The sequence below is a fragment of the Enterococcus sp. HY326 genome (assembly GCF_026157065.1).
Lineage (GTDB): Bacteria > Bacillota > Bacilli > Lactobacillales > Enterococcaceae > HY326.
The window spans coordinates 172,528-229,461 of the sequence record NZ_JANLGQ010000002.1 but is presented as its reverse complement, the minus strand read 5'-3'; the positions used below and the strand labels follow the sequence as shown (position 1 = coordinate 229,461).

At 36.2% G+C, this 56,934-nt stretch carries 60 protein-coding genes and 2 pseudogenes (2 of these 62 cut by a window edge); 14 read left to right on the top strand and 48 right to left on the bottom strand.

Going from position 1 to position 56,934, the window contains the following annotated elements; genetic code table 11:
- The 6 genes from ylqF to iolD all read right to left on the bottom strand — a co-directional run.
- Nucleotides 1-333 carry the 5' end (the start) of a ribosome biogenesis GTPase YlqF gene (gene ylqF, locus ORH16_RS05780; RefSeq protein WP_265457056.1) on the bottom strand. Its footprint begins 537 nt before the window's first position, so the window shows 333 of its 870 coding nt (coding positions 1-333); its start codon is at nucleotides 331-333; the stop codon falls past the left edge of the window.
- A 136-nt stretch (nucleotides 334-469) separates the two neighbouring features.
- Nucleotides 470-1,711 (bottom strand): tyrosine-type recombinase/integrase, encoded by a 1,242-nt coding sequence (locus tag ORH16_RS05775; RefSeq protein ID WP_265457055.1) that lies wholly within the window; start codon nucleotides 1,709-1,711, stop codon nucleotides 470-472.
- A 524-nt stretch (nucleotides 1,712-2,235) separates the two neighbouring features.
- A complete protein-coding gene (locus ORH16_RS05770) occupies nucleotides 2,236-3,450 on the bottom strand; it encodes an MFS transporter (protein WP_265457767.1) in 1,215 nt (404 codons plus the stop codon).
- Nucleotides 3,451-3,980: 530 nt separating this feature from the next.
- Nucleotides 3,981-4,205 (bottom strand): hypothetical protein, encoded by a 225-nt coding sequence (locus tag ORH16_RS05765; protein WP_265457054.1) that lies wholly within the window; start codon nucleotides 4,203-4,205, stop codon nucleotides 3,981-3,983.
- 392 nt (nucleotides 4,206-4,597) lie between these two features.
- Complete coding sequence (locus tag ORH16_RS05760) at nucleotides 4,598-5,419, bottom strand: sugar phosphate isomerase/epimerase family protein (RefSeq protein ID WP_265457053.1); 822 nt, start codon at nucleotides 5,417-5,419, stop codon at nucleotides 4,598-4,600.
- 75 nt (nucleotides 5,420-5,494) lie between these two features.
- The gene (gene iolD / locus ORH16_RS05755) at nucleotides 5,495-7,411 is read right to left on the bottom strand and encodes a 3D-(3,5/4)-trihydroxycyclohexane-1,2-dione acylhydrolase (decyclizing) (RefSeq protein WP_265457052.1); all 1,917 of its coding nucleotides are present in this window, start codon (nucleotides 7,409-7,411) and stop codon (nucleotides 5,495-5,497) included.
- Nucleotides 7,412-7,606: 195 nt separating this feature from the next.
- Here iolD and ORH16_RS05750 point away from each other — a divergent pair, with 195 nt between their 5' ends.
- The gene (locus tag ORH16_RS05750; RefSeq protein ID WP_265457050.1) at nucleotides 7,607-7,999 is read left to right on the top strand and encodes a tautomerase family protein; all 393 of its coding nucleotides are present in this window, start codon (nucleotides 7,607-7,609) and stop codon (nucleotides 7,997-7,999) included.
- 72 nt (nucleotides 8,000-8,071) lie between these two features.
- Here ORH16_RS05750 and iolC read toward each other — a convergent pair whose 3' ends face one another.
- The 3 genes and pseudogenes from iolC to ORH16_RS05735 form a co-directional block, all read right to left on the bottom strand.
- Entirely contained in the window at nucleotides 8,072-9,031 is a 960-nt protein-coding gene (gene iolC, locus ORH16_RS05745; RefSeq protein WP_265457049.1) for a 5-dehydro-2-deoxygluconokinase, read from the bottom strand.
- Nucleotides 9,032-9,865, bottom strand: a complete 834-nt coding sequence (iolB, locus tag ORH16_RS05740) for a 5-deoxy-glucuronate isomerase (protein ID WP_265457047.1) — start codon at nucleotides 9,863-9,865, stop codon at nucleotides 9,032-9,034.
- Nucleotides 9,866-9,891: 26 nt separating this feature from the next.
- Nucleotides 9,892-11,350 (bottom strand): annotated as a pseudogene (locus ORH16_RS05735) (CoA-acylating methylmalonate-semialdehyde dehydrogenase).
- Nucleotides 11,351-11,582: 232 nt separating this feature from the next.
- Here ORH16_RS05735 and ORH16_RS05730 point away from each other — a divergent pair.
- Nucleotides 11,583-12,329 carry a DeoR/GlpR family DNA-binding transcription regulator gene (locus ORH16_RS05730; protein WP_265457046.1) on the top strand — a complete coding sequence of 249 codons (747 nt, stop codon included), beginning with the start codon at nucleotides 11,583-11,585 and terminating at the stop codon, nucleotides 12,327-12,329.
- 53 nt (nucleotides 12,330-12,382) lie between these two features.
- Here the strand turns inward: ORH16_RS05730 and ORH16_RS05725 are convergent, their stop codons facing one another.
- The 6 genes from ORH16_RS05725 to iolE are packed head-to-tail and all read right to left on the bottom strand — an operon-like array spanning nucleotide 12,383 to nucleotide 18,566.
- On the bottom strand, nucleotides 12,383-13,318 hold the full coding sequence (locus ORH16_RS05725; RefSeq protein ID WP_265457044.1) for an aldo/keto reductase: 936 nt from the start codon (nucleotides 13,316-13,318) through the stop codon (nucleotides 12,383-12,385).
- A gap of 37 nt (nucleotides 13,319-13,355) precedes the next feature.
- Nucleotides 13,356-14,681 carry a glycoside hydrolase family 30 protein gene (locus tag ORH16_RS05720; protein ID WP_265457042.1) on the bottom strand — a complete coding sequence of 442 codons (1,326 nt, stop codon included), beginning with the start codon at nucleotides 14,679-14,681 and terminating at the stop codon, nucleotides 13,356-13,358.
- 56 nt (nucleotides 14,682-14,737) lie between these two features.
- Nucleotides 14,738-15,754, bottom strand: a complete 1,017-nt coding sequence (locus ORH16_RS05715; RefSeq protein WP_265457040.1) for a Gfo/Idh/MocA family protein — start codon at nucleotides 15,752-15,754, stop codon at nucleotides 14,738-14,740.
- Between the two features lie 19 nt (nucleotides 15,755-15,773).
- Nucleotides 15,774-16,559 (bottom strand): hydroxypyruvate isomerase family protein, encoded by a 786-nt coding sequence (locus ORH16_RS05710; protein WP_265457038.1) that lies wholly within the window; start codon nucleotides 16,557-16,559, stop codon nucleotides 15,774-15,776.
- Nucleotides 16,560-16,576: 17 nt separating this feature from the next.
- The gene (iolG, locus tag ORH16_RS05705) at nucleotides 16,577-17,623 is read right to left on the bottom strand and encodes an inositol 2-dehydrogenase (protein ID WP_265457036.1); all 1,047 of its coding nucleotides are present in this window, start codon (nucleotides 17,621-17,623) and stop codon (nucleotides 16,577-16,579) included.
- A gap of 46 nt (nucleotides 17,624-17,669) precedes the next feature.
- Complete coding sequence (iolE, locus tag ORH16_RS05700; protein ID WP_265457034.1) at nucleotides 17,670-18,566, bottom strand: myo-inosose-2 dehydratase; 897 nt, start codon at nucleotides 18,564-18,566, stop codon at nucleotides 17,670-17,672.
- 249 nt (nucleotides 18,567-18,815) lie between these two features.
- Here iolE and ORH16_RS05695 point away from each other — a divergent pair, with 249 nt between their 5' ends.
- Nucleotides 18,816-19,679 (top strand): helix-turn-helix domain-containing protein, encoded by an 864-nt coding sequence (locus tag ORH16_RS05695; RefSeq protein WP_265457033.1) that lies wholly within the window; start codon nucleotides 18,816-18,818, stop codon nucleotides 19,677-19,679.
- Nucleotides 19,680-19,727: 48 nt separating this feature from the next.
- On the opposite strand, the gene ORH16_RS05690 is transcribed toward ORH16_RS05695, so the two are convergent.
- The 21 genes from ORH16_RS05690 to ORH16_RS05595 all read right to left on the bottom strand — a co-directional run bounded on the left by ORH16_RS05690 (nucleotide 19,728) and on the right by ORH16_RS05595 (nucleotide 36,958).
- The gene (locus ORH16_RS05690; protein WP_265457032.1) at nucleotides 19,728-20,900 is read right to left on the bottom strand and encodes an iron-containing alcohol dehydrogenase; all 1,173 of its coding nucleotides are present in this window, start codon (nucleotides 20,898-20,900) and stop codon (nucleotides 19,728-19,730) included.
- A 13-nt stretch (nucleotides 20,901-20,913) separates the two neighbouring features.
- Complete coding sequence (locus tag ORH16_RS05685; RefSeq protein WP_265457030.1) at nucleotides 20,914-21,759, bottom strand: ketose-bisphosphate aldolase; 846 nt, start codon at nucleotides 21,757-21,759, stop codon at nucleotides 20,914-20,916.
- A gap of 21 nt (nucleotides 21,760-21,780) precedes the next feature.
- Nucleotides 21,781-22,026 (bottom strand): hypothetical protein, encoded by a 246-nt coding sequence (locus tag ORH16_RS05680; RefSeq protein WP_265457029.1) that lies wholly within the window; start codon nucleotides 22,024-22,026, stop codon nucleotides 21,781-21,783.
- Between the two features lie 11 nt (nucleotides 22,027-22,037).
- On the bottom strand, nucleotides 22,038-23,300 hold the full coding sequence (locus ORH16_RS05675; protein WP_265457027.1) for an MFS transporter: 1,263 nt from the start codon (nucleotides 23,298-23,300) through the stop codon (nucleotides 22,038-22,040).
- A 409-nt stretch (nucleotides 23,301-23,709) separates the two neighbouring features.
- A complete protein-coding gene (gene tnpA / locus ORH16_RS05670) occupies nucleotides 23,710-24,126 on the bottom strand; it encodes an IS200/IS605 family transposase (protein WP_416207838.1) in 417 nt (138 codons plus the stop codon).
- A 758-nt stretch (nucleotides 24,127-24,884) separates the two neighbouring features.
- The gene (locus ORH16_RS05665; protein ID WP_265457025.1) at nucleotides 24,885-25,604 is read right to left on the bottom strand and encodes an SDR family NAD(P)-dependent oxidoreductase; all 720 of its coding nucleotides are present in this window, start codon (nucleotides 25,602-25,604) and stop codon (nucleotides 24,885-24,887) included.
- A gap of 111 nt (nucleotides 25,605-25,715) precedes the next feature.
- Nucleotides 25,716-26,375 carry a low temperature requirement protein A gene (locus ORH16_RS05660; protein ID WP_265457023.1) on the bottom strand — a complete coding sequence of 220 codons (660 nt, stop codon included), beginning with the start codon at nucleotides 26,373-26,375 and terminating at the stop codon, nucleotides 25,716-25,718.
- Between the two features lie 67 nt (nucleotides 26,376-26,442).
- On the bottom strand, nucleotides 26,443-26,826 hold the full coding sequence (locus tag ORH16_RS05655; protein WP_265457021.1) for a low temperature requirement protein A: 384 nt from the start codon (nucleotides 26,824-26,826) through the stop codon (nucleotides 26,443-26,445).
- A gap of 65 nt (nucleotides 26,827-26,891) precedes the next feature.
- Nucleotides 26,892-27,764: an NmrA family NAD(P)-binding protein gene (locus ORH16_RS05650; RefSeq protein WP_265457019.1), complete on the bottom strand. Its 873-nt coding sequence runs from the start codon at nucleotides 27,762-27,764 to the stop codon at nucleotides 26,892-26,894.
- Nucleotides 27,761-27,961, bottom strand: a complete 201-nt coding sequence (dmpI, locus tag ORH16_RS05645; RefSeq protein ID WP_265457018.1) for a 4-oxalocrotonate tautomerase DmpI — start codon at nucleotides 27,959-27,961, stop codon at nucleotides 27,761-27,763. Before dmpI ends, ORH16_RS05650 begins: the two co-directional genes overlap by 4 nt.
- 11 nt (nucleotides 27,962-27,972) lie before the next feature.
- Nucleotides 27,973-28,818 carry an aldo/keto reductase gene (locus ORH16_RS05640; RefSeq protein WP_265457017.1) on the bottom strand — a complete coding sequence of 282 codons (846 nt, stop codon included), beginning with the start codon at nucleotides 28,816-28,818 and terminating at the stop codon, nucleotides 27,973-27,975.
- Nucleotides 28,819-28,829: 11 nt separating this feature from the next.
- Entirely contained in the window at nucleotides 28,830-29,378 is a 549-nt protein-coding gene (locus tag ORH16_RS05635; protein ID WP_265457015.1) for an NAD(P)H-dependent oxidoreductase, read from the bottom strand.
- A complete protein-coding gene (locus tag ORH16_RS05630; RefSeq protein WP_265457013.1) occupies nucleotides 29,375-29,743 on the bottom strand; it encodes a MerR family transcriptional regulator in 369 nt (122 codons plus the stop codon). The genes ORH16_RS05635 and ORH16_RS05630 overlap by 4 nt, the downstream gene beginning before the upstream one ends.
- A gap of 105 nt (nucleotides 29,744-29,848) precedes the next feature.
- Nucleotides 29,849-30,712, bottom strand: coding sequence for a LysR family transcriptional regulator (locus ORH16_RS05625; RefSeq protein ID WP_265457011.1), 864 nt, complete (start codon nucleotides 30,710-30,712; stop codon nucleotides 29,849-29,851).
- A 162-nt stretch (nucleotides 30,713-30,874) separates the two neighbouring features.
- On the bottom strand, nucleotides 30,875-31,618 hold the full coding sequence (locus ORH16_RS05620; protein WP_265457009.1) for an SDR family oxidoreductase: 744 nt from the start codon (nucleotides 31,616-31,618) through the stop codon (nucleotides 30,875-30,877).
- Between the two features lie 582 nt (nucleotides 31,619-32,200).
- A complete protein-coding gene (locus ORH16_RS05615; protein WP_265457007.1) occupies nucleotides 32,201-32,425 on the bottom strand; it encodes a hypothetical protein in 225 nt (74 codons plus the stop codon).
- Nucleotides 32,412-33,632 (bottom strand): MFS transporter, encoded by a 1,221-nt coding sequence (locus tag ORH16_RS05610; RefSeq protein WP_265457005.1) that lies wholly within the window; start codon nucleotides 33,630-33,632, stop codon nucleotides 32,412-32,414. The genes ORH16_RS05615 and ORH16_RS05610 overlap by 14 nt, the downstream gene beginning before the upstream one ends.
- Before the next feature lie 14 nt (nucleotides 33,633-33,646).
- Nucleotides 33,647-33,877, bottom strand: a complete 231-nt coding sequence (locus tag ORH16_RS05605; protein ID WP_265457003.1) for a hypothetical protein — start codon at nucleotides 33,875-33,877, stop codon at nucleotides 33,647-33,649.
- On the bottom strand, nucleotides 33,808-34,146 hold the full coding sequence (locus tag ORH16_RS18940) for an AEC family transporter (RefSeq protein ID WP_416207837.1): 339 nt from the start codon (nucleotides 34,144-34,146) through the stop codon (nucleotides 33,808-33,810). Before ORH16_RS18940 ends, ORH16_RS05605 begins: the two co-directional genes overlap by 70 nt.
- A gap of 171 nt (nucleotides 34,147-34,317) precedes the next feature.
- Nucleotides 34,318-34,953, bottom strand: a complete 636-nt coding sequence (locus ORH16_RS05600; protein ID WP_265457002.1) for an NAD(P)-binding oxidoreductase — start codon at nucleotides 34,951-34,953, stop codon at nucleotides 34,318-34,320.
- 121 nt (nucleotides 34,954-35,074) lie between these two features.
- Nucleotides 35,075-36,958, bottom strand: a complete 1,884-nt coding sequence (locus ORH16_RS05595; RefSeq protein WP_265457001.1) for a beta-glucoside-specific PTS transporter subunit IIABC — start codon at nucleotides 36,956-36,958, stop codon at nucleotides 35,075-35,077.
- A 246-nt stretch (nucleotides 36,959-37,204) separates the two neighbouring features.
- Between ORH16_RS05595 and ORH16_RS05590 the strand changes: the two genes are divergently transcribed.
- Nucleotides 37,205-38,710 carry a glycoside hydrolase family 1 protein gene (locus tag ORH16_RS05590; protein WP_265457000.1) on the top strand — a complete coding sequence of 502 codons (1,506 nt, stop codon included), beginning with the start codon at nucleotides 37,205-37,207 and terminating at the stop codon, nucleotides 38,708-38,710.
- 40 nt (nucleotides 38,711-38,750) lie between these two features.
- On the opposite strand, the gene ORH16_RS05585 is transcribed toward ORH16_RS05590, so the two are convergent.
- Entirely contained in the window at nucleotides 38,751-39,659 is a 909-nt protein-coding gene (locus ORH16_RS05585) for a MurR/RpiR family transcriptional regulator (RefSeq protein WP_265456999.1), read from the bottom strand.
- 41 nt (nucleotides 39,660-39,700) lie between these two features.
- Nucleotides 39,701-40,258, bottom strand: coding sequence for a cyclophilin-like fold protein (locus tag ORH16_RS05580; protein ID WP_265456998.1), 558 nt, complete (start codon nucleotides 40,256-40,258; stop codon nucleotides 39,701-39,703).
- Nucleotides 40,259-40,392: 134 nt separating this feature from the next.
- Between ORH16_RS05580 and ORH16_RS05575 the strand changes: the two genes are divergently transcribed.
- From ORH16_RS05575 to ORH16_RS05565, 3 genes are all read left to right on the top strand, one after another.
- On the top strand, nucleotides 40,393-40,854 hold the full coding sequence (locus ORH16_RS05575; RefSeq protein WP_265456996.1) for a MerR family transcriptional regulator: 462 nt from the start codon (nucleotides 40,393-40,395) through the stop codon (nucleotides 40,852-40,854).
- A gap of 85 nt (nucleotides 40,855-40,939) precedes the next feature.
- Entirely contained in the window at nucleotides 40,940-41,512 is a 573-nt protein-coding gene (locus ORH16_RS05570; protein ID WP_265456995.1) for a hypothetical protein, read from the top strand.
- Between the two features lie 68 nt (nucleotides 41,513-41,580).
- Nucleotides 41,581-41,988, top strand: a complete 408-nt coding sequence (locus tag ORH16_RS05565; RefSeq protein ID WP_265456993.1) for a cupin domain-containing protein — start codon at nucleotides 41,581-41,583, stop codon at nucleotides 41,986-41,988.
- 219 nt (nucleotides 41,989-42,207) lie between these two features.
- Here the strand turns inward: ORH16_RS05565 and ORH16_RS05560 are convergent, their stop codons facing one another.
- The 3 genes from ORH16_RS05560 to ORH16_RS05550 form a co-directional block, all read right to left on the bottom strand.
- Entirely contained in the window at nucleotides 42,208-42,585 is a 378-nt protein-coding gene (locus ORH16_RS05560) for a MerR family transcriptional regulator (RefSeq protein ID WP_265456991.1), read from the bottom strand.
- 54 nt (nucleotides 42,586-42,639) lie between these two features.
- Complete coding sequence (locus tag ORH16_RS05555; protein WP_265456989.1) at nucleotides 42,640-43,389, bottom strand: carboxymuconolactone decarboxylase family protein; 750 nt, start codon at nucleotides 43,387-43,389, stop codon at nucleotides 42,640-42,642.
- Nucleotides 43,390-43,551: 162 nt separating this feature from the next.
- Nucleotides 43,552-44,445: a LysR family transcriptional regulator gene (locus tag ORH16_RS05550; protein WP_265456988.1), complete on the bottom strand. Its 894-nt coding sequence runs from the start codon at nucleotides 44,443-44,445 to the stop codon at nucleotides 43,552-43,554.
- Between the two features lie 313 nt (nucleotides 44,446-44,758).
- Between ORH16_RS05550 and ORH16_RS05545 the strand changes: the two genes are divergently transcribed.
- Nucleotides 44,759-45,367 carry an NAD(P)H-binding protein gene (locus tag ORH16_RS05545; RefSeq protein WP_265456987.1) on the top strand — a complete coding sequence of 203 codons (609 nt, stop codon included), beginning with the start codon at nucleotides 44,759-44,761 and terminating at the stop codon, nucleotides 45,365-45,367.
- A gap of 98 nt (nucleotides 45,368-45,465) precedes the next feature.
- On the opposite strand, the gene ORH16_RS05540 is transcribed toward ORH16_RS05545, so the two are convergent.
- Both ORH16_RS05540 and ORH16_RS05535 read right to left on the bottom strand, forming a co-directional pair.
- The gene (locus ORH16_RS05540) at nucleotides 45,466-45,837 is read right to left on the bottom strand and encodes a nuclear transport factor 2 family protein (protein WP_265456985.1); all 372 of its coding nucleotides are present in this window, start codon (nucleotides 45,835-45,837) and stop codon (nucleotides 45,466-45,468) included.
- A 282-nt stretch (nucleotides 45,838-46,119) separates the two neighbouring features.
- Nucleotides 46,120-46,958, bottom strand: a pseudogene (locus tag ORH16_RS05535) (SDR family oxidoreductase).
- Between the two features lie 357 nt (nucleotides 46,959-47,315).
- Between ORH16_RS05535 and ORH16_RS05530 the strand changes: the two are divergent.
- Nucleotides 47,316-47,879: a DUF1836 domain-containing protein gene (locus ORH16_RS05530; RefSeq protein WP_265456983.1), complete on the top strand. Its 564-nt coding sequence runs from the start codon at nucleotides 47,316-47,318 to the stop codon at nucleotides 47,877-47,879.
- Nucleotides 47,866-48,723: a DegV family protein gene (locus tag ORH16_RS05525; protein WP_265456981.1), complete on the top strand. Its 858-nt coding sequence runs from the start codon at nucleotides 47,866-47,868 to the stop codon at nucleotides 48,721-48,723. The genes ORH16_RS05530 and ORH16_RS05525 overlap by 14 nt, the downstream gene beginning before the upstream one ends.
- A gap of 144 nt (nucleotides 48,724-48,867) precedes the next feature.
- Here ORH16_RS05525 and ORH16_RS05520 read toward each other — a convergent pair whose 3' ends face one another.
- From ORH16_RS05520 to ORH16_RS05510, 3 genes are all read right to left on the bottom strand, one after another.
- Complete coding sequence (locus ORH16_RS05520) at nucleotides 48,868-49,677, bottom strand: SDR family NAD(P)-dependent oxidoreductase (protein WP_265456979.1); 810 nt, start codon at nucleotides 49,675-49,677, stop codon at nucleotides 48,868-48,870.
- A gap of 147 nt (nucleotides 49,678-49,824) precedes the next feature.
- Nucleotides 49,825-51,039, bottom strand: a complete 1,215-nt coding sequence (locus tag ORH16_RS05515) for a DUF6179 domain-containing protein (RefSeq protein WP_265456977.1) — start codon at nucleotides 51,037-51,039, stop codon at nucleotides 49,825-49,827.
- On the bottom strand, nucleotides 51,029-51,469 hold the full coding sequence (locus ORH16_RS05510; protein ID WP_265456975.1) for a DUF6323 family protein: 441 nt from the start codon (nucleotides 51,467-51,469) through the stop codon (nucleotides 51,029-51,031). The genes ORH16_RS05515 and ORH16_RS05510 overlap by 11 nt, the downstream gene beginning before the upstream one ends.
- 328 nt (nucleotides 51,470-51,797) lie before the next feature.
- Between ORH16_RS05510 and ORH16_RS05505 the strand changes: the two genes are divergently transcribed.
- Entirely contained in the window at nucleotides 51,798-52,331 is a 534-nt protein-coding gene (locus ORH16_RS05505; RefSeq protein ID WP_265456973.1) for a GNAT family N-acetyltransferase, read from the top strand.
- Between the two features lie 147 nt (nucleotides 52,332-52,478).
- Here ORH16_RS05505 and ORH16_RS05500 read toward each other — a convergent pair whose 3' ends face one another.
- Complete coding sequence (locus tag ORH16_RS05500; RefSeq protein WP_265456971.1) at nucleotides 52,479-52,859, bottom strand: GNAT family N-acetyltransferase; 381 nt, start codon at nucleotides 52,857-52,859, stop codon at nucleotides 52,479-52,481.
- A gap of 218 nt (nucleotides 52,860-53,077) precedes the next feature.
- Nucleotides 53,078-53,782, bottom strand: a complete 705-nt coding sequence (locus tag ORH16_RS05495; RefSeq protein WP_265456969.1) for a C39 family peptidase — start codon at nucleotides 53,780-53,782, stop codon at nucleotides 53,078-53,080.
- Nucleotides 53,783-54,434: 652 nt separating this feature from the next.
- Between ORH16_RS05495 and rsxC the strand changes: the two genes are divergently transcribed.
- The 3 genes in view from rsxC to ORH16_RS05480 are tightly spaced (at most 12 nt apart) and all read left to right on the top strand, a layout consistent with a single transcriptional unit that may run on beyond the window.
- Nucleotides 54,435-55,790: an electron transport complex subunit RsxC gene (gene rsxC, locus ORH16_RS05490; RefSeq protein ID WP_265456967.1), complete on the top strand. Its 1,356-nt coding sequence runs from the start codon at nucleotides 54,435-54,437 to the stop codon at nucleotides 55,788-55,790.
- Nucleotides 55,783-56,847: an RnfABCDGE type electron transport complex subunit D gene (locus ORH16_RS05485; RefSeq protein WP_265456965.1), complete on the top strand. Its 1,065-nt coding sequence runs from the start codon at nucleotides 55,783-55,785 to the stop codon at nucleotides 56,845-56,847. The genes rsxC and ORH16_RS05485 overlap by 8 nt, the downstream gene beginning before the upstream one ends.
- A 12-nt stretch (nucleotides 56,848-56,859) precedes the next feature.
- On the top strand, nucleotides 56,860-56,934 hold the 5' end (the start) of the coding sequence (locus ORH16_RS05480) for a hypothetical protein (RefSeq protein WP_265456963.1). 507 nt of this gene lie beyond the right edge of the window; 75 of the gene's 582 nt are visible here — the first part of the coding sequence; the start codon lies at nucleotides 56,860-56,862; its stop codon lies off the right edge, out of view.

The following is a 56,934-nucleotide window of genomic DNA, read 5'->3' as shown; positions in this document are numbered from 1 at the left end:
TTTTTCCGCCAAGGCTTCTTTAGCAGTCGGAATAATTTTTTTAGTCCCTTGATTATCCTGAGCATTAATTGCTAAGGCCTTGGCACCTTGATTTTTAAAATACTGAACCCACAGCTGAGTCTGTTTAGGGTCCGCTAAATCTGCTTTATTTAACAAGACTAACCGCGGCTTTTGCTGAATAATTTGGTCCAACATCGGATTTCTTGAAGATAAAGGTAGCCGGGCATCCACCAGCTCAAAGACAATATCCACATATTTTAATTTTTCAGAGACTTCCCGCCGTGCTTTGGCCATGTGGCCGGGAAACCATTGTATTGTTACTTCATTACTCATTATTGGTTTTTCTCCTTATTTTATAAGCTTTCATATGTTTTCAACATGGAACGTTTTTATGTTATGGGACACTCATGGGACAAAATCCTACAGTGGCTTTTCTAATTTGAACGATTTTCTTTTCAAAGTCTACTCATTAGTTTAAGCGAAAATTCATTTCATTTCCACCCTCATCCCAGCGAATCATTTCGTTTAAGATAGTTTCTTTTCCACTATTAGTTTCTTGAGCATAAATCCCCAAAGTGGTCCGAATATCTGCGTGTCCAGCAAAATATTGTAAAGAATTTGCATCAATTTCTTTTACATCTTTCAAATATGAAATAATCGAAAATCTAAAACTAGAAGGTGTCGCCTGTTTCATCCAATTAAATCCGTACTTCTCTTTTCCGTTCATAACTAATTGACTTTGTACTTGACGAACGATTTTACCAAAAGAATGCGACGAAATCGGGGAACCAAATCGTGTTCGAAAGACAGCGTCAGATGCGACAAACTTCTTACCAGGATGTTTCAAATTTTCTTCATCCAATTCCTTACTAATCTGTAGCGCATTTTTGATTGCATCCATAGCTACCGGTGGCAATAAAATGGTTCGAATTGCATGAAGTGATTTTGGAGCTGTGTATCTAAACTGTCCAGCCTCTTGAACAAGGCATTTCGTAATGCTTACACTATTTTTATCGAAGAAGATATCCCTTTCTGTAAGTGTGCTCGCTTCACCAATTCGAACACCAGAATAAATTAAAAATAGAGTGAGATAATAATAAATTTCACTGTGATGCTCATAAAGCTCAGTTAAAAAAGCTCTTAATTCATGTGACTCAAGATATTTTTTTGCTCTTCTAACCATTGGTGCCATTCTTTTTTCACGAGTCATTGTAATCTCAACAAATGTCATAGGTGAAGTTACTAAAGAACCTTGTTTCACTGCATATTTAAAAACTTTGTTTAACGTGCTTTTAATATGCCTCATTGTAGCATAAGAAGCTTCATGATTGAGTTGATATTTTGTTAATAGTTGTTCAATATATAATGGTGTCATTTTCTGAATTGGCGTATCTTTATGAATATTTTCCATAATTCGTGAGAGAACCAATTTTTCTCGCTTAAAAGTAGTCGTAGAAACTGTCGCTTGCCAAGATGCTAGCCATGCTTCAGTAAGCTCACCAAAAGATTCAATCTTATAGTCATTCAAAAAACTTTTCTTTTTAATTATTCTTTGAATCTTTTTTAGTAATTCCTGCTCAGCAACTTCTCTGTCCTTTGCAGTGTTATTTTTATACACAAGTGTTGCTTTTTTTCGTTCCCCAGTCATAGGATCTATATAGCGGCTAATAACTTGATAATTGCCACTCGGTAATTTTGTATGAGATGTCATTTTTTCCTCCTTAATATTATTCAAATTTTCTAATTTGCTTCAAATTTGTGTGCCAACAAATTTTTCAATTCTCCGTTAAAAATATTCGAACTAGTCTCCCTCTATATATAACAGCAATTTTAACTAAATAAAAAGACACAAATTCTCAAAAATTTTTATTATGCTTATTAATTTTTTAACGACCACTAAGACAAGAAACATGATAAATGAGATTAATACCTTTGAATTACTCAGTTTATTTACTACTTCGCAAACTGACTAAAAGTAAAAGCATTAACTCTTTGTCAAATTGGTCAGGAAATTTTAAAAGCCTCCATGATGTTTATATCTTATAAGATTGAGACTAATGATCTCTAACGATATAAAGGCCGCTAGCAGTGACTAGCGGCCAAAGAAGCAAAATAATTCAAATGTGAGTCTATTAAATCCGTCGTTAGTGGACTCACATACCTTACTTCTTCCATATTTTGAAAATACAAAAACCCACCAATAAAATTAGCGGGTTTCAAGAAACTGTGTAAACATCAGCTTTGTTTTTGTTGAAGTTTTTTGTCATAGCGTCTGGCCGGCACAATGAGCCAATTAATTATGGCACACATGACGATACCCAGTCCAGCAATGACAAATAGTTTTTCTACACCGATAGAATCTGCTATGGGACCTGCGAAAATTAAACCTAATGAGGCGAGTAAACTCAATAAAGCCATCACTACACCCATGATTCTTCCAAGCTGCTCGACTGGAAAGGTCTGCTGAATCATTGCCATTAATAAGGTATCAAAAAATGGTGCAGCTATCCCTGTAAAAGCGTTCAAAATGATAAACCAAACTAATCCTGCTTTATTTGACGGTAAAAGACCGCTAGCTGCTAACGTGATACCAAGCACTAGATAAGAAATTAGTAGAGGTTTCACGCGATCCTTCCAGTTTCCAAACACGCCAATAATTGTTCCACCAACCAACATGCCAACCGAGTAAATAATTTGAACAAAGCCTGCGTCACCGACAGTTCCATCAAAATACCCCATCGTTATTAAAGGATACATGCTAGCGGCTGGCATAATGAAGATGGAAGACAAAGCGCCAATCAACACGATGATCCATAAGCCATTTTTACTACTAAGGTCTTTAATTCCTTGTTTCGTATCTTCTAATGCAAGAGTATTTCCAGAATGTCCCGAGGTCTTCGGTATTGTTACAAACATAAGCAACAGCAGACCCAATACTGCACCTAAAACGTCCAAAAGCAACAATAGATGTAACGGCATAAGCGCAAACAGAAACGCACCAATTCCTGGAGCTATGATTCTATTTGCAGATTGCACCATTCCTAATTGTCCATTCACTTTTGTCAATTCCTCTTTTGGCGCAATAGTTGGTAGAATCGATAGAATCGTCGGCGTTTGAAACGTTTGTGTGACTGCTCGAACAAATAGCGAGACAAAAATCAGCCAAAATGGGAAAGTTCCTGTCACGATTCCTGTAACTGATAGAAGAATCGCAAATAAAGCCGCAATTAAATCTGGGACAATCAACAATTTCTTTTTATTCAAACGATCGACGTAAGGACCCACGAAAGGACTTAAGACAATCATAGGAAGCATTCCTAATAATGTCGCAAAGCTTAGCATAGTTGCAGACTTAGTTTGTTCAGTGAGATACCAAATGATCGCATACTGAACCGTCATACTCGTGATCCCAGTTACGAATTGACTTAATAGAAATAATTGAACATTCATGCGCCAGTGACGTTTCGGATTACTTTTTTCCAAAGTAAAACCTCCTAAATTTTAAATTCGGATTCGCCTACACACAATTGTTATTTATGGATGTCTACAAGACGACAGCAAAAAAGGTACGCAAAAAGCTAGGATTTCTCCTAGCCCTCAATGGTATTATTCAACTGACCCTTGATATAAGCAAGTTCATATGAATCATGATTGAGAATGTAAGAATATCTATAGACACGCCAAATAAACAACTGCTTATCGGCTATTTAATTCATCTAGATAGACATTGTTACGCTCAAAAATACACCTCGTTCATAAAATAAACTTTGCTTAACTCTTAAATTCTTCCTAGTCACTATACTATAAAAAAATTTAGCACTGTCAACATATGAAAGAATTATCGTTTTCGATTGCTTTTACTTCAATTGAGATAGTTTTGAGTAGACTAAACCCTGAGTTTATCTATTCACGATTCAGCCTTCTTAAAAGTTTCGGGATAATTAAATTACAGCAAAGAATCTATTATATATTTTATTTAACTAAATACTGTTATCTAGTTGAAATTCTCCTATTAAAAAGCCTTTTAAATAAACTTCATAATCAGAATTAGTTTCTTCTTTGGGCATTTTTTCGAGACATTTTCGAGCATAGCATTTCATTTCTTCGATGGTTAGGTTGTTTTTTTCCATTAAGCAAGCAATTTGAAACTGCAAACCGATGTTAGTCATTTCCAACTCTCGTATACGGTTTTCTAAGTTCTTCATAGTCTAGGTTCCTTTCAGTTTTTATATTCAAAATATACCAGACTAACCTAATAATTAATTTACTTCGTAAGATGTGATTTATATTAACTATCAAAATCTTATTTCATAAACTATCGTTTTTGAGTCTTTAATTAATGAGAGTATATTTCTTAATTTAACCTAAGTTATTTGATTTTTTCAATTCTGAGTATACTGATGAAAATAAAAAGATCAGAAACCAATAATGTTTCTGATCTTGTTTCTGATCTTTTTATTTTTAAGCTGGTTTAAAAATCACATCGTTAACTTATTAACATCATTACTGAACGATACCTATCCTTGCTAAATAGAAATGAATAATCCTCTCAGATTCTATTTCTATTATTTCTAAATTCAATGAATTACAGGATTTCTTATAAAAACTCTTTAGTTTTTTCTGCTCCAAGTCTAAATACATCCCTGGCATTCATTTGCCAATAGCTGGGATTAAACAATTCCAAGGAGCAAGCGCCATCATAGCCAATCGATTTTAACTTATCTGAAATTGCTTTTAATGGAATCACGCCATTTCCGGGAAATAATCGATGAGCATGGTCTAATAGCTCCAAAGGAAGATTGTCACTATCATCTATATGATAACAGAAAATTTCTTCAGGTGTAATTTTTTCCAAATAATCGATATCCTGCCAGCCATCAAACAGGTATAAATTGAATGCATCAACTATTAAACCTACGTTTGAATGATTGACCGCTTTTGTTATGCGGTGAGCTTCTTCTAAGCTTCTCACACAACAATTTTGACTGCCAATTGGCTCAAATGCGATTTTTAATTTTAGTTTATCTGTATAAGCTAAAATTTTATTTAACACAGTGACACTATCTTTAAACACTTCTTCTTCAGAATACTCCACGTCTGAAATTGTTGGCACAACTACCAAGACTTCTCCGCCAATTGCAGCCTTCACTTCGCAGACAAAGCGCAAGTCTTCTTCGATTGCTTGCCATTTTTCTGGAGTAGAAAAATTAATATCTTCAATTGAATTGAATCCGGCTGGTTTTAGATGATGAGTTTTAAAAAATTCAGCTAACTCGCCTAAACTGCCAGTCTTTAAATACTCTCTCAACATGTCAATACGCAACTCTATAAAATCATAGTCATTTGCTTCAGCTAGGTACAAATCTTCCATCAACGTGGAATTCTTCATGCAAGTCGCTTCATTTATTGCTAATTTCAAGCGCGCTCCTCCTTTACATTTTATTTTTTTAAGATGTTATGAGTATCCCACTGCTTTTTTAATATGGAAAGCTTTCTAATATAGCCATGCCTTCTTCGACTCTGCCATTTCATGATCACTGATTGCCTGAACCTTAGGACTAGTAGATAGTTGGCTAACTCCTGTACGCCACCAGCTACCAATAGCATCATTCGACATGGTTTTAGGTAATACTTTGATTTCAATTAAGGTGGAGGAAGTTTGTTCTTTTGCAGCTAATAAAGCGGCTGTTAAATCCTCAAGATTATTTACCTTATATGAAACAGCCCCATAAGCTTCAGCTATTTTGGCATAATCAATCTGCATAACTTGATCTTGCGAATTACTTAACTCAGTTCCTTGGCTGTTCAGCCCATGCTCCATCTGTAAATTATTAATACTACCGTACCCGGCGTTATCAAAAAGTAACACGTTAATTTTTTTGTCATATTGCAATGCGGTCACTAGCTCTGTATGCATCATCAAGAAACTACCATCTCCCACAAAAGCATAAGATTCTTTTTCAGGTTCGGCTAGCTTAGTTCCCAATGCTGCTGCCACCTCATACCCCATGCAAGAATAGCCATATTCCAAATGAAATGTATTTTTTCCTTTTGCATCCCAAGTCCTCTGCATGTCTCCTGGCAGAGAACCCGCACTGGAAATTACAATTGCATTCTCATCAAATAGTTCATTGATGGTTAACAACGCAGAAGTTTGTGTTAGTTCTGTTTTCAAGCGATCAGCATAAGTATTCAATTTATCTTGAGAAAAATGCCCAGGGAACTCTGGCTCAAAATCAGTTCTAGAAAAAGTTGTCTGACGTAGCCGACTTCTTTCAGCTTGCCAATTTTGTTTGTATTGCGCTAACACGTCATTAAACTCAGTTTGATAGTCAGATAAAGTATCTGAAATAGCGGTTAATGTCGCCTTGGCATCTGCAACCACTTGTAAGCCGTCAAATTTTGTTGTTTGGAACCGATTGACGTTGATATTTAAAAATTTTGTTGTTTCAAAATTGAAGAGCGTTTTGCTACTGGTCGTAAAATCAGAATAGCGAGTACCTACACCAATAACTAAATCTGCTTCCATCAGTACTTGATTGGCTGGCGCTGTTCCTAACACGCCTGCACCGCCCATTGCCTGAGGAAAATCTGGGGTCACAATAGATTTTCCTGCATGGGTTTCAACAACAGGGATGTTGTGAGTACTTGCTAATTTTTCTATAATTTCTCCTGCTTCAGAATACTTCGCTCCGCCACCAGCTAATAACACTGGGTGCTTACTTGATTGGATTAAAGCAACCGCTTCATTTAATTCTCTTTCCGTTGGTTGCCGACGATCCACATAGTGAACTCTTTTTTTGAAAAATTCCTCAGGATAATCAAAAACTTCACCTTCAGTATCCTGACAAATTGAGATAGTGACAGGGCCTGCTGATTCTGGATTGGTTAATACTTCAAATCCACGAATCAAAGCACTCATTAATTGTTCTGGTCGTTGAACTCGGTCCCAATAACGGGAAATTGGTCGAAACGCATCATTGGTGGTTATAGCCGCACTTAAGGGTTGCTCCATCTGCTGTAAAACCGGATCAGGCTGTCGACTCGCAAAGGTATCTGCTGGTAATAATAAGATTGGAATATTGTTTGCAAAGGCTGTTGCCGTTGCTGTTAATAAATTTGCAGAGCCAGGACCCGAAGAGGCTGTTACTGCATAAATCTTTTTGCGTAAAGATTGTTTTGCAAACCCTATTGCTGAATGAGCCATCCCTTGTTCGTTTTTACCTTGAAAACTTTTTAGATGTCCAGGGTTTTCTTGTAAGGCTTCACCAATACCTAAGACATTCCCATGTCCAAATATATGGAAGATTCCTTCGACAAAAGGCGTTTCTACGCCGTCAATTGAGATATATTGCTGATTTAAAAACTTGATTAATGCTTGTGCAGTAGTCAAGGGGATTTTTTTTGCCATTTTCTTCACTCCTTAATCCTCTCTGGCGAGAGACGATAGATTTCATCTTTATTATAAATAGTACATTTTAGATAGTCAATATTTTTTGGTTATATATTGGATAAGTTTTGTTTTAAAAATCACAACATGGGCATAATTGTAGCAAGAATTACTTTTTTTAGGTATCATATGACAAACATCAAGGAGGAAGTAGTTATGCCACTTTTAAAAATTGACCTTATTAAAGGTAAATCGCCAAAAGATATTAAAAAGATTCTCGATAGTTTAAACGAAGCAGTCCTTACTGCCTTTGAAGTTCCACAAGGAGATCGTTATCAAATTGTCACACAGCACGAACCTTATGAAATGATATTAGAAGATACAGGACTAGGATTTCAGCGGAACGCCGCAGAACAAATTGCTATCACAATTATTAGCCGACCTAGGACTAAAGAGTCGAAAGAGTTATTTTATCAACTAGTTGCGGAAAAGCTGTATCAAAATTTACAAATTGACTCTAAAAATATACTAATCAGCATTATTGAAAATAATGACAGTGATTGGTCTTTTGGGTTTGGGCGAGCGCAGTTTTTAACTGGCGAGTTATAACATCTTTAACTAACCATACTACTTAAAGAGGATTTATACCTAACAGCTCGTTAAGTATAAATCCTCTTTTTACTATGACTGCTCTGCAATCAATTTTTGAATTTCAGGAATTGTCGGCATAGCATCACTAGAACTGTGAGAGCTGACAACAATGGCAGCAGAGGCACTACCGTATTTTAAAGCTTCTTCGATGGTTAACCCTTGGACAATTGCCGTAATGAAAGCTGCTGCATAAGAATCTCCTGCACCAAAAGTTTTTAAAACTTTAGCTTTATAAGCATTTCCTTTAATTACAGAGCCATCTTTTTGATAGGCATACGACCCCTCAACACCATGTTTAATCACAATAAGTTCTGGTTCAAACTTGAATAGTTCATTTACCGTTTTTTGATTATCTCCATCAATAAGGTTTTCCATCACATCGAATTCATCTCTTGTGCCAATGACAATATCAGCTTGTTTCGCGACGATACTATAATAAACTGAAGTTTCCTCTGCACTCTTCCAAGTATAAGGCCGATAATCTAGTTCAAAAATGACTTTCGTGCCATTCTTTTTAGCAAATGCCACAGCTTTCAGCACTGCTTCCCGAGAAGGGCTTTGAGCTAAACCAGTACCTGAGACAACAAAGTATTTTGCTTTTGCAATATAGTCTTCATGAATCTCTTCTGGTTTTAAATACAAATCAGCCACTAGGTCCCGATACATTAAGATACTACATTCTGAAGGACTCAAAATTTCTGTAAAAGCTAAGCCAGATTTATGCCCTTCATCATCAAAAACAACTTCTGAGGTATCCACGCCAGCATCTTCCAAGTATTTTTTTATAAAATTTCCATGTTGATCTTTTGACAATTTGCCAATAAAACCAACATTTAATCCCATTTTAGCAGAGCCAATAGCAATGTTCGCAGGACTCCCACCAACATATTTTCTAAACGTCATCGTCTCTTCCATTGGACGATTATATTCAACAGCATTTAAGTCAATGGCCGCCCGACCAATTGCGATTACATCAAATTCTTTTTGCATCTATTTTTCCTCCTTAGTACGGTTAATAATCCATTCGTGATCTATTTCATTATGGAACTTCCAAAATTTTGTCGGTCCAGCCATTATATTTAAATAGTAGCCATCATAACCCTCCGCGACACTTACAGGATGATAGCCTCTAGGTACAATCACCATATCTTGATTGTAAACTTCCATGGTTTCATCCAATAAGCGGTCATCCGTATAGACTCTTTGGAAAACAAATCCGTTTGTTGGGTTCATTTCATGATAGTACGTTTCCTCTAAAAAGCTTTCTGTTGGTAAATTGTCTTGGTCATGTTTATGTGGTGGGTAACTAGACCAGTTTGCTTGATCTGTATACACTTCAACTACTAGTAACTTTTCAGAAATTGTACTTTGGTCATCCAGAATATTGTGAACTAATCGTTGATTATTATATTTCCCACGATGCTCAACAAGATTTTCTGTTCCTTTAATCAGTTGAGTTTCCTTGGCAGCTCCCTCCATAGAGGAGTAACACAAAATAATATTTCCAGCTGTCTGACAGGTAATCGTCACTGTTTTTCCTTTTGATACATAAACACTGTCTGTTGGAATTTTTTCAAAAACGCTTGAGCGAGTCCCTACATCATCAAAAGTCACAGTCCCATCGCTCACTTGGTAGCTACCAGTCAAAGCAACAACACAGACTTCCTTGTCCTTCAGTTCTGTCACAACTTGCCCACCTTCATTCATTTTAAACACTTGGGCTTCAATATAGTGTAATGGACTATTTTCTTTGGTGATGTGCTGCAACAATTCTACTGAATCAGAAATCTTAAACCTGATCGGACTTCGTTTTAACTGAACCATGTATTTTTCACCTCTTGAACGTAAATTTAAATGTCTTCTTTTGGATATCTAGCAGTCACAACTTTACGATGTGTATAAAACTCAATACTATCTTTCCCATTACAATGTAAATCACCGTAAAACGAATCTTTCCAACCAGAGAAAGCAAAGAAAGCCATTGGTGCTGGCACTCCTAAGTTAATTCCCAGCATACCGCCATCAATATTTTCTCTAAAATAGCGAATAGCACTGGCATTGTTTGTGAAAAGACAAGCCCCATTGGCAAATGGAGATTGATTGGCAATTGCCACGCCTTCTTTTAAATCTTTAATTTTTATTACTGAAAGTATAGGTGCAAAGATTTCATCCTGCCAGATAGTCATATCTGTTGTAACATTTTCAAAAATTGTCGGGCCAATAAAATAGCCAGTTGCAGGAATATTTTGCCGACCATCCAGTGTCAACTTAGCACCTTCAGCCAAGCCTTTTTCAATATACTCAACAGTTCGTGCTTGATTTTCTCGACGAATTACTGGTCCCAAGAACACACCTTCATCTAATCCATTGCCAATTTTGATTTCTTTAGCTGCCTTTACTAGCCGCTCCATGAAATCATCGTAAATAGTTTCTTCAACTTCTAATACAGCACACACAAGCCATACACCGCTCTCCAGCAGATCCAAAAGCTGCTGAGATAACATTGGTGACAGTGACATCTAGATTAGCATCTTTTAAAACAACGGTATGATTTTTTGCACCAGTTAACGCTTGTACTCGTTTTAGGTTAGCAGTTCCAGTTTTATAAACATACTCACCAACAGGTTTAGAACCAACAAATGAGATTGCCTTCACATCTGGATGCTCTAGCAAGCCATTTACTACATCGTGGGCACCATTGACAATGTTGAAAACTCCATCAGGCAAACCTGCTTCTTTCAATAAATCTGCAATTTTTTCAGCTAGTAATGGTGTTTTCTCGGAAGGTTTTAAAACGAATGTATTTCCACACGCAATTGCCATTGGAAACATCCAACAAGGAACCATCATTGGAAAATTAAAGGGGGCAATCCCACCAATCACACCTATTGGATATTTATAATTTACTGCTTCGACGTCCGTAGCAATACTGGACAACGAATCCCCCATCATTAATGAAGGAACACCTGCAGCAAATTCAGTATTCTCAATCCCTCGTTGGACTTCTCCCAGTGCTTCAGCATAGGATTTTCCATTTTCAATCGTAATAATTTTAGCTAATTCTTTTTTATGTTCTGTTAGCAATTGATGGAATTTGAACATCACTCGAGCTCTTTTTGGAGCCGCAACATTTTTCCAACTGTGAAAAGTATTTTGTGCTATTGCTACCGCTGCGTCTAAATCTGTCTTAGTGGACAATGGAACACTCGCAATAATTTCTTCAGTAGCTGGATTTATTACATCTTCAAAGGCTTTTGTCTCACTATCTACCCATGAACCACCAACAAAGTTTCTTAATTGTCTTGCCATGAAAACTCCTCCTAATTATTTGGAATTGTATTTGATCAATTGATTGACTTAATCATAAAGGAAACTCCAAAACATGTCAATAATTTTTGGTAATATTTTGGTCATGTTTCCGTTTAAAAAGGACACTTGCTCAAATATTCATTGAAAAACTGATATTTCTATGATATTCTATGATGGAGAAATCAAATTTACTTATTCAATAACCAAATGATTATGAAGGGATGAGAGGTAAATGAAAACAAAACGAATTAATGAAATCGAAAAATACGTTAAGGAAAACGAATCCGCGACTATTGATGAACTATCTAATGAATTTGATATTTCTATAAATACTGTTAGAAGAGACATCAATGAATTAGAACAAAGAGGAACTATTGAGAAAGTTTATGGTGGTGTTCGAGCAAAAAAGGAAAACTTAATCAACTTTACCCAACGTTCTACTAGTCATGCTGAAGAAAAAAGAATTATCGCAGAAAAAGCAGCAGCCTTTATTGAAGAAAATGATGTAGTATTCATTGATTCAGGTACGACAACAATTGATATCTTGGACTTCCTAGATCCAAAATTACGATGCACAGTTATTACGAACAGCTTGGACATTATTGAACGAGTTGTCTCTTTTCCAAACATTACTCTTTTTGTTGTTGGCTCTTTATTTAGAAAACAAACACGTTCTTTCGTTACTATGTCTGCTGAAAAGGTTGTCATGCATTTAAATGTAAATAAGGCTTTTATGGCAGCGACAGGAGTCTCGATTAAAAATGGTGTAACGAATTCCTCTCAAGAAGAGTATTGGATTAAGAAGGAAGTTGCCGAAACTGCTGCTCAAGTCTTCGTCCTCGTTGATAATTCCAAATTCGATAGGGCGGCTTTATTAACCTATAGTAGTTTTGACAATGTCTCTTATGTTCTAACGGATCAAGAACCACCAAAAGAATACTCAGATTACTTCAAAGAGAAAAAAATTATTGTCGTTTAACAAAACTAGAGTGTAGATATCACTTATTCCAGAATATCTACACTCTAGTTTTTCTATATTGAGGGGAATAAGTGATTGATTTTATCCCACTCTTTTTCAGTTAGTACAAATTTCGTGCTATTGAGGTTACTCAATACTTGATCAAAGTTTTTAGCTCCCGGAATTACACTGGTTATGTCTTTGCGCATTAAGTACCAATTTAAAACTATATCCGCTATAGAAACTTTATAACTCTCTGCTAAAGAACTGAGATAGGGAATGGCTGTATCAACAATATGAAGATTTTCTTTAGAGAAATAGGTTAAATCACTTCGAAAATCTCCATTTTCTAATTGTTTTTTACTATTATATTTCCCCGACAAAACTCCTGAAGCAAGCGGAAAAAAAGGAATAAACGCAATATTACGCTCCAAACAATAGGACATTATCCCTCCTTCATTACCACGATCTAGCAGGTTATACTTATCTTCAACTATATCTACTTGATTTTCAAAATTGGCTTCTTTCAGCTGCTGTAATGAAAAATTAGAGACGCCAATTGCTCTAATTAAGCCATTATCCTTCAGTTTTTGCAAAGCCTCAATTGCATATCTTTTATCTGTAGCTTCGTCAGGAAAATGGATGTAAAAAATATCAAGATAATCAGTTTTCAATCTTTTTAATGCTTCAAAAACAGACCTAGTTAAAAACTCTGGAGAATTACTAAAAACATCTTTGACTGGATCAGTATGGGCAGCTTTAGTTGCTAAAATTATTTTTGAACGATCATAATTTTGAATGACTTCCCCGATTAATTCTTCACTACGACCATTACCATATCGATATGCTGTATCAATCAAATTAATATCATTTTCGATTGCAGTAGCAACCAAATGTTTCCCTGCTTTTTCACTTAAGTTAGGATATAAATTATGGCCACCAACAGCATTGGCACCCAAACCTATCTGCGAAATTTCAATGCCGGTTTGTTTTATTTGTCTTTTTTTCATCTAAATACTCCAAAACCAAAAATTTTTATTTTCAAACTTACCAAATTACTGTAGAGACTTCTTTAGCCTTTAAAGTCATTTCAAGTTCTTTATTACCTTCCAATATTCTAAAGGTCTCTTCTTTTTCGGATCTATTATAAAGAACCAACACTATTGATTCATCGAGATTTTTAAACGCCACTTGTTCAATATTCTGATTGTAACTAGAAGAGTACACTACACAAGCTCCCTTTTTGATAAAGTGGCTGAAATGTCTAATATAATAATAAGAAAGATTAAAAATCAATTTGTCTGTCTCTTTCTCATATTGAATAGGTGCTTCACATGTATTCCCCATATGATTTGGACCACCCTTTGAATCCAGCAAGATGTTCCAATCAATATAAGAACTCATGCCATTTTTGAAATTATTAATTAAATCATGGATATAAACATCCCCATGGTTTGTAATATTTTCAACGGTCCCTTCTGTTTGTGGGACACAACCTTCTGAAAAAAGTAGGTCCTTTTCTGGGTAATTCCGATAAAGATAATCCAGCTGCTCAAAATGGTCGCCTGTATACCAATGGAAAGCAACACCATCAATATTTTTTCTAAACTCTTCATTACTAAAGCTTTGATCAGCCCATTCTATTAATCCATCTTTGTCGTGATCCCAAATGTAATACTCCATCCCATCATGAGGAGTGTTTGCCAATTTCTTTTTCAAAACCTTAACAGCAAAATATGCCTCTTGATAATTTGTGTATAAACAAGAGTCCCATTGTTTTATAGCTACTGGCTCATTTTGTACTGAAAATTTTTGAACCTTAATCCCGTTTTCTAAATAATGATCTAAATAGGCTTTGATAATATCAGCCCAAGCTTCATAGTATTCTTCTTTTAAATAGCCGCCTTTATTCATATCATTGTTAGTTTTCATGAATGAAGGAGGACTCCACGGGGAAGACATAAAAATGATATCTGGATTTCTTTCTAAAGCTTTTTTTATAAAAGGAATGATATTCTCGTCATCACGATTAAAGTTGAAATTTCCAGATTGAACGTCTTTTAGACTATCCACATATTGATAGTTACCCAAAGAGAAATCACAACTTTGAATGGGCATACGTGCCATATTGTAATTACTTCCTTGATTACTAAAATACAAATCAATTAGTTCATCTTGGGTCTTTTCGGTCATAGAATTAAACACGACACCTGCTCCCTCAGTAAAGGAGCTCCCAAATCCATTAATGATTTGTTTTGGTTTATTTGGAAATACTTTAATAACATTACTATTGTCAGGGCTTCTTAATGAGAAATCCTGCACCTTTTCTTCAAACTGTGAATTTAAACTAGAAGTAAAAATTTTTGCACTCACATTATCATCTCCTATCTTAAAAAGGAGATGGTAATACAAACCATCTCCTAAAAATATTAATTGTAAAATGCTGGTTTATCTACACCTACAACTTTTTCTGTATTCCCTGAACGTTGAGATTTTACAGCAGCATCAGAAGTAATTGCTGCTAAATAACCATCCCATGTATCAGGACCAACTGGATCTTTCCCATCATTTAGATGGTCAAAGAAATCTTGGAATTCAACATCATATGCTGCTTCAAAACGTTCTTTCCATAAAGTTAAGATATCTGTGGAATATTTTGCATTTTTCCGCATTGCAACACTTGGAGGACTAGGTAACTCAATCATTCCCTCTTCTCCAGTGATATCACAATGAATATCATAGCCATATTGACAATTGGTAAATACTTCAACCACGATATTTACACCTTTATTTGTCTCCATAACAACAACCTGCGGATCTCTTACTTGCTCTGCTGGTACGTTTGATGTCTGACGAGGGAAGTAAACTTTGACATCAGTATACTCGTCATCAATTAACCAATGAAGGACATCAATTTCGTGAATCAATGTTTCATAGATTGCATTTTCAGTTTTGTATCCAGGTACAGTATCTAAGTTGTAATGGCGGCAATGAATCATCAAAGGCGCACCGATTTCATTATTGTCTAGAATTTTTTTCATTTGTTTGTAGCCATCGTCGTAACGACGCATAAAGCCAACTTGTAACATTTTCTTACCAGTTTTCATTTCTGCATCCATTACTCTTTTACAATCTGCAGCACTGATGGCAAGTGGTTTCTCTACAAAGACAAACTTGTTTGCTTCTAATGCAGCAACAGCTACATCAGCATGTGCCTCGTTTGACGCAGTAATTACAACAACTTCAACTTCTGGATCAGCCACTAAATCATGATAATCACTATAATCCTTAGCTTCAATTTTGAATTGATCTAGCGCAGCTTGCGCTCTGCCAGGTACGATGTCACAAACTGCGACAACATCTACACCCGCAATAACATGAGCTAGTCTTCTTAAATGATCAGAACCGATTGCACCGATTCCAACAACTCCGATTTTTAATCCCATTTGCTTTCCTCTTTTCTACTTAATAGCTCATAATCGCTTTTACAGCTTCTTTTGTTGTGGTTGCTGGAAATAGCTCATATCCAACACGACCTTGATAACCAATTTCTTCTAACATCTCAAAGACTTTAGTGTAGTTGATTTCACCAGTTCCTGGTTCGTGACGACCAGGATTATCTGCTACATGAATATGTCCAATTTGTTTAAGGTATTTAGTCATGTTTACACTTAGGTTTCCTTCATTAATTTGCATATGGTATACGTCATATAAAACTTTTAACCGAGGCGATCCAATCAATTGAATCATTTCGGCAGCCATTTGAGTAGTAGCTAAATAATTTCCCACATGATCCGCATAGATATTTAAAGGCTCAAGATTTAAGTCAATTTGATGTTCCTCAGCCAATTTTGCACAATCAAGTAACATATCATACATTGAACAGATTTTTACTGTATCTGAGAGCTCAGTATAGTGGTTTAGCACAACCCCTAAATCACCTAAAGCATTGGAATGGATAGTTAATGACAGTGAACCAATTTTCTTAGCAGCCTCAATAGATTGTTTTAAAAATTTCAAATACTCAGTTTTATGAGTTGGATCAATCAATGAATAATCCGCATCACCATTGAATCCACTGATTTTGATGCCAGATTTTTTAACTGATTCCACAATTTTGTCTAAATCTTTGTCAGTCCAACTCCAAAATTCAATATATTCAAAGCCATCATCTTTGGCTGCTTGAAAACGATCATAGAAAGGAATCTCAGTGTACATTGCATCGATACACGCACATTTTGGAAAGTTCATAATTTTTCCTCCATTAATTATAGTTTAGGTAACAATTCAGCAATCTTAACTGGACGATCTTCTTCAGCAGAACGACGTGCTGCATGAGCCATAACAATACTCATTAAACCATCCATAGCAGTTGCTTTTACTGGCGTATCATTTTGAACAGAAGCGATAAATTGACGAATTTCTTCTGCATAAGCTAACCCATAGCGTTCTTTGATAGTAATTTTCGGAGTATCATGAATGATTCCTTCTCGAGCATTCAAAGTAGCTTCACTAAAGTCATCATTTTCCACTGTTACAGCACCTTTTGTACCAAAAACTTCAGCACGTTGATCATAGCCGTATACTGCTTCCCAGCTATTATCAATGATTGCCAATGAATTATCTTCAAAGCGGATTGTAATCGCACAAGTATCATCACGAGTAATTTCAGGATCATCTTTGTTGATAAGTTTTGAACCCATTGCATACACTTCAGTAACTTCACTATTATTTAAGAAGCGCACCATATCAAAGTCATGAATAGTTGTATCTGTATAAATAGAACAGTTTTCTCCACCAGGAGCAGTAAAGTATTCTTTGATTGGAGGAATTGGATCACGAGAAGTAATTTTAATAATATGAACATCTCCAACTTTGCCAGCATCAACTAATTTTCTAGCTTTTGCAAAGTTATGATCAAAACGGCGGTTGAAACCGATTTGCAATTTCACTCCAGTTTCTTCAACAACTTTCATTGCTTCAACAATTTTTTCAATTGAATAATCAAATGGTTTTTCACAGAAGATATGTTTGCCGGCTCTCGCAGCCTTAATAACTAATTCACCATGAATTGCTGCTGGTGCACAAATCAAAACTGCTTCAATTTCTGGATCGTTTAGCACTTTATCATAGTCTGCAATAGCAGCAGGGTATTCTAAATCGTTTGCCCAATCACTATATTTATCTGGAAATGGTACAGGAAATGGATCTAATACATACTTCAATTCAACCTGTGGAATTGAAGTCATAATATTTTCAATATGCACCTTCCCCATATTTCCGGCACCGATTACTGCAACTTTAGTTTTTCTCATAGCTAATTTCCTCCAATATAATTTTTTATTTTTAAGTGGTTTCCCACTAAAGACCCGTTTTTTCTTGTAAATACTTTCTTGCTTTCACTGCATATTCTAGTGGGTTGGCTTTCTTTGGATTTTGCTCTGCTTCAACAAGTAACCATCCCTCATAATCATTCGAATCTAGGATTTCAAAGATTCTAGGGAAGTTCACAAATCCATCACCCGGAACGGTGAAGCAGCCCTCAACAACAGCTTTTCTAAATTTATACCCCTGAGATATTGCTTCAGTCATCTTATCTTTTCGAATATCTTTCAAATGAACATGCCCAATTCTATTTACAAAATCTTGACACGCTTGTACGGCATCTTCATTTGAAAAAGTAAAGTGTCCTGTATCGAAGCAGAGATAAACCAACTCTGGATCTGTATTTTCAAGCAATCGCTTTGTCTCAGCATAAGTTTGAACAACTGTTGCCATGTGATGATGGAAGCATAATTTAAATCCACGTTCATTTGCGACTTTGCCAAGTTTGTTTAATCCAGTTGTTAGCTTCACCCACTCTTCATCAGAAGCTACAGGTTTCGCATTGCCAAACATTGATTTTTCAGAGGCGAATAAATTTCGGGTTAACTCACAGACGTTAATTCTGTTTGAACCAACGCTTTCTAAAAAATCTAATTCCTTCAAAAACTCTGCTTCATTTTCCTCATAAGGAGTTGAGCATAAAAACGATGAAAACCATTTACTTGCAACTTTTAAATTTCTTGATTTTAGAGATTCATTTATGCTTTTTGGATCAGATGGAAATTTTATACCAACTTCTGTTCCAGAGAAACCAGCTAATGAAGTTTCATTAATGCATTGCTCATAAGAATTTTCAGCACCTAGTTCAGGCATGTCATCATTACTCCAACCTAATGGAGATATTCCTAACTGAATATTTTTTCCGTCAAACATTTACAATCCTCCTTTGAATATAGTATTATTGCTTAAAAGAATTACGATAAAATCCATATCAGTTATTTCTCTATATTGTTTTTAAATAAAATGAAAATAGTTTTATAAAAAGGCACAAAATAGAGTTCCTTAGTTTAATCGGTTCTTTTAACTTGATTACATACTTAGTATACTTTTATAAGAATCCGTTTCCAATTCGTAAATTTGCTGATTTTTATCGATTTTGTGCTATGTGGGAGGTTTAATAAAATGGAGCAATTTAGCCAGGACAAAATGGGTCACTTTGACAAAGGTATTATTTCTAGAAAAGGGGTATATTTTAATAATCCTTCGAGTTTTGCAAAAAAAAATTTATTTTGTATATTGTGGGGAGGAGAACTTACCTGCGATTTGCCATATGAAATAAATCGAAAAGCTGCAGGGCAATTTTATGATGTTTTTCTGATGCTTCATATTTTGGAAGGAGAATTAGCCATTGAGTATGAGGAAAAAATATTTTATGCAAAAGCTGGGTCTATTGTTTTACTTGACTCCAGAATAGCAAACCACTATTGGGCAACAGGTAGAGTGAAATTTCAATTTGTTCATTTCACTGGAATACTATCTGAACCCTACTACGATGAAATTCATGATCTTAATGGCATCTACTTTGAGAATTGTTCTGATTTGATCTCACCTTTCTCACAAATTATGGTTGAGCTCATGGGGTTAAGACCGAATGATCATGTGATGTCTTTGAGTCTTACACAAATATTCACATCAATGCTATTTGCAAACAAACAGACTGTTTCCAAATCGATTTTAAAATCACAAATCTATATTGAAACTCATTATGCTGATTCCATTTCGGTTGATGAAATTGCAGAATATGCCGGATTAAGCAAATATCATTTTTCCCGACAATTCAAAAAGGAAGTCGGAATGTCTCCACATCAATATGTGACTGATATTCGCATCAAAAATTCGAAAAAACTATTGAGGGAGACAAGGAAATCTATCGAAGAGATTGCTTTTGATGTTGGCTTCACGAGTGCGTCACATTTCACTTTTTCATTTAAAAAAGAAACTAGCGAGACTCCATTGAATTTTAGAAATTTTTTTATTGGAACTTAAAAAGCTATTGACCATCCTCATATGTTTTGAAGATGGTCAATAGCTTTTCTATTTATATGAGAAAGCTTTAAAATAAAGCTGAATAATTTCTTCTTTGGATGGTACTTTGGGATTATTTTGTGGACTTCCACTAGCTAGAGCATCTTCTGCCATTTTATTAACTGCTCTTTCAAATTCTGTAAACTCTATTCCCCATTCTGCTAAATTAGTAACCTCTAGATGAAGGCAGATTTTTTTTATCGTTTGAACTAGATATTCGCTTTTTTCATCTATATCAAGATTCACTTTATTTGGATAAATATAGTCAACAATCTCAGATAGCTTTTGTTTGATTACCTCTTGACTAAATTCTAGAAAAATTGGCAGGAGCATTGCATTGGATAACCCATGTGGTACATGGAAAAGTGCCCCAATCGGTCTACTCATACCATGAACAAGAGTAACTGATGCGTTTGAAAATGCAATGCCCGCTTCTGTACTACCAATCATCATTTCATTTCTTGCCTCTTCATCATTTCCGTCATCATAAACTTTTTCAATATTTGTTAGAATTCTTTTTAAAGCATCTAACGAATACATTTTTGTTAAACTATTTGATTTGATTGATACATATGATTCTAGGGCATGACATAAAGCATCTAAACCAGTAGCAGCGGTGATTCCTTTAGGGACCGTTTTAGTGAACTGTGGATCTACTATTGCTATCTCAGGTAAAAAAATTCGATTCTTTAGCATCATTTTTACTTGAGTTTTTGTGTTCGTTATTACAGTCACATCTGTCGCTTCTGAACCTGTCCCAGCTGTTGTGGGAATTGCTATTAATGGCAATGGACTTGACACTCCTTGAAAATCACTCCCGTAAAAACTTTCAATCGCAACATTATTAGTGATAACAGCGGCTACGGCTTTTGCAGTATCTAAACAGCTGCCACCACCAATAGCAATAATATAATCACATTGATCGTTTTTAGCAATTTTAACTGCATCATACACATAGTCTTGAGTCGGTTCTGAATTTATCTCACTATATAAACTAAATCTTTGATTTACAGAGTTCAATATATTGGCTATGAGTTCAAATGAACCATTTTTCAATAAAAATGGATCACAAAGAATTAAAGGCCTCGATCCAAGTGTTTCTGCTTCTTGTGCGAGCTTGTTGATAGAACCATTTCCGAGATAGATTGTCTTAGGTAAATTTAATTGAATAATATCCTTCATTTTTTTCCAACTTTCATTCCAAATTTTTAAACTCCCGAATTTTTTCTTTCACAACTGAGTAAATGTTTTTTGCACTTAATTCTTGTAAAATTTTTGGCTCATACACAGTTGGATAATTCCTTAAAGAATCAATTAATCCAGCTTTCCATGCTAGATTTAATTCAGTATTTACATTAATTTTTGCATGTCCTAGTTCAATCGCTTTTCTTATTTGGTGAGTCGGAATCCCGCTAGCTCCGTGCAAAACTAGGGGAATACTAATTGCTTCTGAGATTGCTCTCATTTCTGCAAAACCTAGCTTAGGTTCTCCTTGGTATGGACCATGAACTGAACCTAATGCTGCCGCTAATGCATCGATTCCCGTTTCATCTACTAAACGAATACACTCATTAAGGTCTGCATAGTTTATTCCACCAATAACTCCATCTTCATTTCCACCAACCGTTCCAATTTCGGCTTCAACAGAAACATTCTTATTATGAGCATAATCAACGACTTTCCTAGTTAACTCGATATTCTTTTCGAGCACTTCATGGCTCCCATCAAACATCACAGAAGAATACCCGGCATCTATTGCTTCAAAGCACCTCTCTATTGTTTGTCCATGATCTAAGTGCAAAACAACTGGAATCTCAATATTGTAATAGTCAATTAATGATAGTACTAACTTCTGAATGGTTTTAAACCCTCCAAGATAATCCACCATACGATCCGAAGTAGCTAGTATTACTGGTGAGTTCTCAGAAACTGCGGCTTTTAGAATATTTTCAATCCACAATTGACCATTTATATTGAAGTGACCAACTGCTTCCTTCCTGCTTTTTGCCTCAGGTAATATGTCATTCAAATTTTTTAGCATCTTTTTCGCCGCCTTTCTTGCCTACTTTTTGAAATATTCATTTGGTGAGAATTGTAAATTGGATAATCTACTTTGAAATTCTTCATTGCTGATTCCATATAGATTTTCTTTTTCCAGTTTATTAAATTCTTCGACTAAGGTGTAACTAACTAAATACAAAGTTAATTTTTCCTTCGCAATTTTCTCTAAGTTTTCCTCATTTGATTGGTGGCTAGACACAACCAAATTTGCAAATTCTTTTGGATTTAACTTAATTTCTCTTTTCATAACAAGCCCTCCTAATTTGATTCTACTTCTGTAATAGCTTTTGATTTGTTCGCTTCTTCTGCTGGAGTCTTCAAGAAAAAGGCAACGATACTAGAAGCAAAATACAAAATTGCGAATGTAAATAGTACTGCCGGGGCACCAAAAGGTTCAAACATAATGGATACAATTAGTGGGCCGACAAAGTTACTTAAACCAGACCCTAAGTTTAGGACTGATACAGCCGCTGCCTTATTATCAGGAGCTAAAGCTGGCATTAATGCGGATAACGGATTGTAAGCTGCTAACCCCAATGCATAAACAATAAACGAAAGTAACATAGGGAGATACTGACCAGACATAAATTCAGCCGCATAGTAAATTAACAAACAAGATAATCCTGTCAATGTACCAGCAAAATAAGCAACTGTTTTTCTCCACCCAAACTTGTCACCTAAAAATCCAAAAAATATTGATGCAAATGTACAAACAATATAAGATAGCCCCCAAATACTAGCCCATTGTGCTAGTGAAAAGCCTTTAGTGATAAGGTATATTGGCATAATAATAACAAAACCATACTGAGCAATACTGTTTACTGTCTTTACAAGCATCCCCATCCCTAATTTAGGTTTTTTAAACATTATCAGTAGGCTATCAGTTAATTCCTTCGCAATTGAATTATTATTTTTCGGAAGAATTAATTGGTCTCTGTTTAGTATTAACGCACAAAAGCCTCCAAGTAATGCAATTCCCATGCCCAACCATAAAACGTTTAACTCTCCCATAAAAGTAATTGAGTTTGCAGCTAATGTAGGGCCAACAATTGTTATTCCTAAATTAAAACAAATCCAAAACCATGATGTTGCCCGGCCCATTATTTCATTTGATGCACGATAGGTAATCCAAACTAAGAATGAATAAACAAATAATGGATACGACATCCCTCTTAGCATGTATGTCACTGCAATTGGAATAAATCCCGCAGATGGAATTGCCCATAAAATTAAAGGTACCGAACTCAAAATAAAAATAATTAATCCAGAAATCATTACCTTACGAACGCCAAAAATTTGAACTAATATTCCAGATAACCATGAAACAAGTGCAACCAATACGCCATACAGTGAAAAAATAGTTGCTGATTCAGTCTTTGTTAGTCCTATATTCACTAAGTAAGAGGATAACCAACTGTTTTCAATACCCGCCCCGAGCATAAAAAGGAAAACTCCAACATAACCCCAGAATAATATTGTCGGAATTCCCAATTTATACAATAATCCTTGCTGTTTTTCCATAACGTACCTCCAGTTTTTCAAAAAGAATAACGATTACACAACAAGAATACTCAAAATAAAAATAAATGTCAATCACTTTTTGGGTATATCTTGATTCATAAAACCATAATTTAACCAAAGTTGTTGATAACGTAAGATTTTATTATCAATTAGTAAATTTGTGTTTAGGTACAATTGTTGTAGCTTTTTGGACAACTTTCTTCTATTCTCACGAAGTAATCAAAACCACCAGTGTGAACTGGTGGTTTGCTCTTCGGCTGAAAGCCTCTTTTACCGACCACGGCCTAAAAGGCCTTCTGAAGGAGCTTCCTCCCGCACCACTATTACTCGCTGATTCTAAAAGAATCTCTTCTTATTTCTTTTTGTTTTTTTCTCCTGTAAACGGATCATATTCTTCGAACAATGTCAGTTAATCTGCTGCATAATCATCTTGTAATTGATTCCGAATATACTCCGTGATTTTCTCCTTGTTTCGTCCTACCGTATCCACGTAGTAGCCACGACACCAAAATTTTCGATTCCCGTAACGATATTTCAGATTGGCGTGGCGATCGAAAATCATCAAGCTACTTTTTCCTTTTAAATAGCCCATGAATTGAGAAACACTTATTTTCGGTGGAATACTAACAAGCAGATGAATGTGGTCTCTACACGCATTCGCTTCGAGAATTTCTACTCCCTTTCGCTCGCACAATTCTCGAATGATCCCACCGATGCTTTGTTTGTATTTTCCATAGTTAATTTGCCTTCTATATTTAGGGGCGAATACGATGTGGTACTTACATCTCCAGCTTGTATGTGATAAACTTTCTTTGTCCTTTTTCATAAGGGTACCTCCTATTTTGTCGATGATGCGGTCGGGAAACCAGCATCATTTTAGCATTTTAGGAGGTTTTTTTTCTACCACGCTGGAAGCTCTCTGGAACCACCCACATAGCAGGTGGTTTTCAAAACATACAAAAAAAAGGAACGAAATTAAACTCGTTCCTTTAATTAACCTGTATATGGTTAACTACAAATCTAAAAAAAACTAATAGAATAAGCTTCAAACAAAGTATTAAACTCTATCTGAACCTTTAACGTTATTCATTTTTATTGTTTCAAAAAATTCCATGGGACAGGTCATGGGACAAATGGCGGATAGCACATGCATTCATTAGCAAGCTGAACTTTGTTTAGACTAAAATCAAAATAATACTTTCATTTTTAGAATAACAGAAAGAAATATATAAATATTGATTTACTAATGGTTAATTAGGAATAAATACCAAAATTTAATTTTAAGGTGCTGCCACATTCTTTACTTATTTGAAAGAAACCATTGAATATTTTCTGCCATAAATAATTACCTCAATTTCTAAAAAACTTAGTCATTGGGTATTGTAACATATTTTTCAATTTAAAATTTTTTTATCAACAATAATCATATCTATTTAAATGAATTGTTACCACTACATTGGTCATGATTCCTAATTAGTCATAGAATAAGAGGTTGTACAATACAACTTCTTAAAATTCGTGTCAAAAGTAAAAAATTTACTCTTCAAAATGAATCATTTAACATGGCTATTGTTAGTTTACCTTTTACCAAGGCAAGACCTCCCCATCTCTAAAAAAGCCACCGCTGGGACCATCACTAGGTAACATAGCAGCCCAGACAATTCCTTTAGCACCATCTGAAATGCTTCGACCATAGCCATCACTGTATGTATCTGTCACATCTGGACACACAGCATTCACAATAATATTATCCTTAGCAAGTTCTCTAGCCATTTTGATTGTTAAACCATTTAAGGCTAGTTTTGTTAACCCATAGCCTGAAACAGGGATACCTTCCATCCCAGTTAGTAATCCATATTGTGGATCTTCAAATGAACCAGCTCCACTAGACACGTTGACAATTCTTGGCTCAGCAGATTTTCTCAACAAAGGTAAAAATTTTTGAGTAACATTCCATGGACCTAAGACATTTGTCTCAAATAATAGCTTCATTTCTGCTAAATCCTGTAGCTCGGCTGCTTGGGAGCCACCAAACAAAACTGCATTGTTAATTAAGACATCTAACTTCCCATATTGCGCTTCAACTTTTTTTGATGCCCTAAGAACTTCTTGAGAACTGTTGACGTCCATTTTGATAAAAGACGCACTTAGCCCTTCATTTATAAGTTCAGTAGTCAAGTTTTCTAACTGTTCTGCTTTTCGACCAGAAAGAATAACATGGTAGTCATGTTGACCTAATTGTCGTGCCGTTTCAAAACCTAAGCCTGTTTTTCTGCCAGCTCCTGTAATTAAAGCTATTTTCATAAGTAATCATTCCTTCTATTAAAATAATGTGAAGCCAACTTTATTGAATAATCTTATATACTGACAGAGATAATGTTTGTTTAGTTCTGTCAATATTTTGTAGTAATATTATTAAACCGATGAAGCACTTTTAAGATGATTTAGTTTAACCAAAAAATTTGTAGTGGTAATCAGGAGTATTCCTAACAAAATCATAAAATGACTCTCAGAAAATAAAAATAATACGCCGCCGAAAAAAATACTCAGCCACAACCAGTTAATATCTTTTCTACTCAATAAATTTTTTTCTTTGACATAATGATTGTTGGCCTGAAAAGAAATCAAAAAAATGACAACAGATAAAGCCACAATAGCTTTCATCTGCCAACTTGAGCCCTCTATCTCTAGCAATAAACTTACTCCAGTAACTAATAAATTCAAACTAATGACGATAAAAAAATGAGCATACATGAGTATTGTTCCGCGGGTTTTACGGTGATGTTCAATCATGTATTCTGTTTGAATTGCATAGCTACCAAATAAAGAAATTAAAATAAGAAATAACAATAAAGGCTCTATACTAAATTTTTGAATATTAAAAAAAGGAGCCACAGTCACAATGGCCTCTCCAAAAGTCATAATAACAAGTAGTTGGAATCTTTCTAATAAATGGGGAAAGTTCACAACACTAGTATCAAAGTTGGCTTTCTTAATAACTGGTAGAAAAATACCTAATAATACTGCTACAAAATCAATCGCTAAAATGACATCAGCTGGCAAAAAAATTTCCAAATAGCAGAACAAATAAATAGATAGTAGTAATTGTCAGAAGAATTTTAATCGAAAAATCAGCAATATCTTACCCTTTTTGATTGGTCTTTTTTTGAAAAAAGTATAAGGCACAAACACTTAACAACATTAGAAACATCGCCAAATTAAAAGAAAAATACATTTGTACCCAGTCAGTTGTGATGGTGTTGGACAAATAAATTGTGATGAACATATTTACGATGATTCCCACATAATCAATGAATGAATTTTTACCAAAACGATTCACATAATTCGTCAAATACAGCCAGCCTTGTAGAATTACAAAGGCTGCGATTAAGTACTTGATTAAAACAGAAAAAGTAAGGCCATCAAAACCAACATGATGGATAATTTCTGATAATTTTGAAATGGCATAGACATAAATTAAATCAAAAAATAATTCGATTAATTCAACTTTTTTTACTTTGGTCACAATGAGTTCCTGCTTTCACTTAATTAAAACAATTGACCCGCCTTTTTAGACGAGTCAAACTTCACCTATTTTTCAAGTAACTCTTGAACGTAATCTGCCAGTTTAGTCATTTTTGACTCGCCAATCAGATTGACCAAATCTTGTGAGACTTTATCAGCCCAACCTGGAGTATATCCATAATGAAGATGGTAGAGAAACAAGGCATCATTAAGTCCTAAATTAGAAACTTCTTCGGTTAATTCAGCGTCAGTCCCTTCAACTAAAGTGATTTCTTGCTGGCTAATTTTAGAAATAGTTTTAACTAGGTCCACCATCGTAAAGGTTTGATTGCTTGTTAAATTATAAGTTTTGCCGATATGAGGCTGCATTTCAGTCAAGACAGTGGCTGTAGCCAAAGCATAATCTTTCCGTGGCACAAAATTCAAAGCGCTAGTCGTACCACTGAATAATTTACCTACAGATAATTGTTTATTCAGTTCTTCTTTATTCAGTAACACATCTAAGTAAAATGAGTTCCGTAAAAAAGTATAAGGAATTTGGCTTGCTTTAATGAAAAATTCAGTTGCTACGTGCACGTTTTCCATTGGAAAGATTGTTTTATCAGGAAATGCAATCCCTGTGTAAACGATGTAGCCCACTTCTGCTACTTTTGCAGCAGTTACGACCGTCAGATGCTCCTGCAAACGAATTAAATCGTCTTCTTCACTACTTGAGACAAATAGCAGACGGTCAATGCCTTCAAAAACTTCCTTTGAAAAATCTTTAGCACGGTAATCACCAAAACGTAATTGGATTCCTTTTTCCTTCAAAGACAATGTCTTTTCTTCATTTCGATAAATACCAATAATATCTTCTGGTGCAACTCCAAATTCTAGTAAGTCATCAATAACTTGACCACCTAAAAAACCAGTTGCTCCGGTAATACCATAAGTTGTCATTCTTTTTCTTCCTTCTTTCGGTCACTTAATAAAATGCCACCTACACCCACATTGTCACCGTCGTTTTCTTTTAAGAAAACGTAAAAGGCTTCTTCTGGTGCATGTAATACCCGTGCTGCAGTGGCTGTAAATTCTTTTGCTAAAACTTGTTTTTGTTCCTTCGTTAATTTTCCTGCTTCAAAAGTGATTACTGGCATCATTTTTTCTCCTATTCAAATTGACTTAATACATCTAGCATTTTGGGGTCATTGTGAAGAACGCCACCAATTGAAGTTTTTTGATCTAACCCTTTGATTAATTCCATCTCTTCATGAGATAAAACAAAATCAAAAATATCAAAATTTTCTTGCATTCGTTCAACGTGGCTAGCTTTTGGAATGGTGACAATGTTTCGTTGCATAAACCAACGTAAAATAATTTGGGCCACTGATTTTTGATGATTGTCCGCAATTTTCATTAAGATTGAATTTGTAAAAATTTCTTTATTCCCTCGACCTAGTGGACTCCAAGCTTCAAGTTGAACACCATCTTGTTTCATCCATTCCTCTGCTTCCCATTGTTGATTCATCGGATGCGTTTCTCTTTGGTCAATCATAGGCGCAATCTCATTATGCATCACTAAGTCCTTCAAACGATCAGGATAGAAATTACTGACACCAATTGCGCGAATTTTACCTTCTTTGTACAACTCTTCCATTGCCCGCCATGAACCATAATAATCATTAAAAGGTTGGTGAATTAAATATAAATCTAAATAATCTAAGCCTAGTTTTTCTAAAGAAACTTCAAAGGCTCTCTTCGTATTTTCATAACCAGCATCTTTAAACCACAGTTTTGTAGTAATGAATAATTCTTCTCGAGGAATGCTGCTTTTCTTCAATGCAGCCCCCACTTCTTCTTCATTGTAATATCTAGAAGCAGTATCAATTAAACGATATCCAGTTTTCAAAGCATTAGTGACCGCTTGTTCCGCTTCTCCCGGTTCATTCATTAGAAAAACCCCAAAGCCCAACTTAGGCATTTTTACACCATTACTTAATGTCACATATTCCATTACGATTCCTCCTATTCAAAATCTGCTAAAACTGTTAGATTTTCAGTGCTTAAATAATTTTTATAGGCTGCTGCTCGCTCAGCAATTTCTCCATCACCCATCCGTGACGCTCCGGTTGTGATAAATGGTTTGATAAATTTTGTACCAATCAAATTACTAGCGGCTTGAAATGGGCGCAATAAATCGGTTACCGAATACTTAAACCCATTGCCATGTCCGTATAACTCTGTAGGCGCTCCAGGTGTAACTGCAATTAACAATTCTTTGCCGTGAAGTTTGTTGCCGTCAGTTCCATGAGCCCAACCATAGGCTAAGACCGCATTTTCCCATTGTTTGACTAAAGCTGGACTTGAATACCAGTACATAGGAAATTGTAAAACAATGCGATCCGCTTTTTCTAGAACAGCTTGTTCAGCGGCTGCGTCGATTTTAAAATCTGGATATAATTGGTACATATCACGAACTTCGATATTTGCTAAATCTTTAATTGATTCCGCTAATTTTGCATTAACGTTGGATGTTGTTAAATCTGGATGAAATACTAATACGGTTGTTTTCATTTAAACTTACTTCCTTTTCTTTCAGCTTTTCTAATTTCTTGCCGTAAATAATCAATTCGTTCAATTTTTCGTTCTTCCAAATGAATTTGATTTAATTTCTGGCCGCGTTTCTTTTCTAAGAGTTTTAATTGTTGAACTTGAGAGTTGGGTTCCAAGAGGGTTAGTTGCATGTAGGCTTTAATCTCGTCATTTTCAAAACCAATATCATGCAATGCCATGATTTTACCCAAGCGATCTAAATCCTGATCATCGTATTGCCATGCGCCCATCACAGCTTTGACAGAATCACATAATCCCCACGTTTCATATTCTTTTAACACTTCCACTGGGATATGATATTGATTGCTAACTTCACTCTGTTTCATTTTTTCACCTCACAAAAAAAGACATGTATTCCTCTCAACACGATTCATTATCGTGTCTTGAAGAATAAATGTCTAATACTTATATTAAATCTAAACAGATGCCTTTTAAGCATTTTTAACAAATTCAATAAATGCCCGAGTAGCTTCTGAGTATACTTGATTCGCTTTCCACGCTAAGACAGATTGTAACGTTAGGTCCGGCTCAAAAGGGATAAATTTGAGATGAGGATAGGTAACATGTAACTCTAAACAAAGTGCAATTCCCACACCACTATTCACTAAAATGGCTGCATTATTTAATAAGGTATAGGTTGAAACAATTTTTAATTCAGCATCATTTTGATTAAACCAACTCGCTAATTCATTTTGAATTGAATTACTGTCTGTCACAATCAGTTCACGTCCAAATAAATCAACTGGTGTCACATTCTTCTTTTTAGCCAGTGAATGAGTTTCTTTGACTAAAATCCCCCACCGTTCTTGTTGTGTCATTCGAACAAATTGATACTTCTCAATTTCGACAGGTTGTATCAATAAGCCAAAATCCATTAATCCCTGCTCAATTTGTTCTTTGATAAAATCATTCATCCCGCTTATGATATGGAAGTTGACTAATGGATGTATTTTCCGAAATTCATAAATCAAATCCCCGATTTTTTCCATACTTAACAACTCACCACAACCAATGGAAATCTCACCGACTATATTTTCATCAGCTTCAACCAACTCTAGTTTGGTTTTTTCCGTCAACTGCAAAATTTCTTGCGCGCGACGCCGTAATAAATTCCCTTCCTCAGTTAAAATAATCCGGTGCTTACTGCGTTGATATAGCTTAACCCCTAATTCCTCTTCCAACTGCACCAATTGCCGGGATAAAGTTGGCTGAGTAATATGCAAAATACTTGCAGCTCGTGTGATATTTTCTTCTCTTGCCACAACTAAAAAATAATTTAATACTCGTAATTCCATCTTTTATGCTCCCGTTTGTTTTAGATTATAGTAACATAAATTAAACTGAAATCCTCAAATCATTGGTGTAGCACGATGAATTGAGGATTTTCAGTTGAGTTAATATATGTCTAAACTAATTTTGAGATAGAAGCCTTCAAAAGAATATTTTTAATAATTTGGCTACACTTGTTTAGTAGGATAAATTGTAAATTCATTTACATTGACATCTTCAGGTTGATTAATCGCAAACTCAACTACTCGAGCCACTGCATCAGGACTAATCCCTACTTGTTTATAGTGAGCTTCCATACGTTGTTTGGCTGACTCGTCTGTAATCGTGCTTAATAATTCCGTATTTATTGCTGCTGGATAAAGTGTAGCGGTCCGGATATTAGTTCCCTCCTGAGCACTTTCCATCCGGATAACTTCCATTAGATTTTTTACCGCAAACTTCGTAGCACCATAGATACCTGAGCCCGCAAAGGATTTAAGGCCAGCCACTGAAGAGGTTGTAATAATTTGGCCATGTTTTTGTTTTGTGAAAATCGGCATAACTGCTGCAACGCCATACAAGACGCCCATTAAATTAATATCGACAGTTTTTTTCCAATTTTCAACTTCCAATGCGCTAACCGGCGAAGTTGGCATAATCCCTGCATTATTAAATAAAACATCTAGTCCACCAAATTCAGAAAGTGTAAAATCAATTAAATCCTGCATGTCCTCCTGTTTTGTCACATCAGTTACTTTATAGCTTGCTTGGCCACCATCTCGATTAATTTGATTGACAATCTCTTTTAGTTTATCTGCTCGCCTAGCAGCCAAAACAACTTTGGCACCACCTTTTGCTAATAATTCTGCGGTTGCTTCTCCGATTCCTGAAGAAGCGCCTGTAATGACTACAACTTTGTTTTCAATTGACATAATAAAACCTCCAAAAATTTATTTATCACAAACACTAGCACAAGCTTTAGAGTATACTCTCAGTCAAAAATAATACTCAATATCTTATAAGCTGACTAAATTTAGACCAACAGTTAGAAAATATCCTGCACTAAAAACTGATATAATTTGATAAATTATCACTAGTGGATAAAATTGCTGTTTATTGGCTAATGTATGATTCACAAAATAATTCATACACCTAACTAAGGTAATTAAGAAAGAAACAGCGAGAGAAAAAATAAGTAAGTTAGATCGTAAAAAATTCCTTCCTACAAAACAAGTATCCACATTTAGAAATAAAAAAATTAGACACCCAATAATGACTGTTACTAAGAGACATTGCAGGATATAGTAAAGTGAATTTTTCAAAATATTTTTCAAAATCGATGCTCTTTCTTTTGAAAAAAGACTTTTAAAAAAATCTAAAAAAAAGATTATCCCATGTGGGAGCAATAACATCATGCTGTAAAACTCTAATGATATATTTCCTATTAACACAGGTACTCACCCCATTTCTTCACACTTTTTATTCCCATTCCTCATCTGCTTGTTCATTAAAAATTATAGTTTGTATCCTGGTTTTTTATATAGCTCAGCCATCTTAGGAACGATTTCTTTATCGTATATGGGCTGCCATTCTCCTTTAGGAATTGCTTCAATGGCTATCGATATTTCATCAGGAGAGCGGTTGGCTATTTCAACTATATCTTTTTCAAAAGCTAAGGCTAACTCTTTTCTAATCTCCTCTGGGACTTCTGCTGAAATCTTCAAATCAATATGTGGCATCTTTTTTCCTCCTTCCACTTACTTTTTTCATTCGTTTTAGAAAAACTAAGGTTAGTAAACATAAAATGACATTCAAAATAAAATAAGCAAACGTGATATCCGTAAAGCTGACAACAGAACTAATCCTTCCAGATATAAAGCTAGGCAAAGCTGCGCCACCGTAGGATAGTAAATATATAAAGGACAACACACCTGCTTTTTCCTCTGGCTTAGAATTATCAAGCAAGTTTTGCATGGCACTAGAATAACTAATCCCTTGGGAAATTCCTGCACCCAATACTGCAATAAAACATAAAATTAAGGACTGTAAAGTAAAAGAGACCACGAGTAGCCCAACTGAACTGGCATACAAAATTTCGCCGACCTGCTGAGCTCTAGTTCTTGAAAAAAATTGTCCTATTCGAATGCCAATCGGATTAGGAATCATATACATGGAAAGGATAATTGCTGCAAGAAGAGGACTGTTGATATTAAAGATTTCTGCTCCAACTGTCGAGCTATAAGCTTGAAAATAGCCCCCCATTGACCAACTTGTTATGAATAAAAAAGCAGCTGGTAAAGCATAAGGTTTCGCTTTGTCAGGTATCGAAATATTTGGAACTAATGACTTCAACGCACCTTTTCTTCTTTCGGCTAAAGTTTCATTACTAAAGACTATCCCAACAAGACAAACTACTAGGAACAATAGGATAATCCAATAGACAAGAGACGCTCCATTAGAATTTATCTGAACTAAAGCTCCCGATAACAATCCGCCGATTCCTAAACCCAGAAAAATTGCTGAACCAGAAATTGCGGTGACCAAGCTACTCTTTTTGAGAATGCCACTTTCAACAATTAATAAAGACAGGACACTTGAGGCTAGCCCACAAGACAACCCTTGAAAGAAACGGGCAATGATGATCATGACTGGTTGTTCTGCAGCGATTAAAAAAGCTAATCCTATCAATCCTAATATCAGAGCTGTGAGAGCAACTGGTTTTCTGCCAATATAATTGGCTAACCTCGATAAAATAATCAATGAGATAATGCAACCAACAAAATAAAAAACTGCAGTTAGGGAGATAAGCGACTTCGTCAAATCAATTCGGACAGTGTAGTTTGAATATAAAGGAATTGGACTAGCTGAAGCCGCAAAAAGCCCAATTAAAGCCAATGAAGAGAAAAGAAACATGCGATTCATTTTATTTTTATTTGAGATTTCCATTTTTTTACCTTCTATCAATTAAGTAATAACATTAAAAGCGGACTTGTAATGATTGATGCAATTGTTGTGACAAAGACAATTTTTGATGCAAATAACACATCAGAGTGATATTGCGCTGCGAGTAAAGCAGTTGTGGTTGCGGCCGGCATTGAAGTAAGGATGACTGCCGTGCCAACTAAAGTTGAAGACAGACTACTTTCGGTGATTTTTTTTCTTCTGATAACATCGTAATTCCTGCTGACCACATAAAAATCCTAATAGAAATTAGAAAAATGGATGCTAGTATTAAGCCTTCTGCTCCAAACATCGATTGAACTACTGGAAGTCCAGCAAAACCAGCATTATTAATCAAGGTGCCATACCTCAAAATGTTTCGTTGATTTTCAGGTGCATAAGAATAGATGAAGCGCCCAATAACAGAGGTTAAGAGACACACACCAAAAGAAATTAACAACGCCAGAAAACCTTCCTTTAAAATATCGACTGTCACTGATTTAAAGGAATCAAATACCATGCAGGGCATAATAATCAGTAAGATAAAATCAATGAATTGTTAGCGGTTTTTATCTGTGATAATTCCTAACTTGTAACAGAGAATCCCAGTGAAAATATAAATAACCAAACTCAGTTGAATAGTAAGCATTTGAATAAACTGTGCCACTTTTTAGTTCTCCTCTTGTTGTTTTTACACTTCAGCTAAACAATCATCAATTGTTTGTCTACCTGATGCCATACGGATTATGGTATTTTGGGTATTTTCAAATAAAGGGATTTTTGCTAATACTTCTGCCACATCTCCAATTGAGTTTTCTCCTAAATCACTGACACTAAATGTGACTTGAGTAGTTTTCGGGCTTTCTATTAAACGTGAAGGCTGCAAAATTGTGTAGTCAAGTTTGGTATTGGTCATGAGCCAATTATCTGCAAAAAACTTCGCAATATAATAATTCTTCATACCGAGTATTTCTGGGTCATCCCAACGTTCTGGTCTTGTGGCAAAAAAACCGCTTAGTAAGATAAACCGTTTGATGCCTTTCATTTCTGCTGCTTGCATTGCTTTAACGGCACCATAGGCTTCTGTTTGAAACAAATCTGAGCCGTTTGAACCAGCTGTAAAATAAACTATCTCTGCATCGTTGAAAGCATCTGAAATAGTTTCAACTGTTGCATGTAAGTCTAAGTAAACAGGAATCACATTTGGATCATCTATCACTTTACTGATATCTCTAGCTCCCGCATATACGACATGTCCTTCACTGACTAATTCCTGACTTAGAGCTCGGCCAACTCTGCCTGAACCACCAATAATAAATATTTTCATACTCGATATCCCTCTTTTCATCTCTACTACTTCTATAGGCTAAGCTTGAGAGTGTACTCTCAGTCAAGAGAAAAGCATAAAAAAATTTGGACACTAAGAGCATCCAAATTTTTTTTATAATTTATGATAATTTTGGTAGTGCGCTCAAAAGAATATCGTCAGTAGTAATCGTTTTATCTTGTGAGAATTCGACCTCACGATATTCTTGTGAATTCGTAATGACGACTGGCGTTTGAATAATATAGCCAGCTTGCTTAATTTGATCAAAATCTGCTGTAATTAAAAGTTGACCTTGTGTGACTTGATCGCCCTGTTTGACATGTGCTTCAAAAAAGTCACCTTTTAATTCAACTGTCTCTAAACCGATATGAATTAATATTTCTGTACCATCCTCTGATGTAATTCCAATTGCATGTTTTGTTGGGAACAACGTTGTAACGGTTCCGGAAACAGGAGCATAAATTTCATTTGAAGTCGGTTCAACAGCAACACCTTTACCTAAAATACCTTCTGAGAATACTTGATCCTTTACTTCAGATAGCGGAATAATTTTACCAGCAACTGGACTAAGAATTGAAACCTCTTGATTGGTCATAATAGGTTCTTGAGCATCTGCATTTTCAACTGAATCTTTTTCATATTTCTTGAATAAAACAACAGTGACTACAGCTGTGACAACAATAGTAATTGTCACTGAAATAAGTATCTGATAAAAGAAGCGCATGGTATCGTCACCAATATACATGACAATGGCAGGTAAGCCTGAAGAACCAGTCGCAAATCTTCTAGTTCCGGTAATTCCTGCAAATAATCCACCAAGAGCACCACCGATACAGCCTGCAATCAATGGATATTTTTTCGGTACGTTCACGCCATATAATGCTGGTTCAGTAATTCCCATTAATCCAGTAATTCCGGCAGAAGTTGCGATTTGTTTGGTTTTACTATTTTTAGAAAGTAAACCAACCATTAATGTCGCTGTTCCCTGACCAACATTCGCAACTAACACACCTGGGCCGAACACAGCATCGTATCCTAATTGCGCCAAAGAAACAAAACCTAGTGGCGCTAAGCCGTGATGTAACCCAAAGATTACTAATAAAGAATACAAGCCACCCATCACCATTGCTGGAGCCCAGCTAACATTATCACTCAACCAAGTGAAGGCAAAAGTAAAGACAGTTCCAATATAATCTCCCGCTGGTCCAATAATGGATAAGGCCAACACACCCATGATTAAAAATAGAATCATCGGTACAAACACAAGTCGTAATGCTTTAGGCACAATTTTATTTAAAAATTTTTCAATAGGTGCTTGGACTAGCACAACTAAAATTACTGGTATAACTGAACTTGTATAACGGACAAGGTATAAGGGCAAAAAACCAAATAAATCGACTGGCTCACCTGCTGCAACTAATGTTCCCCAAGTTGCATGAACCATAATTCCGGCAACAACTGCTGCTAAATAAGGATTGATTTTCAATTTTTGTGCTGTGGTAAAAGCAAGTAGGATTGGTAAGAAAGCAAAGGTCGCATCTCCAATCATATTAATGATGATATACGTTTGATTCGCCGTATCTACTAAATTAAATGTCACTAAAATAGCCAACAACGCTTTGACCATACCAGCCCCTGCTAAGGCTGGAATAATTGGAGAAAAAATACTAGAAACAAAATCAGCAACCACATCTAAAGGCTTTTTCTTTTCAGTTGGATTATTGTCTACACTGCCACTTCCAGTAAAACCTTTTTCCTTCATATATTTCTCGACTTCCTCATTCACTTCTCCAACATTCATCCCAATAACAACTTGAAACATCCCGCCATTAATTAACACTTTGGGTACATCCTCTAAAGCTGCAATCGCTTCTTGATTTGCTTTATCATTATCTTTTAGTTTAAAACGCAGTCTAGTTTGACAATGATGTAAAGAATCAATATTATCTACGCCACCAACATTATCAACAATTTGTTTTGCTAAATCTTTGTATTGATCACTCATATTCCTTCTCCTTTGTTTACATTGATAGGATAATTTGGATGTTGGCAACTTTGCGCAAAGTTTAACTCCGAATTTTTCTATCCACAGATTAGCATGGTAAATTGTTACTTACAAGCGTTTCCAACGAAGTAGGAACAGCGTTTCTCCAAAAGACTGTTGAAAGATAAATTTACGGAACAGAGCGAAACAACAACGTTAAAATTTTCTGCTAAGCTATATATAGATAAATAAAAGGAGCTGCTTATTATGAAAACTAACTTCCCAAAAGATTTTTTATGGGGCGGTGCAACTGCTGCCAATCAAATTGAAGGTGCTTGGAATCAAGACGGTAAAGGTCCCTCTACTGCGGATATGATGCGTTTTCGTGATCCTAAGTCTTTAAAAGAATTGAACAATGTTCACGCCAATACAGATATAACGGATGAAATGATTGCAGAGGCACTCGCAAGTACAGACGAAAATAGCTATCCAAAACGCCACGGTATTGATTACTATCATCACTATAAAGAAGACATTGCACTATTTGCCGAAATGGGGTTTAAAGTCTATCGCTTTTCGATTGCCTGGTCACGGATTTTTCCTAAAGGTGATGAAGTCGAACCAAACGAGATGGGCCTAAAATTTTATGAAGATGTCATTGATGAATGTTTAGCTCATAGCATTGAGCCGATTATTACCTTGTCTCATTACGAACCGCCATTGTATTTTTGCCAAGAATACAATGGTTGGTATAATCGTAAAGCTATCGGCTTCTTTATGAATTATGTACAATCTGTTGTCAGTCGTTATAAAGGAAAAGTAAAATACTGGCTGACGTTTAATGAAATTGATAGTATTTTACGCCATCCCTTTATGACCGGTGGCTTAATCGAGTCGCGTTTTCCAAAAGAAGAATTTGAAAATGTTATGTATCAAGCTATGCACCATCAATTTGTCGCAAGTGCCAAAGCCGTTGGTCTTATTCATCAAATTGCCCCTGCAGCAAAAGTTGGTTGCATGACGACCAAATTGACCTACTATCCATTCTCTTGTAAGCCTGAAGATGTTTTAGCCACTCAACAAAAAATGCGTCAAGTCTATGCCTTCTGCGATATTCAAGTCTTTGGCGAATATCCAGCCTTTTTAAAAGCAAAATTTAAAAACAACAATATTCAGATTGATATGACCGAAGAAGATGCTAGAATTTTAAAAGCACATCCGGTTGATTTTGTTTCCTTCAGCTATTATCAAACCTCTTGTGTAGCAGCTGATGCTACTGGCCTAGCATTGACTGCTGGTAATACAACGATTGGAATTAAAAACCCTCATTTGCCAGCTAGTGAATGGGGTTGGCAAATTGATCCATCGGGTCTTCGTCTTTCTTTAGTTGACTTATATGATCGCTACCGCAAACCATTGATGATTGTCGAAAATGGTTTAGGTGCAAAAGATACAGTTTTACCTGATGGCACCATTGATGACCAGTATCGAATCGATTACATTAAGGCCCACATCAACGCCATGTATCAAGCAATTACTCAAGATGGTGTGGAATTAATGGGCTACACAGCATGGGGGCCAATCGATTTATTGTCAAACTCAACTAGTCAGATGTCCAAACGTTATGGATTTATTTACGTCGACTTAGATGATTATGGCAAAGGGACTTATCAGAGAAGCAAGAAAAAATCTTTCTACTGGTATCAAGAAGTGATTGCAACGAATGGCGCATCTGCACTTGAAAAAATTGAACCAGTCAAAGTAACCGTCTAATAAAATGAGCTGACCAGTCAATTGTCTGGTCAGCTTTGGCTTAATTGGATTCTTCAAAGTTCCCTTCTTGCATATTGATTAAAGAAGCATTGCGGCGATTTTCAAACTTTTTGGAAGTCACAACTTTATGCTGATAGCTTTCCTCGAAATTCTTTGAAAAACAGACAGCATACAGTAAATTAAAAATGTGCATAATAGATTCTTCAGTAGTGAAATTGGAAATTTTACTATACAATCGTTCTCTAGATGAAATGGTTAAAATGCAATCAATTTCTTCTCTAAGAAAATTTTTGCCGCCACCAGTAATCCCAATTAGATTGACCTTTTGTTCTTTTAAAGCTTTGACAAAGCGCATCGGCTCACGTTCTTCATTGTTTCCAGAATAAGAAAGAATAATACCGCAATCGCCTTCTTTCATTGCGGAAGCGTATGTACCACTTTCATCTGTCAATGCGACTTCCATTAAAATGCCAATACTGGCAAACTTTCGTTTCAAAATGGCGCCTAATAGATTATTGGGACTGATACCAAATAAAACTATATATCGTCTTGCTTGAAGGATTCGTTCAGCTGCTAATTTCAAGCTTGCAACATCCATTTGGTCAGCAGTTTCTCGCAAACTCTCTGTTTGAATGGTCGTAATTTTCTCAATGATATCGGGAATGGTATCTTTTGGCATGAAAGGGAGATTAGGATCTACTTTAGAATAATGATGCTCTGTATAGTGAACCTCTTCCAAAAAATCTTGTAAGAACTCCTTCCACCCTGAGTAGCCAAGATTTTTTGCATAGCGAAATAAAGTTGTTTTGGAAGTAAAAGTTTTTTCAGCAATCTGCTGCATGGAATACTGGCTAACATTTCCTTTTTCTAATAAAAGGAAATCACCAATATATTTTCTCGCATCTTCATGACGGACAGCATCTTCTTCAATTTTTTGAAATAAGTACATCCTAATTCCACCTTTTCCTAGTGAACACTAAAGCCTAGCTCTTAATTGTTCACTTCAAATGTAACGTCAGTATCGCCGGTTGTGGCAAAAAGTTCAACACCAGAAGCAATATGTCCAACAATTTGTAGATTACTAATCACTTCATTATTTTGTTCATAGAAAATCACAAAACTATGGCGAGGAGTCCAGTAGGCAATATCACCGACTTGGTAGCCGCTAGTAGTCGCTTGTGAGGCCGGTAAATCTTCTTCAAAACGGTAACACATTTCTCTGGAATACAAATCCATCATTGGTAAGGTTAAAGGAAATTGTTGTAGAAGTGCTTGCGTTGTATCATTATTATAAAAAATAGCATCCAATTCTTGATCTTGAACTAAAATTTTAACAGGAATTTCTGACATAGTTTCTTCCTCCAAACTTTCTCTTATTGTATTTTCAGTGCTTTCAGTAGTTTCGGTAAAGCTGCTGCTTTCACTAGTGGTCGTTGGGACTTGTGAAGAAACACTACCACTCGATTCTACAGTTTCAGTTTCTGTATTGCAGGCTGTTAGCAGTAAAGGGACAAAAAGAATTCCAATTGATATTAATTTATTTTTCATGCAAGCCCTCCTTTTAACACTAGGATAAAGTTGAGAGTATACTCTCAGTCAAGGCTTCAGTTGAAATAATTTTAAACCCGTGATAACGTTATAAGAACTTAGAGTTGCTCTAAAGTCTAAAGGAGGTTCTAACAATGATGTATACTGTTGCTGAAACCGCAAAAATAATTAACACGTCCCCACATACATTAAGATATTATTCAAACAAAGGATTGCTACCCTTTGTCGAACGAAGCGAGAGCGGTATCCGTTTGTTTAAAGAAGAAGACTTTAAATGGCTTTTTCTGATTGATTGTCTAAAAAATACCGGTATGCCCTTACGAGAAATCAAACAGTTTGTGGATTGGGCCATGACTGGAGATGAAACAATTGATGACCGTTTAGCCATGTTTGAAGAACGGGAAATAGCTGTCAAAGAACAAATTGCGCAAATGGAAGAGTACTTAGCATTTATTCAATATAAAAAGTGGCGCTATCAAGTTTCAAAGGAAGCTGGGACCACTGCTATTCATGAGACTATGTCTGAGTCAGAAATACCTGCAGACATATTGGCAATAAAAAAACGCTCCGAAGAACTCCATCCTTTTCTAGAGTAAGAAAGATTGGCTGTATTGGAAAATTTTTATTGACTGAGAGTATACTCTCAAGGATAAACTCTCTGTGAATGGAGATGTTATCAACATGAAAAAAGAAGCTTCAGCCTTATATATTCTTTTTGACGCTTTAGAAACTGTCGCACGAGACAAAATTTATAAAAATTTTTTCTGGCTCTATCGGCATCGATACATTGAAGATGATTTCGCAGTAATTGGAATTTCACAAGATAATTTGACTCAAAAAAACTATTCTCAATTAATTCAAGTTTCAGTATCCTCACTAAAACCTACAAAAAATGAGCTCAATCGCTTTTTAAAAAAATTTTATTTTCAAAAAATTTCTGACTCTACTGGTTTTTTATCGCTAAATTTGAATGCCCAAATGATTGAAGAAGAGCTTGAGTTAAATGGAAACCGAATCTTTTTATTACCTAATTCGCAAGTAGATTATACACCTACTATTCGATCATTGGTTCAATTTGACGCTCTTTCTAAAGATGGTTTTAATCGATTTGTGGTCAAACAAATGTCACCAGAGACACAGACTCTATTCGACAGTCAAAAAATTAGTGTTGGAAGCAGCAATGATCTTTCCTCTCTTGATTTTACCCAACAGTCACAAGCTATGATTCAATTTGTTTATGCTAAAAACTTTTAAAGTCGTTTATTTACTGAGAGAGTTATTCTCAATCTTAAAATAAGAATCATGAGAACGGAGGAAACAAAATGTCAAACGAACAATTAGTAACACCTGTTTTTCCCTTAGGAGAATTATTCGAAAGCCCGTATTTCAATGGAGACGTTTATCGCCAGCCATTAGTTCCCCAAAATGATTTAAACTGTCCGACTAGTAATATTACTTTTGCGCCTGGCTGTATAAATAACTGGCATAGTCACGCAGGAGGTCAAATTTTATTGTGCACGAATGGTCGTGGCTGGTATCAAGAAGAAGGTAAAGCCGCTCAAGAACTCAATCCAGGTGATGTAGTTCAGATTCCAGCAGACATAAAACATTGGCACGGAGCTGCTAAAGATTCTTGGTTCACCCATATTTCAATTTCAACAAATATTCAAGCTGGTGGAACAGATTGGATGGAACCAGTAGATTTAGAGGAGTACAATAAATTGGCATAAATACCAATAGTAAAAATCACTCCTAATGTTGCGGTAAGAGCGCATCAGGAGTGTTTGCTTATAATCATTTATTTCGTGGTTACATTTAAAAATGGCAACCTGATTTTAATTATCCATCAGCAATAAAGATTTGATGATAATCCGTTCATCCATTCAGCATAGGCAGCTTACAACACATCAGCTAAAAAAATGCGTTTTTTAAATTTTTTCTACCAATTTTTAAGCGTAAACGGATTTAGTCTCGCCTTCCAATTCTTCAATGTGTTCTATGCGAAAGGCAATTGCTGTCAGTGATGCTTGCATTTCAGCAATTTTTTCTTGTAAACTGGCTTGTTCCTCAGCTAAAATATTTTTACGTTCATTAAGAGTGGTATCTCCTCCATCATCGTATAATTTGATATAACGAATACTGGCACCAATCGATAACCCACTATCGCGCATATCCTTAGCAAATCGCAACCAACATAAATCATCCGAAGTGAAATTGCGAATGCCATTTTCATTACGGTTAACTGGTGGCACCAAACCAATTTTTTCATAATAACGAATGGTATCCGGAGTTAAACTCACTTTCAGGCTTGCTTCTTTAATGTTCATTGAAATCGCTCCTTTTGAGATGTTGAATGCAGTAACCATTGTTTAAGACTAAAATTAATCTGCGGCAGCGTTGACACAAGCCAATGCATTTAAACTTCTTGGATATCCGATAAATGGTAACACCTGTGAAATGATTTGTATTAAAAATTCTTTGTCATTGCCAATTCGCATATTTGTCGCAGAATGAGAAGTTAATTGTGGTTCACAGCCACCTTGAGCCAAAAGAAAACAAAAGGTAATCATCTCCCGTTCTTGATACGTCAATCCATTTCTAGTGTAGTAGTTTCCAAAACAATTTTCCGTCAGCCATTTATTAATATGTCGAGATTCTTTTGGACCACTCGTCGCAAAATTTTCCATTTGCGGACCAACGATATTGACTAATGCTTCGCCGCCTTTTTCCAAACGATTTTCTGTCGTCGTAGTCGCTTGGCCCTTAAGAGGTAGCGATAGGCCTTTGTCTTCAAAAATTTCATTGGTAGCTTTGAGAAACGGAAACACTCTACCAATCCCTAAATAGGCGACACTTTGATAAACGATTTCCTTGATTTCAACTGGTGTCACACCAAAATTCATGGCAGCGGGTACCATCGCTTTAAACTCGTCAATACTTTGCGAACCAAGCAAGGTCGCTAAAATTGCCATAAATCGTGTTTTATCGGCTAAATCCACTTCTTCAATAACCTCATCAAAAGCAAAATTATCAAAGCGTTCAATAAATTCTGGATCTGTTCTTAAAAAATCCGAAACATATCCAGGAAACATTTTTTCGTGAAATGCTTGGGCCTTTTGGGTTAACTTCATTTTCTTTTCCTCATTTCATGGGTTGTTCTCTACATAAAATAGTATAGGTGCCAAACTAAGTTGGAACAATTTGTCTTTCTTATCTCATGAATAAGTTTTACTAATGCAAAAAAGCCTGTGAGTTTTTCCTCACAGGCCCTAATTTACCCATTCTAAATGCAATTATTTTTCTGATGCAAACAACTTATGCAACAAGCTGGCAAATTCTTCCATATAATAATTGATCCGTTCCTTTTTCCAAAAGGCACAATAGTTACGAATTATGGCTTTGCCATTTTTTACCAATGGCAAACGTTTTATTGAAACTGCTGGGCTGGATAAAGTTCCTGCAACCTCAACAGGTAAAATGCCCCGATTGCCAATGACCATCATTCTTGCTTCCTCCAAGCTCTCCGCAAAAAGAAAGCTCCCGTTGAAGCCTAAGGTATTTCGATAAAAATCTGCTTCAAACGCTTGCTGCTCTTTGCTGGCTATTAAAATACAAGAGATAGTATTCAATTCTTCAATATCAATTTCATTTTTTTTACTCATTGAATTTCTAGCAGAAATTTCAATGTATACTTCTGGTTGAATTAGCTCGTAGTTAATATATTCATCAGAAAAGGCCCGTCTTTGATCACTTAAAACCACATCTACTGTGTTTTGACGCAGCTCTTGATACAATTCCTCGTGGGTACCATTGACAATATTGATAGAAACTTCTGGATAGGTTTCCGAAAATTCAGCAATCGCTTGATGCAACTCTTGACCGCTGTAAACTCGCAAATAGCCCAAATTCAATTGGGTTTCATCATCCTCGCCAATTCTTTGTGTCTCAAAAACCACTTGATTAACATCTGCCAACACTCGTTTGGCTTCTCGATAAAAATAATCCCCTGCAGGTGTCACTGAAAATTTTCGATGTTGTCGATGCAACAACTCAACACCTAATTCTTCTTCTAAAGCTTGGATTTGTTGTGAAATCGCAGATTGCGAGACAAACAACTCTTCTGCAGCTTCAGTAAAACTATTTTTCTCGATAACTGTTACAAAGTAATTCATTTGCCTAAAAAGCATTTCATCACCACTTCTATTTTCTTGAATTAAGTAAAACAAAAATTTTTCAAATAATCAAGAAAAGCTATGTGAGCCCATAGCTTTGACATTTCTAACATAAAAATTATTTTTTTATAAAAGCTCTCTCTCAGTAGTAATTATCAGTCATTCAGCATCAGACCAGCCCCAAAACCTAAAATTGGAAAAAATCCATCAGAATTTTGCCTGTAAAATAATCAGCCAATCACTTTTCTATCCTTTTAAAGTTTCCTCTTGACTTGGAGTGCGCTCCAACTGATACGCTAAACTCAATTCAAGAAAGAAGGAAAGAATGATGAAAAAAATATTACTTATTGGCGCCACTGGTTCGGTTGGCGGTGTTACCAGACAATCTTTTTTAGAGGAAACAAATGATTACTTAACCCTGTTTTCTAGAAATGCTCACCACATCCGAGGTATCAATTCTGAAAGAGAAAAAGTAATTTCTGGTAGTGTGCTAACAGCTAACGAATTGGAGGCCGCTATGGAAAATCAAGATGTTGTTTTCGCTAGTCTCAGCGGCAATCTGAAAAAAATGGCCGAAGCAATTGTCGACGCTATGAAACGAGTTGGCGTTAAGAAAATTATTTTCATTTCTTCCATGGGCATCTATAATGAAATCCCGGCTTCCATCGGTGCTTCTGGTAATTTGAATAGCAATCCGATTTTAAGAACTTATCGGGATGCAACAGATGTGATTGAAAGCTCTGGACTGGACTACACAGTTATCCGTCCGGGTTGGTTTGACAGCTCCAATGACACAAATTATCAAGTCACTCTTAAAGGTGAACCCTTTGGTGGACACGATATTTCCCGCAAAAGTATTGCGGATTTAGTTGTAAAAATCGCTGATAGTGACACTCTCTATGTAAAAGAAAGCGTGGGTATTCATCGACCTGAGTAATTTTTGGCAAAAATAACTTAAGCTTTCCAACATAAAAATCAGCTATCTACTTTTTCAGATAGCTGATTTTTATGCTTTAGCTCTATTCTTATCATACATCAATACATACTAGCAATGGCTTGTAAAATAATCCATTGTCCATTAATTTTTTCAAAGGACATTTTTAGCTGTAAACGCCAAGTGCCTTGATTCTCGTGGATAATTGCTTCTACCTTATTACGACCAACTAGCTCAGCTTTCTCTCCTTCAATTTTTGTATCAACCCAATCCTCATGACTAGCCAGATAATTCATACCTCCTGAGGCGATTTCTGCTAACCAAACTGCTTTTTCTTGTTTTAAACCAGACATATGCTGTAGGAAAAAAGTTGGGGCTAAGCTTTGCTCTAACTTTTCGATATCTGCTTCGATCATCCATCTGTAATGATTGCGATAGGCCATTAAAACCATCGTTTCTTCTGATTTTTTCATAATCGTTCTCCTTAGAAAGTCTTTGTTCATTTTCAAATTCTTTTTTTTACAACAGCAGCTTTGGTTATTCTTAATCGACAAGTTGAACAAAAGTTAAGACATGAAACTTCCAATAGTAGGAAAAGCAGAAGCATCTATTTTGCTTCTGCTTATACTTATATTTGTTGCATTCATTACAACATCTGTTTGAATGCATTCCCCTACAATATAATTAATCCCAACTCTTTTAAATCTGCTTTCTTCATCCAAATTAAAAACTCTCGAATTTTCTTTTTATACTCATCATTTTTCAGGTGCTAAATCTCCATACCAATAAGAAGCTGTCACGCCTGCATCCATTAGAAAATCACTGCCAGAAATAAATGAACCTTTGTCAGACATCAATAATTCAGCGACATTTGCCACTTCATCAGCCGTACCCGCTCTGCCAACAGGTGAGCCATCAATCATGCGGCGGTAGCCTTCACCACGAGGACCGTTCAATTCATCATTTGCCAGTGGGGTGATAATAATTCCCGGCTAACTGAATTCACTCGTGCACCACGCTTGCCCCATTTTACCGCTTCAGACATTACCCGTAAGACATTACAACGTTTAGATAATTGATAGGCATGCAAAGTATCTTTCACATTTTCAGGTTGGAGCATTTCTAGATTCAATAATTCTTCCGTTGGGGTTGTTGCCAATAATTGACTTTCTTTCTCAGATAAAGTTCCTAAACGATGACCAGATTGTGATGAAATCACCACACCACTGCCACCTTCAGCGATAACTTTGCCAAATTCTTCTAGTAAGACGGCCGTTCCATATAAATCAACTTTTAAAATAGCTTCAATTGGCGCTTGTGATGGTGAAACACCGGCGCCATTAATAAAGCCAGTAATATTCCCAAAGCTTTGTGCTGTTTTGACAAGGGCTTGAATAGATTCTCTTGATGAAATATCAACTTGAACAGCACTTGTATCAAATCCTGCATTATATAAATCAGTTGCAACACGTTGGGCATTTTCCAATGATAAATCTGCTACAACCAAATGTTTTCCATTGCTAATTCTGCGGGCAATCGCAACACCAATTAAGCCTGCTCCAGTTAATACAACAACATCTTTTATTTTACTCATGATAATTTCCTCCAAAATGTTTTATGTTCTTTCTGATACTTATTCTAGACATTTTAAAATGCGAAACAATTTCAATTGCTAATCTTATGAATAAGTTTTGCTAATGCAAAATTTTCAGATTCTTGCTGCTGCCGAAATTAACCGTTTAACACAGGAAAAACTAAAGTTTTATCTTAAATAAAGCAGATTTACACTTTGATTCATTCATACAGTGCTATCTGGAAATTAAGAGAATCAAAAAATTTAAAAACATAGTTGAATCATTCAATTTACAAAATTTCTATATAGTTTTAAAAACTATATTGTATAGTTGCGAAAATTTTGTTATCATGTTTTAGAAATTATGGAGGGGTTTTGATGGAAGATAAATTAAAAATTTGGGGACAAGAACTGGCTGAAGTTCATCTGCCCCGTTGGGATGAGCTGCCTGATCTAGATTTATATATGGATCAAGTGTTGCACCTTGTAGATAATTATTTCAAAAAATTTATCTCAAAGGATAAACCGCCTTTGTTAACCAAGGCGATGGTCAATAATTATGTCAAGTTACAGCTGATTCCCGCACCTGAAAAAAAACGATATAGTCGACGTCATCTGGCATTTTTAATTGCCATTACCTTATTGAAGCAAGTCTTAACGATTCCAGAAATTCGGGCGGGAATTTTGTTTCAAGGTCAGCATGATGGCATTCGTAATGCCTATAATATTTTCTGCGAAGAGCAGGAAAAGGCTTTGCAGATTGTTGCGCTGCAGGCTCAAGGAAAAGCCAGCGAAGGGATATTTAGCGAAGTCAATTCCCCTTATTATTTAGCGGTTAAATCAGCAGCCTTTGCTTTTGCGGCAAAATTGTTAGCAGAGGAAGCAATTCGCTTAGAAGATGAACGTATGAAAGTTGAGGAAAATAGTGATGAACAAACATAAAGCAGCCATTCTAGTGGACTCTGGCACCGATGTCCCTACCGAAATTAGCCAACAGGGGCATTTTTTTACAATCCCGTTAAAAATTATTTACCAAGATGGTGAGTACACTGATAAAGTGGATATCTCCGCTGAAGAAATTTATCAACGGCTACCGATTGAAATACCCAAAACCTCTTTACCAGATGGTGAAACGATCCAAGCAATTTTTGATGAGATAAAAGCGCAGGGCTATGAAAAAGTCTTGGCTATTACTATTTCCAGCGGCTTGAGCGGTACCTACAATGCCGTTAGATTATTAGGTGAACAATATGAAGGCCTCGAGATAACGATGATTGATACAAAAAATATTGGGATTGGCGCTGGCTTTTTAGCCATTTTAGCTGACCAATGGCTCAGAGAAGACTATTCATGGAGCGCTCTTTTAGAAAAAATTGATCAGCAAATAAAAAAAGACAAGGTCTTCTTTAATGTCGCTACCTTAGAATATTTACAAAAGGGTGGTCGTATTGGCTTAGTTGCTTCTATTTTGGGTAATGCTTTAAAATTGGCGCCAATCATCTCGTGTAATGAAAACGGCGTCTACCATACCGTTGCCAAAACCCGTGGACGCAAAAAAAGTCTGGAAAAAACTGTTGAGCTGGTTAAAAAATTTATCGGCAATCATCAACGATTTAACTTGGCTGTGGCTCACGGCGATGCTCTAGCCGATGCCGAAATGATGCAGGAACAGCTGCAACAGGTTTTTCCAACTGCCAATAAAATTTATTTTGGGCAGATTTCACCTGCTTTAGTGGTTCACACTGGCCCTGGCTTATTAGGCGTTGGCGTTCAGTTACTGGATTAGTTGCAGATGATTGGCTAAAAATGTAGCTAGTAAAAGCATCCACTTTGGTTTTAAAATTTTGTCTAACAAAAAACTTGTGCCCGCATCATGAAGGCACAAGTTTTTTTGTTGTAACAATTTATAAATGAAATTCTCTTTATGACCTTAACCTTTGGTATCGTTACCAGTACCAAAATCTTTTTGCAGAGCCTGCATGGCGGCCTTAAATTTTAAAATCTGCTCCTTGCGTTTAGGAATGTTGAAGTTATCGCCAACCTCTTGGCGTGTATAGTCGCCACAAATAACAGTTGGGTCGACGCCAAAAGCCTGAAAAGCTTCCTCCACAACCTCTGCTCCAGTTTGAAAACTAGGCGTACCCGGAGCAACCTCTGCAAAATTTTGACCAATCGTATTTCCTGGTAAAATCGCCAGCACATCGATTCCAAAATCTGACAGCTCACCCCACAGTGCTTCTGCCAGTGTGAAGGCATAGGCTTTAGTTGCCGAATAAGTTTGGATGTAAGGGCTACCGACCACGCCGCCGCTAGAAGAAAGTAAGATAATCCCACCTTTGCCCCGCTCCTTCATTTGTTTTGAAAAATGCAGGCTCAGAGTCAACATACTTTTAGTATTTGCATTCAACCGATACAATTCAAAGTCAATATCCCGCTCAGTAAAAAGTGCCATACTAGCTAGACCAACATTGTAAACTAGAAAGCCGATTTCTAAATCATCAGTCGCCGCTTTAACCTGTGGTAAAATTTCATCATCGCCAAAATCAATCGTCAGTCCCCTTGTCGCAACACCAAAATCTGCTTCCAGTTGCTTTTGCTTATTGGCAATTTTTTCTGCGTGTCTGCCGGTCACCACAACATTCATACCTTCCTTTGCCAAACGATCGCAAAATGCTCCTCCCATACCTTCAGAGCCGCCAGCAACAAATGCCCAAGTCCCGTATTTTTCTTTGAAGCTCATTTAACCTCACCCTTTCTTAAAGCGCTTTCTTATTTAATCCTACCCTGTTTCATAAACACTGACAAGGGGTGTTTTTTAAAGAAAATCACAAAGTCAACAGGCGTCAGAAAACAGGGAAATTGACTAGTCCTTAAAAACTTTTACAAATTAGGAAAAATCAGCATCTGTAAGACGGTATTGTTTCAAAATATAATCTATCTCCTGAAGCTCAATCGTTGTTGAATTTTTTAATCGCCTCTGCAAAAGTTCTCCCAAAATTGCTTCAGTATTAATTTTTTGAAAATCAGCCACACTGGTGATAGCTTGATTTTCTTCTTGAATCACTACTAACAATAAAGAACTGAAGAGCGGTAAGGCAAGTTGTCCAATAAAAATTTCCAAATTTTCCCCAGTCAAAATGTAATCATGTAATAGATTCAAAACATCATAAGGCGAAGCCACTACATCAAGTAAAATATCTAAATTCTCATCTCTTTTAAAATCATTTACCATCCTCAGATAGCTTGATTGATTCATTTCTGGTCTTAATTTCAACTGTAAAAGTTGCGAAGATTCTTTAGTCGTCAAAAAGAAAGTAGCAAGGTATTGATAATTCGGAGCAGACTCGAGGATTACCTGTAAATGTTGTAAATTTTTCCAATAATAAGGTTCACAGCCAATAAAGTTTTGGAATGTTTTTTCCTCCATAAAAAAAGTCTTGCGATTTGCGAAAATAAATGCAACCTCAACTGGAGTTAGTAATAGAGAATTTAGCTTGCTGTGGGGATGTAGCATTCTTTTTACGATAAATTGATTAAACACTACTTGGAAAATATTATTCACATCTAGCCGGTAGTCAAACTTGAGCTTTTCTTGATAAACCTGCAAAAGCTCCAAAATCAGCTCTTTAGGCAGATTCTGCAAAAATTGCTGCTCCTGTTGAAAAGCTAGCAGATACTCCTCAACAAAATCAATCCCTAAAATTGATTGATCATCTACTGGTAAAGCTAGCCAGTAATCAATTGCGATGCCATCCGTGCGGTGGGCTGAAAAATCAATATTATAGGCAGAAAAATATTGTTGAAAGCTTTGAATAGTTTGCTCTATCGTAGTAATTTCAAAGCTGTCATATTGCTTTACCAGTAGGTCATATTTTTCTTTGACGAAATGAAGCTGTGCCAAAATATTTTCTTTTCCAGAGGTGAATTTTTCAGCTACAGTCCTCCCTGTCGAACTTTTTCCCAAAACAAAAAGCAAAGAAGCACGGATTTCTGCCACTTCATTCACGGATAAAACAGAGCTACCACTCAATCTTTTTTGACAAAGACCAATCAAAAACTGATTCATTTCATTGCTAGTTGTAGCGAGTTGATTATTCGTCATCGGTCAAATCCTCCAAATCTAAGCTGGGATGGTCTTCAAAATAACCTTTGACAAATTCTAAGTCCCCTTCAAAATAATTGGAAACAGCAGAAATTTTCTCTACTATTTCTTCATCTGAAACAGTCCCATTCTCGAGCCCCCGGAGATAGTAAAAAATCTCTTGAAATCCTGCCAGCTGAACTCTAAAAGCTGCCTTTGAATAGAGCGGCTGCGTACTGACAACCTCAGTCATGAAAAATAGATTGTCAAAAGAGAAATCAATCAATTGATTTTCAATCAGAAACGTATCTCGTTCAGTTAAAATTTCAGCAGTTTCTCCTTTTGTTAATTGATATTTTTGCTGAAGTATCTTGTTTAATTTTATTTGTATTTGACCTTTTTCTTCAACCCCTGCTAAAGCATTTAATAACATGATATTGTTCTCTGTCATCTGCTTACCTCCCTTTACAAAGACTAAATAGCATGCTTGTCGAGAAAAGTAAACATTGTTTTTTCAGTAAAAATATGTTATAATAAACGTCATTTATTTGCAATAAAATGTGGAATTAATATTTTCTTAACCATTGCTATCTAAAAAATGATTGATGAAAATTTTTAAATAACAAGAAAGCGATTCTCTCAGCTGAAGGATATCGCAATGTTAGCCACTAATTCATTTTTATTAATTCATAAGGGCTAAGCATACTAATCATATTTCTTGAAAATATTTGTAGACCAAAAAGTCAATAAAAAATGCATTGATTCACAAGGAGAGAAAAATGTCCCTATTAATTCGTGAAACGACAGAGAAAGATTTTCAGACAATTTACGATGTAGAATATCGCGCTTTTAATGAAGCGGCTGAAGCGGAACTCACAGAGAAACTGTTGAAAGAACCCACAGCAGAAGCGTTATCTCTTTTAGCCTACGAAGATGATTTACCGGTTGGACATATTGTGTTCACCAAAGCTTACATTAAAAATTTTGAAAATAAAATTTCAGCGATGGTCTTGGCTCCCTTAGCAATTATCCCCAGTCATCGAGGCCAAGGCATCGGTGGCGAACTGATACGGGCTGGCTTGAAGATTTTGCAAAAAAAATCTGTCGATCTTGTTTTTGTCTTAGGTCATATTGATTACTATCCTCGTCATGGCTTTCAGCCTGCCTTGGCTTTTGGGCTACAACCGCCGCACCCAATTCAAGCTGGTTTAGAGGATGCTTGGATGGTGCAAGCTTTAAAGCCACTTGACTTGAACAAATTTGCCGGACAAGTCGCCACAAATATAATTTTAGATCAACCAGAGTATTGGTAAAAAAAAGTTAAGCTCTATTGAAGTCGGCTCTCAAATCAGATTTTAGTCTAACCTTGAGGGCCCATTTCACTTAGTAGCTTAACTTTTTCGTATCCTCTTTTTTAACCTCAAAACAAAACTATCTGCCACAAATTTTGCAGTAAGACTTTAGCTTACTTCAAAAATGGTGCCGACAACTTGGTAGCCTTGCTTTTGATAATAGCCATCGGCATCACTGGTAATGTAAAGCGGATCATTTGGATGCAATTGTTGGACTTGCTCAATCAGCTGTCGACCAATTTGGCGACCACGAAAGCGTTGATCCACCAATAAATCTAAAACATAAACACCAAAGCCATCATCATTTTTACAGCGGATGTAACCATTAATTTGGCCGTCTATTTCCACCACAAAAGCAATTGAGCGGCTCATGCAGAGCTCGTATTTTTCAGCTGATTCTTCAGAATTATAAGTCCACTCCTCCCCTTCTCTGGTCATTAAAGCAAAAAGCTCTTGAATATCTGTCTCTTGATACCTTCTAATTTTCATGTTGACCTCCTAATTATTAAAACAGTTAACTTCTATTAAAACTCAAGCTGCAAATCTTTTTCTCAAAATTATTATATCGAAAAAAGTCGCAAAACAATTTTTTTTATGAGCTTCTATCTGCCATTAAAAAAATTCTTGCCTTCTCCAAAAAAATCTCAAAAATAGCGAAAATAAAAAACATGGAGAAATTTAAACACTCAAAAATCTCTCCACGTTTTTTAACGGGTAAAGGTCCAATAATGAATTGCTTGGTCGGCAATTTCCTCTGCTGAATAGCGTTTTTCAATATGATTTTTACTTGGATCATCATTAGGGTCGTTGACAGCAATGCCTTCTGCCTGCCAATCTCTTAAAACCAAAATGTGACCGCCTTGGGTGAACTCACCTGCTGTCACAGAGGCGATTACAGGCAAGCCTTGTTCCAAGTAGGCTTGCGCAGCGTAGATATCATCCCCTAAGTCCACATATTGCAGCTGATAGGTAGCGGCAAAGTCAGGGAAAATTTGCCATGAGGTGCCTGCATCCGCCACATAATAATTATTTTGGGCCCAGCTTAAAATCTCTAAAGGAGAAACCTCTTGATTATTCCAATAAGACAACACCATTGCCAAAGAAGCAATCCCACAACCATTTGTAGCTAGCGTATTTTCACTTGAAGGATTATCACTAAATCCATATTCAGTCTCTGCCCATTGTTCATCAGTTTGCAAAATTAGAGGAGTCACCTGCTGATTATTTTCTGCTTGCAGCTTTTGGTTGGCCTCTTTGGCAAAGGCCGTTTGACTGATGGAAGCTTTAAAAATAGTTAAATTCTCAAAAGGTGCTTTCGTCAAAAACCAAGTAAAGCCTAATAATAATAACAAGCCAGCTAACAGCAGCTTCGCTGAATTATTTGTGCCTCGAGTATTTTTCCGTTTACTCACTTTATTTCCTCCTATATCTGCCAACTTTTCAAAGCATTTTCATACTTATGAGCTGTGTGGACTTAAAAAAATCTTTACAGCTTTTGTGCCTCATAAAATTTCCTCTCGTGTCGTTACACAACCTTATTAACATGCTTAGTCTTAGTTTAAACCATCCAAAGAAAATTTTAGTTCGTTTTCCTTCTTTTCTTTCTGCCTAAAATCCGTTTTATTTCTGACAATTTTATGACAGTGATTAACTAGTGTTCATAGTTATTTTACATGATAACGATTTTTAAGCTCTTTTACCACCGGCTAAAGTCTGACTTTGCCTTTTTTAGATAACAGTCAAAATTTGAAAAAGAAAACAGATTAATGAATTGAGAAGGTTATCGCAAATCAAAAATAATTTTTTCACTGCTAAAAAAAATCAAAAACGGTAAAACATATAAAAAGACACAAAATCGACTAGCTTATTTTTGTTAAACTGAACATTTTCTGCTTTTCACTCCACAAGCGCACAAAAAAACAGCGTTTTTTACTTCATATTTCTGAATTTTATTCTGATTAAGTAATTGAAAAACAGGCTATTAATTTACCGGTAAAGGGGCCTATGCTATCATAAAATTGATAAGTTTTTTATTGTCTTTAAAAATTTATAAGGGGGAAAACTATGAAACGGACTGCATCTGGAAAGTTTACCGGTGGGATTATCTTCAGCCCTTCCACCAAGGCTTTAAAGGAAAGATGGAATGTTCAGCAGGAAAAGGAAATTTATTTCCAGCCTGATCGTGTGTATATTCCGTTGCAACAGCAAATCGGTGCACCAAGTGAAGCAGTCGTCGAAAAAGGGGACGTAGTCAAACAGGGAGATCTGATTGGTCAAGCAGGCGGTTTTGTCGGTGCAACTATCCACGCCAGCATTTCGGGGACAGTCAAAAAAATTGTTGATTGGCCGGATGCTTCAGGCAATCAAGTGCCAACTGTCGTGATTCAAAGGGATAAAAATGCCCCTGAGGTCAGCTTTAGTAAAAAAGATAATTACCAAGCCTTAACTAAAGAGGAGTTAATTCAACGAGTCTCTGATGCCGGAATTGTTGGCATGGGGGGCGCAACCTTCCCCACCCATGTCAAATTAACAGTGGATGATGATATCACAGTCAAAAGTATTGTTTTAAACGGAGCTGAATGTGAACCCTTCTTAGAAGCAGACGCTCTGCTGATGGAAAACGAAAGTCAAAGAATTATCACCGGTGCAAAAATTGCTCAAAAAATTTTTGCAGCAGAGGAAATTTTAATCGCCATTGAAACTGATAAGCCAGAAGCGATTGCAGCGATGCAAAAAAGTGCAGCGGAATTTACAGATGTGCAAATTGTTCCGGTGCCTACCAATTATCCTCAAGGTGGAGAAAAACAATTATTGGAAAGTTTACTACAAATCGAAGTGGCAATCGATGGCGGCCTACCGGTAGAAGCTGGCGCTTATTTAATGAATGTGTCAACTTCAGCTGCCGTTGCTTCCGCTGTTGAAAACAAACAGCCATTAATCAGCCGCTACTGTACAGTTTCTGGAGATGTGCGACAAAAGCAAACAGTCATTTTCCCAATCGGGACTTTAGCTGGTGATATCATTGATTTTTGCGGTGGCTTTGATGGCCTGCCGGAAAAAATTTTGATGGGCGGCCCAATGATGGGGAAAGCTTTAGCTACTTTGGATGTTCCTTTAACAAAGTCCAGCAATGGCCTAATTATTATTGGGAAAAAGAGCAACGAAGCGTTTGAAGAAAGTCCTTGTATCCGCTGCAACTTATGCTCGGAGGTATGTCCGATGCGCTTAGAGCCGCAAAATATTGATTTATTTTACCGCCAAGGAAATTCTAAACGCTGTCAGGATTTAAAGGCCGACGCCTGTATTAATTGTGGAGCTTGTTCCTATGTGTGTCCTGCTCGCCGGGATTTGGCACGTAATATTACGGCTGCCGCTGGTGACATCAAAAAATTAATTGAGGAGGCGAAGGAAAGTGCCTAATCAAGAGTCAACAAAAGAATATGAATATATTCCCAGTAAAAGTGCTCAAGAATTTGCCCAGCTGCAAGACACAGTTGTCGAAGCCTCCCCTCATCTGCGGGGAGACCAGACAACTAGAAAAATTATGCTCTGGGTCATTATCGCTCTTGTTCCAAGTTTTATTGGCGCTGGTTATTATTTTGGTTTCCGGGTCTGGGGCTTATTTTTCCTTGCCATTGCAACAGGTCAGCTTTGCGAAATTCTTTGGTTCAAACTGCGCAATCGAACTCTGACATGGGATTTAAGTGTTGTCGTCACCGCAATGTTATTGACGATGAATCTACCACCATCAGCCCCGTGGTATTTTCCGGTAATCGGTACAGCGTTTGCGGTAATCGTTGTCAAAGAATTTTTTGGTGGCATCGGTTTTAATTTTATTAATCCGGCTTTAGGGGGCCGAGCTTTACTCGTCGCCTTGTTTTTCACGGAAATGTTTAAAATCAGCTGGCCAAATCCGCCCTTTGATCGAATTTCGCCAGATATTGTTACCTCGGCCACGCCCTTAGCCATTTTAAAAGAGGGCGGCCTTTTGAGTAATCAGCAATTATTAGATGCCTTTGTGGGAAATATTGGCGGACGTTTAGGAGAAACCAGTAGTATTTTGATTTTAATTGGTGCCGCAATTTTACTGTTGAAAAAAATTATTCACCTGCGGATTCCATTAACAATGTTAGGCACCATTGGGCTACTAGCGTTTATCTTTGGTGGAAATAGTCTTTTTTCAGCGGACTATTCGGTGGTGATTGGTCATGTGATTGGTGGCGGTGCGATGTTTGGCGCCGTTTTTATGGCGACTGATTATTCCTCCACCCCTTCAACAAGAGCGGGAGAATATCTTTTTGCCGCCGCCTGTGGGATACTCGTGATGATTTTCCGTTTTTATGGATTAACCAATGAAGGAGTCAGCTACAGCATTTTAATTATGAACTGTCTGACACCGCTAATTGATTACCTATTACGAAATCGTGTACTAGGTGAGCCGGGAAATAAATTCTTGAATATCAAACTCAATAAATAAGGAGGTCCTGAGATGGCTTTAGGAAGTCGATTAGTATTTTTTCTTTGTATTCTATTGACCTGCTACACTGCAGAAAAATATCAGCAA

What these genes read in the sequence shown, in the direction of transcription:
- ORH16_RS05775 (WP_265457055.1), bottom strand. Translation starts at nt 1,711, where the DNA reads ATGACATCTCATACAAAATTACCGAGTGGCAATTATCAAGTTATTAGC.
- ORH16_RS05770 (WP_265457767.1), bottom strand. Translation starts at nt 3,450, where the DNA reads ATGAATGTTCAATTATTTCTATTAAGTCAATTCGTAACTGGGATCACG.
- ORH16_RS05765 (WP_265457054.1), bottom strand. Translation starts at nt 4,205, where the DNA reads ATGAAGAACTTAGAAAACCGTATACGAGAGTTGGAAATGACTAACATC.
- iolD (WP_265457052.1), bottom strand. Translation starts at nt 7,411, where the DNA reads ATGGCAAAAAAAATCCCCTTGACTACTGCACAAGCATTAATCAAGTTT.
- ORH16_RS05750 (WP_265457050.1), top strand. Translation starts at nt 7,607, where the DNA reads ATGCCACTTTTAAAAATTGACCTTATTAAAGGTAAATCGCCAAAAGAT.
- iolC (WP_265457049.1), bottom strand. Translation starts at nt 9,031, where the DNA reads ATGCAAAAAGAATTTGATGTAATCGCAATTGGTCGGGCGGCCATTGAC.
- iolB (WP_265457047.1), bottom strand. Translation starts at nt 9,865, where the DNA reads ATGGTTCAGTTAAAACGAAGTCCGATCAGGTTTAAGATTTCTGATTCA.
- ORH16_RS05730 (WP_265457046.1), top strand. Translation starts at nt 11,583, where the DNA reads ATGAAAACAAAACGAATTAATGAAATCGAAAAATACGTTAAGGAAAAC.
- ORH16_RS05725 (WP_265457044.1), bottom strand. Translation starts at nt 13,318, where the DNA reads ATGAAAAAAAGACAAATAAAACAAACCGGCATTGAAATTTCGCAGATA.
- ORH16_RS05715 (WP_265457040.1), bottom strand. Translation starts at nt 15,754, where the DNA reads ATGGGATTAAAAATCGGAGTTGTTGGAATCGGTGCAATCGGTTCTGAT.
- ORH16_RS05710 (WP_265457038.1), bottom strand. Translation starts at nt 16,559, where the DNA reads ATGAACTTTCCAAAATGTGCGTGTATCGATGCAATGTACACTGAGATT.
- iolG (WP_265457036.1), bottom strand. Translation starts at nt 17,623, where the DNA reads ATGAGAAAAACTAAAGTTGCAGTAATCGGTGCCGGAAATATGGGGAAG.
- iolE (WP_265457034.1), bottom strand. Translation starts at nt 18,566, where the DNA reads ATGTTTGACGGAAAAAATATTCAGTTAGGAATATCTCCATTAGGTTGG.
- ORH16_RS05695 (WP_265457033.1), top strand. Translation starts at nt 18,816, where the DNA reads ATGGAGCAATTTAGCCAGGACAAAATGGGTCACTTTGACAAAGGTATT.
- ORH16_RS05690 (WP_265457032.1), bottom strand. Translation starts at nt 20,900, where the DNA reads ATGAAGGATATTATTCAATTAAATTTACCTAAGACAATCTATCTCGGA.
- ORH16_RS05685 (WP_265457030.1), bottom strand. Translation starts at nt 21,759, where the DNA reads ATGCTAAAAAATTTGAATGACATATTACCTGAGGCAAAAAGCAGGAAG.
- ORH16_RS05680 (WP_265457029.1), bottom strand. Translation starts at nt 22,026, where the DNA reads ATGAAAAGAGAAATTAAGTTAAATCCAAAAGAATTTGCAAATTTGGTT.
- ORH16_RS05675 (WP_265457027.1), bottom strand. Translation starts at nt 23,300, where the DNA reads ATGGAAAAACAGCAAGGATTATTGTATAAATTGGGAATTCCGACAATA.
- tnpA (WP_416207838.1), bottom strand. Translation starts at nt 24,126, where the DNA reads ATGAAAAAGGACAAAGAAAGTTTATCACATACAAGCTGGAGATGTAAG.
- ORH16_RS05665 (WP_265457025.1), bottom strand. Translation starts at nt 25,604, where the DNA reads ATGAAAATAGCTTTAATTACAGGAGCTGGCAGAAAAACAGGCTTAGGT.
- ORH16_RS05650 (WP_265457019.1), bottom strand. Translation starts at nt 27,764, where the DNA reads ATGACAACTTATGGTATTACCGGAGCAACTGGTTTTTTAGGTGGTCAA.
- dmpI (WP_265457018.1), bottom strand. Translation starts at nt 27,961, where the DNA reads ATGCCAGTAATCACTTTTGAAGCAGGAAAATTAACGAAGGAACAAAAA.
- ORH16_RS05640 (WP_265457017.1), bottom strand. Translation starts at nt 28,818, where the DNA reads ATGGAATATGTGACATTAAGTAATGGTGTAAAAATGCCTAAGTTGGGC.
- ORH16_RS05635 (WP_265457015.1), bottom strand. Translation starts at nt 29,378, where the DNA reads ATGAAAACAACCGTATTAGTATTTCATCCAGATTTAACAACATCCAAC.
- ORH16_RS05630 (WP_265457013.1), bottom strand. Translation starts at nt 29,743, where the DNA reads ATGAAACAGAGTGAAGTTAGCAATCAATATCATATCCCAGTGGAAGTG.
- ORH16_RS05625 (WP_265457011.1), bottom strand. Translation starts at nt 30,712, where the DNA reads ATGGAATTACGAGTATTAAATTATTTTTTAGTTGTGGCAAGAGAAGAA.
- ORH16_RS05620 (WP_265457009.1), bottom strand. Translation starts at nt 31,618, where the DNA reads ATGTCAATTGAAAACAAAGTTGTAGTCATTACAGGCGCTTCTTCAGGA.
- ORH16_RS05615 (WP_265457007.1), bottom strand. Translation starts at nt 32,425, where the DNA reads ATGCCACATATTGATTTGAAGATTTCAGCAGAAGTCCCAGAGGAGATT.
- ORH16_RS05610 (WP_265457005.1), bottom strand. Translation starts at nt 33,632, where the DNA reads ATGGAAATCTCAAATAAAAATAAAATGAATCGCATGTTTCTTTTCTCT.
- ORH16_RS18940 (WP_416207837.1), bottom strand. Translation starts at nt 34,146, where the DNA reads ATGGTATTTGATTCCTTTAAATCAGTGACAGTCGATATTTTAAAGGAA.
- ORH16_RS05600 (WP_265457002.1), bottom strand. Translation starts at nt 34,953, where the DNA reads ATGAAAATATTTATTATTGGTGGTTCAGGCAGAGTTGGCCGAGCTCTA.
- ORH16_RS05595 (WP_265457001.1), bottom strand. Translation starts at nt 36,958, where the DNA reads ATGAGTGATCAATACAAAGATTTAGCAAAACAAATTGTTGATAATGTT.
- ORH16_RS05590 (WP_265457000.1), top strand. Translation starts at nt 37,205, where the DNA reads ATGAAAACTAACTTCCCAAAAGATTTTTTATGGGGCGGTGCAACTGCT.
- ORH16_RS05585 (WP_265456999.1), bottom strand. Translation starts at nt 39,659, where the DNA reads ATGTACTTATTTCAAAAAATTGAAGAAGATGCTGTCCGTCATGAAGAT.
- ORH16_RS05580 (WP_265456998.1), bottom strand. Translation starts at nt 40,258, where the DNA reads ATGAAAAATAAATTAATATCAATTGGAATTCTTTTTGTCCCTTTACTG.
- ORH16_RS05575 (WP_265456996.1), top strand. Translation starts at nt 40,393, where the DNA reads ATGATGTATACTGTTGCTGAAACCGCAAAAATAATTAACACGTCCCCA.
- ORH16_RS05570 (WP_265456995.1), top strand. Translation starts at nt 40,940, where the DNA reads ATGAAAAAAGAAGCTTCAGCCTTATATATTCTTTTTGACGCTTTAGAA.
- ORH16_RS05565 (WP_265456993.1), top strand. Translation starts at nt 41,581, where the DNA reads ATGTCAAACGAACAATTAGTAACACCTGTTTTTCCCTTAGGAGAATTA.
- ORH16_RS05560 (WP_265456991.1), bottom strand. Translation starts at nt 42,585, where the DNA reads ATGAACATTAAAGAAGCAAGCCTGAAAGTGAGTTTAACTCCGGATACC.
- ORH16_RS05555 (WP_265456989.1), bottom strand. Translation starts at nt 43,389, where the DNA reads ATGAAGTTAACCCAAAAGGCCCAAGCATTTCACGAAAAAATGTTTCCT.
- ORH16_RS05550 (WP_265456988.1), bottom strand. Translation starts at nt 44,445, where the DNA reads ATGCTTTTTAGGCAAATGAATTACTTTGTAACAGTTATCGAGAAAAAT.
- ORH16_RS05545 (WP_265456987.1), top strand. Translation starts at nt 44,759, where the DNA reads ATGAAAAAAATATTACTTATTGGCGCCACTGGTTCGGTTGGCGGTGTT.
- ORH16_RS05540 (WP_265456985.1), bottom strand. Translation starts at nt 45,837, where the DNA reads ATGAAAAAATCAGAAGAAACGATGGTTTTAATGGCCTATCGCAATCAT.
- ORH16_RS05530 (WP_265456983.1), top strand. Translation starts at nt 47,316, where the DNA reads ATGGAAGATAAATTAAAAATTTGGGGACAAGAACTGGCTGAAGTTCAT.
- ORH16_RS05525 (WP_265456981.1), top strand. Translation starts at nt 47,866, where the DNA reads ATGAACAAACATAAAGCAGCCATTCTAGTGGACTCTGGCACCGATGTC.
- ORH16_RS05520 (WP_265456979.1), bottom strand. Translation starts at nt 49,677, where the DNA reads ATGAGCTTCAAAGAAAAATACGGGACTTGGGCATTTGTTGCTGGCGGC.
- ORH16_RS05515 (WP_265456977.1), bottom strand. Translation starts at nt 51,039, where the DNA reads ATGACGAATAATCAACTCGCTACAACTAGCAATGAAATGAATCAGTTT.
- ORH16_RS05510 (WP_265456975.1), bottom strand. Translation starts at nt 51,469, where the DNA reads ATGACAGAGAACAATATCATGTTATTAAATGCTTTAGCAGGGGTTGAA.
- ORH16_RS05505 (WP_265456973.1), top strand. Translation starts at nt 51,798, where the DNA reads ATGTCCCTATTAATTCGTGAAACGACAGAGAAAGATTTTCAGACAATT.
- ORH16_RS05500 (WP_265456971.1), bottom strand. Translation starts at nt 52,859, where the DNA reads ATGAAAATTAGAAGGTATCAAGAGACAGATATTCAAGAGCTTTTTGCT.
- rsxC (WP_265456967.1), top strand. Translation starts at nt 54,435, where the DNA reads ATGAAACGGACTGCATCTGGAAAGTTTACCGGTGGGATTATCTTCAGC.